Below are 57671 nucleotides of genomic sequence, written 5' to 3'. Positions count from 1 at the left end.
AAAGCCGCAGAAGCAGCAAGACCAGCCAAAGCATCTGGAAGCACATCCTCATCACCACTGATTAAAGTGATTGCAATCTGAGTATCTGCATGGTAATCATCTGGGAAGATTGGGCGAATAGCTCTATCTACGATACGGCTAATCAAAATCTCGTAATCTGAAAGTCTTCCTTCTCTCTTCAAAAATCCACCAGGAATTTTTCCTGAGGAAGCAAATTTCTCTTGATAGTCAACAGACATTGGTAAAAAATCCACCCCTTCTCCAGCTTCTTTCTTGGATACTACTGTAGCCAAAAGCATAGCTTTTCCCATCTTCACTACTACTGATCCATCAGCTTGCTTCGCCAATGCGCCAGTTTCTATTGTTATTTCTCTGCCATCTTCTAGGGTGATGGTCTTGGTGATTAAGTTCGGTAACATAAATGATTGTTAGTTTGCGTCGTTAGTGATAAAAGTGTTCTTATAACCTTAAAAATAAAAAAGTAAGGTTCTCACTCAAGAGAACCTTACTAGATTGGTTATTTTCTGATTCCTAGCTCGGCGATGATTGATCTGTATCGCTCGATCTCTTTCTTGTGAAGGTAATCCAATAGGCTTCTTCTTTTACCTACTAGCTTCAATAAACCAAGTCTTGAGGAGTGATCCTTCTTATTTGACTTCAAATGTTCAGTCAAATGCTTGATTCTGTGTGTAAAGAGGGCAATCTGAGACTCAGGAGATCCTGTGTCAGTAGCAGATTTTAACCGTCCATGATTCTTAAATAACTCTTCTTTAATCTCTGAGGATAAATACATGTTTAGCTAAATTTTGTAAAACAACCACAAAGGTAGGGTTTATTCTGAGAAAGTAAAAAGTTAATGCGCTTTTGAGCCAAGAACTTTGAAGCGATTCTTAATACTCTTCCAAATCGCCAAATAAAAGTCTGGCTCAAACAATCTCGCATCCTTTCTAGCCTGCCTTACAAAGAACAACCCAAAAGGAAGTAAGCATAGATTGGAAAACCAAGTTCCAAATAATGGATCTGCAATACCTTCTTTAGCCCACTTCTCCCCTGTTATCGTCAACATATAATACACGATGAAGAATATGATAGAAATCAATACGGGCATACCTAATCCACCCTTTTTGATAATAGCCCCAAGTGGAGCACCTATCAAAAACATCGCAAAGCAGGCGAAAGCCTGAGTATATTTTTGATACCAAGCTATTTGGTACCTTCTATATTCTCTTTGATAGTTATCTATCTGGCTCATCTTGATATTAAATGAGTTCTTAAGGTTTCTAGAGTTGGTCAAGGCCATTGAGATTGCACTCTTTTCATAGCCACGATTCTCTACAAGAGAGTCAATTCTTTCTCTTTCCATTTCAGTCAAAGCTGCGGTTCGCTCTACTTTGACCACTTGCTTTTTACTATTGAGATTGGTGTCCAACTCTGCGAGCTTAATTTCTACCTTTTGTTCATTTTTGCTAGTAGGTTTAAGAAATAATGAATCATTGGATGAAACCTCATTAGAAATAGTGACAGTTTTTTTATCAATGATTAGTGAATCGCTATTTGTAGTCAGTGTCCGAGATTCAGGCTTATCAACTAGAATCGATGAAGTGTCTTTTTGTGCTAGATTTTTTGACTGTTCAAGAGAATCCAGTAGTTCTTTCTCCCTATTCATTTTTGCCATCCTAATGGAGTCATCCAAAAATTTTCGTTCGGCTATTTTTGCTGAAGGTTTAAATTTTCTATCCCGTGTAAAAAATGGATAAATACTTTCAGCTTCCTGAAAACTCCTAAAGAGCTGCTCATTGACCAATGTTCCTATGGAATCCAGACCTACCTTAATTTGCGATATATTTTTAATAGATCTGTTAGTGGACCAAGCATCTTCAGCTGTCCGATTAAGCTTGAATGTATTATTCAAGTCAAACACAATTTCATTTGTATCAAAAGATATCCTATCAAATTCAACGGGTTTCTCAACAATCCCCCTTGTTGGTTTAGATTCTCTATAATTCTGTCCATGATATAAGGACAGCTTCATATAGTTCTCATTGAAAAACGGTTCCATCCTACCCGAATCAGCCAAAGTCACTTTTAAATTACCAGTTCTACCATCGGAATGATCATAGATCAAAATGTCTTTGAGCCCAAATTCACCAACTTTTTCATTGACTTTGATACTATAACCTGGGATACCTGCGTAGAAAACCCCAGCTTTTATATCCAACGCAGGCGATTTCATCCGAATATCATAGAGCAAACTGAAGGTCTTAAGGTTAACCTTAGGTACTAGGTAATTATTTGAAAGATATGCTCCAAAAGCTAACACAATCACAAATACTCCAATCGGACGTAATGCTCTCAAAAGGGATATTCCGCTACTTTTAATTGCAGTAAGTTCAAAGTGCTCACCCAGATTTCCAAAGGTCATTAAGCTGGAGAGCAATACTGCTAACGGCAGTGCCATAGGAGATATACTGATAACAAAATACCCAATCAGCTCCATATAGATCCAAAAACTCAGACCCTTCCCAAAAATCTCATCGAAGTATTTCAGCATGTTGACGGTCAACAGGATGAAATCCACGACAATAAAAGTCAATAAAAATGGGCCCAAAAATGACCCAAGTATAAGTTTATCTAGTTTCTTCATTATTCAAACTGCTCACAAGGCAAGTACGGCAGCCTTGGAGCTGAAGTTCAAATTTGGTAAAATCAATTGAGATTACCCACCAATAATTTCTTTGAGTCTTCCTATTAGACCATGCCAGATGGAAATTAGTTCTTCATCATCATATCCATCAGAGTAATCGATCACTTTCAAAAACAAGGTTTGGGTGAGATCATTCTCTTCCAATTTAAATTCTATAAATGCATGATCTGACTCATCGGGGTTTTTAGGATCGTAAAATTCAAATTTCACGTGAGAATTACTGCGTTGAGAAGCTAGTCGCGCATAATGATCTTCTCTGTCGAAATTGAAAATATAGTTCTTATCCTCGTTTATTTTCACTTCATCTGCAAACCACTCTTCTAATCCACTCGCAGTACTTAAATAATGGAAAACTATTTTTTTGGAGGCATTGATTTGATAATCAGCTACAAACTTGTTTTTTACCATGATAATCGCTTTTACACTATGTAAAAAATCATTTTTTTAAAGAACGTCAACTTGCATTTCACAGTACAAGACCTCATATTTGCATTCCCTTACGAAAGGGAGGTTTTCTGGGGTTGACAATATACGATTCTCGACCAAAGTGATTTGATTCTCGAACGTGCTTTAATATAGGCATTAATTTCAAAAATCAATACCCAAAAAATGTTTCTACTAGGTTAGAAACTCATTGAAGTAATTGAACCGACATTAAATTATAAATGGCGAGGTATCCCGATAGTTATCGGGAGCAGGATTCATATCCGCTAAGCCACGGTGCATAGGCGCTTCAAACGGGAGTTTAATTTTCCTAATTGAAGTGTTAAAAAGAAATTATAAATGGCGAGGTATCCCGATAGTTATCGGGAGCAGGATTCATATCCGCTACGCCACGGCGAATAGGCGCGTCAGACGGGAGTTTAATTTTCCTAATTGAAGTGTTAAAAAGAAATTATAAATGGCGAGGTATCCCGATAGTTATCGGGAGCAGGATTCATATCCGCTACGCCACGGCGAATAGGCGCGTCAGACGGGAGTTTAATTTTCCTAATTGAAGTGTTAAAAAGAAATTATAAATGGCGAGGTAGCTCAGTTGGTTAGAGCGCAGGATTCATAACCCTGAGGTCGGGAGTTCAAATCTCCCTCTCGCTACTAAAGGCTTTCGGAATCGGAAGCCTTTTTTTATTTTTACTAATGGATGAATTTTTAGTCTATGTGCTTCATTCGCAAGCTTCTAGAAAGACCTATACTGGTATGACTTCAAACCTTATCACCAGATTTTATTTCCATAATTCTAAATCAACCAAAGGGTTCACATTAAAACACAGACCATGGATTGTTATTCATGTGGAATTCTTTAAAAGCAAAAAATAAGCTCTGATTCGTGAAAAAGAACTTAAAATGGGAAAAGGTAGAGATGGGGTAAATCAGAATATTCTTCCATTTTATTCATAAGCCTAAATTTCATATCGAGTTCATCACTCCTCTACGCTACCACATTTTGATCTAGCGGAAATATATTTCCCTATTTTTAGTGGATGACATCGCCCGAAATAAAAAAACCACCTACCTCACTTTTTCAAAAACTCAAGTTTCTTGGACCTGGATTTATACTTTCAGCTTCCATTGTTGGATCAGGGGAATTAATAGCTACCACTGTTCTGGGTGCAAAAGGTGGATTTATCACCTTTTGGGTCATACTAGTTAGCTGTCTGGTGAAAGTCGCCATACAATTGGAATTTGGGAAGAATGCTATTATTACTGGGAAACCTTTGATGACTTCTTTTTCAAGTCTATCTGGGCCTAAGAATTGGGCAGTTTGGACGACATTTTTATTGACACTTTTCAAAATTTTGCAACTTGGAGGAATGATCGGTGGTGCAGCTATCGCACTAAGCATGCTTTTGCCTCAGGTCTCTCCTATTATTCTAGCCTTTATTCTAGGAGCCGTTACAAGCCTATTGATCTATAAAAATTACTACAGCATTGTAGAACGGACATCCATGTTTATGGTGGTAGGCTTTACTGTTTTTACGCTTGCGTCTGTGATAGCCCTTAGCTACAGTCCCTTTGGTTTTACTTTTTCAGATGTGGCAAGTGGTTTAACATTCAGTTTACCATCTGATTTAATATTTGTCGCTATAGGAGCTTTTGGGATCACGGGAGTGGCAAGTGACGAGATTATTGCCTACACCTATTGGTGTCTGGAGAAGGGCTACGCCAAATATGTCGGTGAAAATGATGGCAGCGAGGAATGGAAATATCGAGCGAATGGCTGGATAAAAATCATGTACTTGGATGCAATCGTCGCGATGGTTATTTACACCGTAGTCACTGCAGCTTTTTATTTACTGGGGGCTTCCATTCTGTATGGTAACCAAGACATCCCAAGTGGTAATAAACTAATAGAAACTTTAGCAAATATTTACACACAAACTCTAGGGGAAAATGCCCGTCTTGCCTATATCTCTGGAGCATTCTTTGTGCTTTTTTCAAGTGTGTTTGCTACGCTGGCTTATTGGACACGCCTATTTCCAGATATTTTCGGAGAATTGGGTTGGATAGCCTATGATGATCTGAAAACCAGAAAAACCTGGGTTGCTATATTGGCCTGGGTTTTACCCATTCTCTGGGCTATTGCTTTTGCCTTCGTAGAGCTTCCTGCATTTATGGTCTTATCAGGAGGCGTAATTGGCTCTGTATTGCTATTATTGGTTGTCTATGCTGCAATCCAGTTTAGATTTAAGAACAGCGCTTTAAATCTAGCCTCAGGATATTTGTCAAGCATTCTGTTTTGGCTCAGCGTGGTTTCTATTGGGTTGGTTTCTATCTATGGAATTGTAAAATTATTTTAGCTGAACGATCCCAATTCTAGGGTTTTGCTCTTCTGTTTCGCTGTCTGAATATTCCGATTGCTGCACAAAGTAGAAGATGTCTCTTCCTAAATCCAACGGCCTGAGAATAACTGGATTTCCCAGATCATCCATGATGCCTGATTTCAAATTATAGCCTTTTGAGCTTTCCTTTTCATATACAAACAACAAATGGTTACTATCCGAATAATACTCGCAGAATAGGAATGACTGCGAATTAATCACATTATAGATTTGAATCTTTTTTATCCCGCTCTTATCCAAAGTCTGAATCGTTTCAAAATTCATTTTTAAGAATGGAGTCAGAATCTTGTCCTTAAATTGATAAAGGGTATCATGAAGTAAAATCTGACTACCAAAATCCGGCACATACACATAATGGTCAAGCCCTACCGTAGAGAAGTAATTCTTAAAGGAAAAATCTGAAAATCCACCTGTTTGTAATTTCACATCTCTAACTGGAATGGTATCAACAACAGTCAATGCTCTATCGATTTCATATAAAGTTGATTGGTTTAAATAACCTTCTTCCTGTGGAATAACTCGTTCTTGCCTAAGAACGAATAATTGTTCTTCCAAGACCGCAAGAGAATTCACATAAAATGGAAGTGCATTTTCTAAGAGTAATTCATTTTCCGTGGAATAAACATACAGCTTCATGGCCGAGGCTACATAAAGAAGATCGGATTCTTCGTCAATGGTCATATAGGCGAAATGCTTATACTCTCCAGGTCCCTCTCCCTGTTTACCTAGTACTTTTAGAAACTTCCCTTCTTGATCAAATATCAAAATCCTCCGGGAAGCATCTGAAACATAAATTTTGTCATTGAAAAGTTTAACATCCAATACACCAGTCAAAAAAGAGCTATCATTGGTCTCCAGCTGAATCAGTTTCAAAGATTTTGTCAATTGTTCCAGTTGCAATTCCTGGTCTATCTTACTAGGAATCTCAACGATTGGTAAGCTAGTTTCTAGATTTTTAGAGCACCTAAAAAATCCGAATCCTACTAGAAAACAGGCTGATAGTAAAAAGAAATTAGACTTATGCTTCATTTTCTTACCGGTTCAAATTGAGAATCTATACTACTTAAATCCTATCAACAAAGCTATAGTCCAAAACCAAAAAAGCCTTCCCGAGGGAAGGCTTTTAATAAAATAAGGCAGTGCGTCCTTATTTTACAGTTTCAACTACAGCTTTAAATGCTTCAGGGTGATTCATGGCTAGATCTGCCAAAACCTTACGGTTAAGTTCGATCTCACCTTTCTTCAATAATCCCATCAATTGAGAGTAGGATACGCCGTGCATTCTTGCACCTGCGTTGATACGCTGAATCCATAAAGCTCTGAATTCTCTTTTCTTCGCTTTACGATCTCTGTACGCATACTGAAGACCTTTCTCATACTTGTTTTTGGCTACTGTCCAAACGTTGCTACCTCTTCCGAAGTAACCTCTTGTGGCTTTAAGCACTTTTTTTCTTCTTGCTCTGGACGCTACCGCGTTTACCGATCTAGGCATAGTGTTTTGTTTTTTGACGCATGGTGCCCCGAATTATCGGGATCTTGGAAACCAGTGTGCCTGGTGAATAAATAAACCTTAATTAATTTTTAAGCGACTGCTGAAAATCAGATTCTCAACATTGCTTTTACTCTACCTTCATCAGATTCGTGAACTAGACCAGTTTTGGTCAAGTTTCTCTTTCTTTTGGTAGCTTTTTTGGTCAGGATGTGGCTTTTGAAAGCGTGTTTCCTTTTGATTTTACCGGTTCCTGTCAAAGCGAACCGCTTCTTTGCACTGGATTTGGTTTTTACCTTTGGCATTTTGCTGTATTTATATTAGTTGAAATTTATTTCTTTCCTGCTTTCGGAGCGATGAAGATGTTCATTCTCTTTCCTTCCATTTTTGGAAGCTGCTCTACTGCGCCATATTCTGCAAGCGCCTGAGCAAATTTCAGAAGTAACATCTCGCCTCTTTCTTTAAACACAATGCTACGACCCACGAAGTGTACGTAAGCCTTTACTTTTGCGCCTTCTTTCAAGAAGTTGATGGCATGCTTCAGTTTGAAATTGTAATCATGCTCATCCGTATTCGGTCCGAATCTGATTTCCTTCAAAACAATCTTAGCTGCATTGGATTTGATCTCCTTCTGCTTCTTTTTCTGCTCGTATTTAAACTTAGCGTAGTCAAGAATCTTACAAACTGGAGGATCGACGTTAGGAGAAATCTCTACAAGATCCAGGTCATTTTCCTGTGCGATTTTGATTGCTTTGTCTGTAGGAAGTAATGCATTTCCACCTTCTACGAAATCACCAACCACTCTCACTTCACGAGCTCTGATTTTCTGGTTTACTTTATAAGGTTCTTCTTGTCTACCTCTATAGGGTTGTCTTTGGTTTCTCAAGTTTGCGTTGATTGTTTTTATGAAATTGGATGCAAATATCGGAATTATTTCTAATTAAGAAAAACTGAATTAAATAATACCCAAGTATTACTTACTCAATGATGCTGAAATAATGCCTTGAAAATAGTTTATAAACTCCTCCGGAGAGAAATTACCTAGATCTCCTTCACCATGCTTACGGACAGAAAGCTTTCGCTCTTCCTGCTCCTTTTCCCCTACTATCAGCATAAAAGGCACTTTTTTAACTTCAGAGTCACGGATTTTTCTTCCGATCTTCTCATCTCTGTTGTCAATAGAACCTGATATTCCCACCTCTTCGAGGATTGACTTTATTTCTTCTGCATATTCTACATATTTCTCAGAAATAGGCAAAATATTGATCTGTTCAGGAGAAAGCCATAGTGGGAAGTTGCCTGCACAGTGCTCGATAAGCACCGCAACGAATCTCTCCAAAGAACCAAATGGCGCTCTGTGGATCATCACAGGTCTATGCTTCTGATTGTCCGATCCGATGTATTCCAACTCGAATCGTTCTGGTAAGTTATAATCTACCTGGATAGTTCCCAACTGCCATTTTCTTCCCAAAGCATCTTTGACCATGAAGTCCAGCTTAGGGCCGTAGAATGCCGCCTCACCAAGCTCTGTGACCGTAATCAAACCTTTTTCAGCTGCCGCTTCGATAATTGCAGCTTCTGCTTTGTCCCAATTCTCATCGCCTCCGATGTATTTGGAAGGATTTTCTGGATCTCTCAAAGAGATTTGAGCAGTATAATCATCAAAACCTAAAGCTTTGAATACATATAAAACCAAATCAATCACTTTGATAAACTCCTCTTTCACCTGATCTGGGCGACAGAATATATGCGCATCATCCTGAGTAAATCCTCGAACACGGGTCAATCCGTGCAATTCTCCACTCTGCTCATAACGATATACAGTACCAAATTCCGCGTAGCGTATTGGCAATTCTTTGTAAGAATGCGGTTTGTTTTTATAAATCTCGCAGTGATGTGGGCAGTTCATTGGCTTCAGCAAAAACTCTTCTCCTTCATGTGGAGTAGCAATTGGCTGGAAAGAATCCTTGCCATATTTCTCGTAGTGACCAGAAGTCTCATACAATACTTTATGACCAATATGCGGTGTAATCACCTGCTGATATCCAGCTTTGTCCTGCGCTTTTTTTAAGAAATTCACCAAACGCTCTCTTAAAAGTGTTCCTTTAGGAAGCCATAGTGGCAGTCCTGCCCCTACTTTCTCTGAAAACATGAAAAGCTCCAATTCACGGCCAAGCTTTCTATGATCGCGTTTCTTAGCTTCTTCAAGTAATGTTAAATATTCAGATAGCTCTTTCGCTTTAGGGAAAGTAACACCGTAAATACGAGTAAGCATTTTGCGCTTCTCGTCTCCTCTCCAGTATGCACCAGCGATGTTAGTCAGCTTTACAGCCTTTACAAAACCGGTGTTTGGGATATGTGGTCCACGGCAAAGATCTACGAAGTTTCCTTGCTGATAGAAAGTAATGGTTCCATCTTCAAGTCCTTCTAAAAGGTCGAGCTTGTACTCGTCACCTTTATCCTCGAAATAAGCAACAGCATCTTTCTTGGAAACATCAGAACGGATGTACTCATTTTTCTCACGAGCCAATTCAATCATTTTCTGCTCTATAGCTTCCAGTTCTGACCCATCAAGGGTTTTATCACCGAAATCTACATCGTAATAGAAACCAGTTTCGATCGGAGGACCGATACCGAATTTGATCCCTGGATGAAGTACTTCCAATGCTTCTGCAAGCAAGTGAGCTGAAGAGTGCCAAAACGTGTTTTTGCCTTCTCCGTCATTCCAAGTCAATAATTGGATAGTTGAATCAGTGTCGATAGCTCGGGTAGCATCCCAAACCTGTCCATTTACTTTTGCGGCTAGAACGTTTCTCGCTAAACCCTCGCTGATACTTGCAGCAATCTGTAGTCCGGTAGTTCCTTTTTCGTACTCCTTCACAGTGCCATCTGGAAGGGTAATGTTAATAAGTTGTGACATGTGTAAAATTAGTTCTGCCCATACAAGAAGGCATAAATATTAAGGTGCAAATATGCACAAGACCGATGCAACCAAAAAATATATGGGAAGGGAATATGGAAATGAGCACTTATTTCTTCACCGTATAAACGATTAACACTGGATTTTCAGAGTCTTTGGCTGCAAATGCTGCTTCAGCAAAGTTCTTCCCCTTGCCTTTCACGTATTCCTCAAAGCCTTCTTGACCAAGCGATTCTTTCTTTTTCTGAAGTAAATTAAAAAGGGTTTTACCTGGAATGGAAGTGCCCACTTTACCCTCAGTAAACTGAAGATAAATGTTTGCTAATGGGTACAATTCATCCAAATCATTGACTAAAAGATTTTTAATCAAATTTGATTGCCGAGTTTCCGTATCGTAAATCATTAATAAAGATTGCCCTTCATGCCTAAAGCTTGAGATGAGCAAATTTTCTAAAATAAACCAGCTCTCTTCAAAATACATTTTAGCTTCAGAATTTTTGAATCTTATATACGCCATACCATCCACTTCTACATCAAATTTCTTCATTTCCTGGATGTCCTGCCCATACTTACCAAAGTCCCAAACATACCTAGCTTTCAATTGAGATTCATTTGCTTCATAGATCGTATCTTGTAACGGCATTCCAAAAAAGATTTTTTCTCCTTGTTTTTGAAGGCTGGAAGCTCCGCGATAGTATCCGTAAAAGGTATTCTCATTAAAAGGGATTGATCGTACCGTATCTTGAAATGCTTCATTCACAGATTCAAAAAAGAAATCTCCTTTTTCTGAAGCATTTGTATAAAAATAATAGCTTTCCTCACTATCAGAATATGCTGCTGCCCCAATTTGTTGATCTACTTGTTGTTCTCTTAAAAATTTTCCCTCCAAATCAAACCACATCAACTTTTTAGGTACACCCAATAGCATTAGTTCATTATCCTTGAAAACAGCAGAGTAAAACTGTACGTATTGCCCCGGCCCTTCACCATAGCCATTGATCTCATTGAGGTAATTTCCTGTTTCGTCAAAAATCTGAATGCATTTACAGCCTTGCGTATCGACAACATATATTTTCTCATCATGAAAAAAAACCTGCCGTGAACCTCTTCCAAGCAAGCCTTCCTCAGCGTTTTCCTTCAACCAGATATATTGGACTTCAGGCTCAAAGAATTCGGAGAGTTTTCCCTCTCTAGCTTCGGAGAGGTCAACTTTTATTATTTCTAATCCGTCGTTCAATTGATCTGAATTGGCTTGGTCTCCAGATGAGCAGGAGGTAAAAAAGCTACAAATTAGGACTAGTAAAATTAGATATGGCTGTTTCATTATTTCTTTACAGTGTAAACAATCAATACAGGATTTTCGGAGTCTTTGGCGGCAAATGCTACTTGCGCAAAGTTCTTTCCTTTGCCTCTTACATATTCCTCAAAGCCTTCTTGACCGAGTTCTTCTTTCTTTTTTTGAAGGATTTTATATAGTTCTATCCCTAAAACTCTAAATCCTACCTTATCGCCTTCAAATTGATAAAGCAAATTGTAAGGATCAAAACTATCAGTCAAATCATCGGAGACCCTTCCCTTGATAACACTAGTCTGTTGGGTTTTTCTATCAAAGAATATATTGTAATAACTCACTTCATATTTAAATCCAGCATGAAACTGAGAATTAGTGATGTACCAATTATAGGGAGTGAAATATAACTTGGCTTTCTTATTAATGAAATCAGACCTTTCCCGTGCCTCCAATTCTTCACTCCTTTTCATCTCATCAATAGCTTGTCCGTACTCACCGAATTCAAAAACAAATTTAGGAAGAAGTTCACCGGCTCCAGAAACCATAATTGTATCATTAAATGCCCTTCCAAGGTAGATTTTTTCACTTTTGATGAAGCTATTTCTGTTCGAAAAGTTGCCATAATACACATCATCTTGGTAAGGCAAAAACTTCAGCGTATCCCGAAATGATTCATTAACAGTTTCCACTAAATATTCCCCGGGCTCCCTATACTTTGAATAGAAATAATAGCGTTTATCCTCTTCGGAAAACACACCTGAACCTATTGGTTTGTCTAGTTTCTCTTCTCTTATAAACTTTCCCTCCAATGAAAACCACATCAGTTTAGGCGGGAAAACACCGAGTAACAGTAGTTCGTTATTGACAACAATAGCATCATCAAAACCCAGGTATTTCTCTGGACCTTCTCCGTAAGCTCGAATTTTAGAAAGAAATTTACCAGATCGGTCAAATATTTGAACGCAATGACAGCCAAAAATATCCAGAGTGAAGACCTTGTCCTCATGGAAAAATATTTTCTGTAAGCCATCCCCTATTAAGCCATCTTCGGAATCATCCTTCAGCCAGATATATTGGACTTCAGGCTCAAAGAACTCGGAGAGTTTCCCTTCTCTAGCTTCAGAGAGGTTAACTTTTATTATTTCTAGTCCATCGTTCAATTGATCTGAATTGGCTTGGTCTCCAGATGAGCAGGAGGCAAAAAAGCTACAAATTAGGACTAGTAAAATTAGATATGGCTGCTTCATTATTTCTTTACAGTGTAAACAATCAATACAGGATTTTCAGAGTCTTTAGCAGCAAAAGCTACTTGAGCAAAGTTCTTTCCTTTACCCTTTACATATTCCTCGAAGCCGGCCTGACCGAGTTCTGCTTTCTTTTTTTGTAACAACTTAAATAGCTCTTTTCCTGGAATAGTTGAGCCAGTTTTTCCATCGGAGAACTGATGGAAAAATGAACTGATATGGAGACTTTCATTTAAGTCGTTCACAAAATCTCCTTTTATTACGTGCGTCTTTTGATTATCTCGTGTAAAGAAAATATTATAGCTTTCTTTTTCATAGCTCATCCTTGCATAAAGCTGATTTTCTGTGATATACCATATCGTACTGAGATATAGTTTCGCTCGATTGTTAAGAAACTGCATAAAATCAAGTGGTTCAAGATCCTCATCAATCTTCTTCAATTCATCTTGGCTCTGTCCATACTTCCCAAAATCAAAAACTAGCTTAGGAATAAACTGACCCTGATCGGCGTAATAGCTGGTATCTTGAAACGGCCTTGAGAGATATACTCTGCCATTGGAATTCTGTAAATTACTCCTATCGGAATACATCCCATAGTAGAGCTCTGGATCGAAGGGAATAGCCTTTACTGTATCCTCAATCGTTTCATTCACACTTTTAATGAAGAATTCATCTTGGGCAAATACTGAACTATAGAAATAATATCGCTTTTCAAGATCCGAGAAAACTACCGAACCAAATTGATCGGCGACTTTTTTTTCTCTCAGGAATTTACCTTTCAAACTAAACCACATCAATTTACTGGGAAAAACTCCTGCAAGCATTATTTCATCATTTCTGATAATAGCATCATCAAAATCAAGGTATTCACCTGGGCCTTCTCCATAGCTCCGGATTTTATTCAGGTATTTCCCAGAACGATCAAAAATCTGAATGCATTTACAGCCATAGGTTTCCAAAACGTAAATCCTGTCTTCGTGAAAAAATATCTGCGGAATATCTCTACCTATTAACCCATCCTCAGAATCATCCTCCAGCCATATGTACTCAATCTCAGGCTCAAAGAACTCTGAGAGTTTACCTTCTCTGGCTTCGGAGAGGTCAACCTTGATGATTTCTAATCCATCGTTTGACTGCCCTGAGCTCTCCTTTTCACTTGATGAACAGGAAATAGACAAGACAGAAATCAGAATTAAAGAAACTATCTGATGGAAATAAAGCTTCCTGAATATATTATGCAAAAGCTTGTTAAAAGTTCGACCAAATCTTTTTCCAACGCTACTTCGGTCCCCGGTCTTCGGTCTTCCAGCCTCAAAACCAAAGAGATTAAGGATGGCCTTAGTCAAAATGGTCAAAAAATTCCCCCTTACATTTTTCATCTACCCAAAATAGTGAATAGAATCCAATAACTAAAGAATCAACTGGCCTGATATTTTAACCGCAAATGGCTTAGCTCCAGGGTTATCCAGATAGGTGATTCTATGAAAAAAGTCTATTCTGAAGAATTTGAAAATGTTTTCTACGCCATAGCCTAATTCCACATAGGGTTTTGATGGATCCAGCCTTCCAAAGGTTTCTAAATGATTTCCCAGAGGATCGACGTTTGGCGTATTTGTGATATTTTTATCACTAACCGACCCATAAAGAATATTGGCATTAGCCACAGCTCTCCATTTGAGTTTTTTGATCACAGGGATTCTATTCAAAAGGAAGCCCTCAAAATAGTGTCTATATCGCAAACTGGCATATTGGTCTGAAGCGAATTCGTTGAAATTCATGGTATTAAAAGCAGCCGAAGTATAAAAAAGTGTTTCGTTACCAAGGTGATTGTTCAATATGGGATAGGGCACTTCGCCAAATACTTTTCCCGCAAATAACTCATACCTGGACACACCAAGCATCCCTACATTTAATCTTTGATATAGATAGAAATCAAGTTTGGAATAGGCAATATCTCCACCTAGCCATTTTATCCCCTTGGCATAAGAAAGCTGAACTATCGGCCATTTGGAAGGGCCAAAAGATGTGCGCGCATTGTCATTGATTATAATAATTTCGTCTTTACCGTATCGTAAAGAAGCCTGAACTTCGGTGGTTTCAAAATTAGACTCGTATTCTCTCGTGTCTTTTTCCAGAAAATAAAAGTCGAAAAGTGGATCAAACTGCCTTACATGCAGATTGGAAGTGAATAAGAAGCCTTTGAAAAACTCCCGCTGAAACTGGAAATTATAATTAGTATTCAGGAATGGACGACGTAGCGTACCAAATCTACTTGCCGCCAGAAACACGGAATTCCCTTGGAGGTTTGATATCTCCAATCCTACCTGATCAATTTCCTTTTGCGTAGATAAGGAAAGTGTGGTCCAATGGAATCTGTCTAAAATACGTTTAACCTTGGCAGTATACTTGAATTCCTCGTCTTGAAAACCATAAGCTCCGTAGCCTTCCAGTTCCCATTTATTACTGAATTTCACGGAAGTACGAGCTCCCATTCCCAGGCGAACTCCCTCTATATCATTGTAATTAAAAAAGCCTGGCCATGGACCAACTTCAAACTTTCCAACATTGAGGTAGCCTGTTCCAAAGAATTTTAAACCTTCGGAAAAGAAGCGAACAATAGGGATCCTTTTTAGCGTATCCACCATCTGTAACACAGCAAGCTCCTCCTCACTCAGGGGGTCTTGTCTATTTATTTTCCAAAATTCATCATCTCCTGAAGCATAATCGAGCTCCAGCGTAACGGCCTGATTGAAGAAAGAAGTTGGCTTAGGTTCACCGGTACGAATGCTATCTGCCGAGGTATAGAATTTAGCAAGCAATCCAGCCGTCTTAGGTGTGATTTGGCCTATTTTGATTTGTACACGGGATTTGGAAGGAATAAGTGGTCCCGCCTCAGTGGGTACAAGCTCCTGCTGAATTTTGATACGCTCAATAAAATTCAAGTTCGCCTCCTTAGGAATAGCCAAATCGACCTGCTTTAGCGCATAAGTCTCCTTGTTGATCCAGATAGTCCCTGTAAAGGCTAGATCCTGCTCTCTCCTTGGATACACTTGCAGCACGTAACATGAATCCGCACCCACCAGCACAGAGTCAAGTAAATCGTAATCGTAATAGGCTTTCCAGCCATCTGCTATCGGCGACACGAAGTCTTTCTCAACTATTGTCAACCAGTTTTTGTAGAAGTTGTACTCCTGAAATGCCGAACCCGTGATCTGTGAGGTAGTCGATCCATCCGTAATCCCAACCCCAGTAATTCTGGATTTCTCCACTACTTCCTTACGAAGCACCGGGTTATTTCTATAATAGAATTTAGATAAGGTTTCAGAGAAAAATACTGGCAAAATCTTCTGCCCCTCATCATTTGTCAGTTGCTTGATCGAATCCAGTATAGCAGTAATTTTCTGCACAGATCTTCGATGCGAGAAATCATCAGAAACATGATCTACATCAATTTCAATCTTGGTATAGTTCTTTGACTCATAAGAACTTAAATTCCTTTTATCAAAGTACTCTTTTCGTTCTACGGCTTGGCGTATAATTTCAAATGCTGGGTTTTCTCCTGCTTCAAAAACAAAAGCCTCCATCTCAAAATCTGATGGCTTAAGTTGAAAGTTTACAGTTTGCTCTGGCTGATTTTGTAAAGCTTTGCTAGCCGAAATGTAACCGAGATAGCTTACCGTAATGCTATCGGATAGCTTTTTGGCTTCCAAGTTATAATTCCCTTCAAAATCAGAATTGACACCAGTGGTCGTGCCCTTTAGTATGATTGAAGCGAATGGAATAGGGTCTCCAGTCTCTGCATCAGTGATTTTCCCTTTGATCACATGCTGCGCAAAGGACTGGGAACTAGCCAGAAGAAGTAATAGGAAAAAGTATCTTCTAATCATTAAATGTCAAATCCTGGGTGATTAAGGAGTTGCAAAATTATTTCAATCCAAGTTGATATCGGCATGAATTGAATTAAAAAATAATAAATGAGTAAAAAAACTGCTCACACCCTGTCAGGGATTTTGAAAAATCCGCTTGTATATTTGAAGCTACAAACCGAGAAACATGATATACGATATAGCAATAATTGGTGGTGGAATTGTAGGGTTGGCTACTGCACTTAAAATTCAAAAAGCACGTCCAGACCTTAAAATAGCTATTTTGGAGAAGGAAGACCAACTTGCTAAGCACCAAACTGGCAATAATAGTGGTGTGATTCACTCAGGGTTGTACTACAAGCCAGGCTCATTAAAAGCTACCAATTGCATAGGCGGATATCATGAGTTGATTCAATTTTGTGAGGAAGAAAAAATTCCTTTTGAGATCACCGGAAAAGTAGTGGTCGCTACCAGAGAAGAGCAAAAGCCATTGCTAAATAACTTGTATGAAAGAGGCCTTCAAAATGGCTTGGAAGGAACGAAATACATTACATTAGAAGAGCTGAAAGAATTCGAACCTCATTGTGCCGGGGTAGCTGCACTGCATGTTCCTCAGACTGGAATTGTAGATTATTTCAAAGTTGCGTTGGCGTATGGACGAAAAATAATCCAGCATGGAGGAGAGATTTTTCTTAATCATAAAGTAGTAAAAATTAAGCAACAAGAAGGGATCAACTATATTGAAACTTCCAAGAAAACCTTCCAAAGTAAATTAGTCATCAACTGCGCTGGACTGTATTCGGATAAGGTAGCTCAGATGAGTGAAAAGGATCCAATTGATGTGAAAATCATTCCTTTTAGAGGCGAATATTTCAAACTGAAAAAGGACAGGGAGTTTCTGGTAAAAAACCTGATTTACCCTGTACCCGATCCTAATTTCCCTTTCCTAGGGGTACACTTCACCCGAATGATGAAAGGTGGTGTGGAAGCTGGCCCAAATGCAGTTTTAGCTTTCCGAAGAGAAGGTTATAAAAAATCACAAATCAATCTTAAAGAGCTGGCCGAGTCTTTAGCCTGGCCAGGTTTCCAGAAAGTAGCTGCCAAATACTGGCAAACGGGTTTTGGTGAGATGTATAGATCTTTTTCAAAAGCCGCATTTACCAAAGCATTGCAGGAATTGATCCCAGAAATTCAGGAATCTGACCTTACTGAGGGCGGAGCTGGTGTGAGAGCACAGGCGTGCGATAGAACTGGCGGGCTGTTGGATGATTTTTCTATCAGAGAGTCTGCACATGCTATCAACGTGCTGAATGCCCCTTCCCCTGCCGCTACCAGCTCACTAGCCATTGGAGGAACCGTTGCAGAATTGGCGTTGAAGAGGTTTGCTTAACCTTTGAGATGTTAGCCATCAAATGCTTAAGAAGGCAATTTAAAGGCTCTCCTCGAAGGTTTTTTTGATATTGATAATTCTCAGTTTGGTGCAAGTCTCATGACTTGAATCAGTTGAACTAAAGCCAAACCGGAACGGTGACTCCTGAATAAATAAACTGCGCCTTTGCGCTTTGGCGGGATTTCCTAGAAGTAAACCTACACCTGAGTATTTACAGAATCAGGCAAATATCTATTAGCAAGCTTGATCATTTCATCGCCTTTAACCAGATCACTGGCACTGAGTTCGGAAGTATGCGTATGGCCAGAAGCTCCAAGCAATTCTTGAACTGCGTGAACCGTATTTTTGTGGAAATTATAAACTCGCTCAGATTTATCTGTAATCACTAATCCTCCCACTAAGCTAGCTCTTTGTGTAGCTACGCCCGTTGGACACTCATTAGTATTGCAGCGCAGTGCCTGAATACAACCTACACTAAACATAAAACCTCTTGCTGAATTACATATGTCAGCTCCAAGGGCAATGTTTTTCAAAATTGCAAAGGCACTAATAGCCTTTCCAGATGCGATGATTCTAATCTGGCTACGTATCTGAAACTTTTCCAAAGTCATCCTAACGTAAATCAGTGCAGGCTCTAGCGGTAACCCAACACTGTCAGAGAATTCTAAAGGTGCAGCTCCTGTCCCACCTTCAGCCCCATCTACGGTAATAAAATCAGGAAATATATTCTTGGAAACCATCACTTTACAGATTGCCGTAAATTCCTCCGTTCTACCTACACAAAGCTTGAACCCTACAGGTTTACCACCAGACAAGTCTCGAAGTTTGGCTACGAAATCAACTAATTCTGAAGCATTGGAAAAAGCACTGTGAGAAGGTGGTGAAAGAATCGTAGTTCCTTTCAATACCCCTCTTATCTCAGCTATTTCAGCCGTATTTTTCACACCTGGAAGTACACCTCCATGACCTGGTTTAGCTCCTTGAGAAATCTTAATTTCGATCATTTTGACCTCAGGCCAATTAGCTTTTTCAGCGAATTTCTCCTCACTGAAATTTCCATGCTCATCACGACATCCAAAGTAGCCAGTACCTATTTGCCAGACCAGATCTCCACCTTCTCTATGATGTGCAGAGATTCCGCCCTCTCCCGTATTATGAGAAAAACCACCTTTCTTGGCTCCTATATTCATCGCTTTCACTGCATTGGAACTGAGAGAACCAAAGCTCATTGCTGAAATATTAAAGATAGACGATGAGTACGGCTGCTTACATGAATCGTTACCGATAGTCACTCTAGGGTCTTCGTCATGGGTATGAACAGCATATATAGAATGTCTTAAACCAATGTAATCCTCCCCATTGATATCTCGCTGTGTACCAAACGGGTGAGTATCATTTACATTCTTTGCTCTTCTATAAACTAAAGATCTGATATTTCTACTAAATGGCCTTCCATCTGTATTTGTCTCGATGAAATATTGCTGAATTTCGGGACTGATTTTCTCTAATAAATAACGAAAATGACCAACTACAGGAAAATTTCTAAGAATGGCATGGGTCTTTTGATTCACATCATAAAGGCCTATCACGAAAAGAATTACAATAATCCCCAGTATAAAATATCCAAACTTAAATTGGACAAATTGGAAATACCAGATTAGAAAAAATGTCAGCAATAATAACAGTACAAGACTGATGAAAAACGCTTTTCTCATAGTAACTTTTTTATTGAATTAGGCTACAATATACTAAAACCCTTAGGCCTAAAGCTGATCCAAGAGGAATTCTTGAACTCTATACTCCGCCCAAGTAAATTCATTCTTGCTGATCACAAACCCCGTGTGCCCGCCTCTTTTTGGCATTTCTAACGTGAGTTCTTTCTTGCTCTCAGCAAGTTTCACAGGATAACATGCTCCGTCTAAAAGTGGATCGTTCAATGCATTTATTACCAAAGTAGGCACGGCAATAGAAGGCATCCAATTATCCGCACTTACTGATTTGTAAAAGTCTTCAGCGTCCTTGAATCCATGCAGTTTGGCAGTGAAGAATGTATCAAATACATCAAAATCAGAGACTCTTTCCAGTAATTCTAAATCTATTAAATCAGGGTATTGGACGGCTTTCTCACGCATTTTATTTTTGAGTTTGCCCAGAAACTTATTCTTATAAAAAGTATTACTTCGAAATTTTAGCGTAGCGGCACTCGAAAGTAAATTACAAGGGGTGGAATAGACCGCAGCTCGCTTTATTTCAACTGGCAAATCATTCCCCTTTTCACCTAGGTATTTGAGAGTCTGGGCTCCGCCCATGCTAATCCCAGTTAAGAAAATTTCTTGGTAAGAATGAGCTTTAAGAACATGAGAAATGACTGTATCCAAGTCATACGTAGCGCCATGATGGTAAAGAATCGGTCTCAAATTCATCTCTCCACCACATGAACGATTGTTCCAAACCAAGACATCTACTTCGCTGGAATTGAAAAGTTTAACCATTCCTTTGACGTAATGCCGTTCAGAATCACCTTCTAAGCCATGTGAAATAATAAGCAATTTGGAACTGCCAAGCTTTGACCAATCCAAATTCAAAAAATCACCATCGGGGGTATCTATTTTTTCTCTCTTATAGTTTACTTCGGAGACTTTTCTGAAAATACTGGGAATGATAGTTTCCAGATGTCCATTGAACAAATATGCCGGAGGTCCTTGGTAGGTAGATTTGATAATACTCATGAGGCTTCAAAAATAGAAAGCTTTACATGAAATTCATGATCCCTTAAAGTTCAAGAAATCTGTATGGGCTACTTTTGTAACATAGAACATAATACTTCATAGGGTAACGATTTCAAAAGTGGAGCGGCGGGTGTCAGCTCCTTTTTTTATAGCGTCAATTTATGGACACGCTGGATAGCAGCCTCTAGCTTTACTTGTAGACTTAGGTAATGTGACTGAAACTGAACGCAATCAAATCCCTCACTTTCAATGATTTCCTTGCCTACCTGCAATTCATCCGTAATATGTGATAATTCAAACATACAGAGAGTCGGCTTTAACTTATGTCTGATTTGCTGGATTTTTATATCATCTTTTTCAGATGAACCGTCAGCATATTTTTCTCTAAGTTCGAGTAGCCCCTTATAAATTGCCACAGTAAGATCTTTTTCAAAATCTTTGTCACCATCAGCCATTTCGCAAATGAGCTGATCAAGTTCAGGATAAAGTTGTTCCATATGCGTTAATTCAATGAGGCAGTACCTGCAAGAAATCCTGTGGACCAGGCAGCTTGAAAATTGAAGCCACCAGTGATACCATCTATATTTAAGACTTCCCCGGCAAAGTAAAGGTTTGGGTGATAATTACTTTCCAAGGTTTCCGGATTTACCTCATTCAAGGCAATTCCTCCGGCAGTTACAAATTCTTCTTTGAAGGTAGTCTTTCCTTCGACTTTCAAAGTATAGCAAAAAAGATTCTGTACCAACTTATTGATTTGCTTTTTCGACAGTGTGCCATACAATTGTGCATTTTCTACTCCCGAACGTGCACAAAAGTGCTCCCAAAGCCTAGCTGGAATTTCAAAAAGTGAATGACTCTCTACTTTACGATTAGGATGAGCCAGTAGATAGTTTTTGATATGGGCATTAAATTCTTCCTCGCCGTATGCTCCATTCCAATTAATTAATGCTGTAGCAACGTAGTTTTTATCCTTAAGCCATTGCGCTCCAAAAGCAGATAATTTCAATACAGCAGGTCCACTCACACCCCAATGCGTCACCAACACAGGACCTCTATAAGTCATTTTTGTGCCTTCTATTTTGACTATTCCATCTACCACCGATAGCCCCATAAGTTCACGCAGTGATTCCTTGGGAGTATTGAAAGTAAAAAGTGATGGGATTGGATCTAAAATGCTGTGCTTAAGATTCTTTAAGAACGAGTAACTATCCAATTTAGGATGCCCTCCTGTGGCTATTATCAGCTTGTCTACAAGGAATGTCCCATCGTCTGTATCGAGCTTATATTGGCTATCCGCAGGAGTAATGGACTCTACACCACAGGACTTACGAATAGTGATATTGAGTTTTTTAGCCTCTTTAAGTAATACATCAATGATGGATTGAGAGGAATCCGAAACAGGAAACATCCTCCCATCAGCTTCAATCTTCAAAGCCACTCCTCTACTTTCAAACCACCTGATGGTATCCTCGGATTTGAATTTGGGGAAAACGCGCTTTAAAAACTTCTCACCTCTGGGATAGTTTTTGACCAGTTTGGAGATTTCCATAGGTCTATGTGTGACATTGCACCTGCCACCACCAGACACTTTTACCTTAGATAAAAGCTTTGGGGACTTTTCAAAAATAGTAACTTCTGTTCCTGGCGCGCTTGCGTGAATAGCTGCGAAAAAACCAGCTGCTCCACCCCCTATTATTCCTATTTTCAAAACTTATAAGCTACTGTAATACAATAATTTAAATCACCTATCTTTTTTTAGTGAATGAACCCAATATTCCTCTGGTCAATTCTCTGAAAATCGTTCTACCCAACTGCCTCACCATGGTATTCTTACTCAATTCTGCAAAAAGAGAATCATCTTTAGTGGTTCTTCTACTAGTTGTTGTTGATGCTTTTGGACCTGGTAATTCAGCTTTTTTCTGAATCTCCTCAATATCCGCCATTTTCTTCTCCAATAGCTCAAAAGCACTTTCTCTATCGATATCCTGATTGTATTTGTAAACTAAAGCAGAATTCTGGACAACAGCATCTATTTCCGCAGGATTCAATATATCCATTCTGGTAATCGGTGCTCTCACTAGTGTATGCGCAAGTGGCGTAGGAATCCCTTTTTCGTTCAAAGCTGTAATTAGCGCCTCGCCGATTCCCATCGAAGTCAACACTTCGGAAGTCTCGTAATAAATTGAATCAGGATAATTTTCTGCTGTTTTGGTAATAGCCTTACGGTCCTTCGCTGTGAAAGCTCTCAAAGCATGCTGCACTTTCAAACCCAGTTGCCCCAGAATGCTATCAGGTACATCAGTTGGAGTTTGGGTACAAAAATATACACCAACCCCTTTGGATCTGATCAATTTGACAATGGCTTCGATTTTCTCAAGAAGATCGTTGGAAGCATTGGAGAAAACCAAATGGGCTTCATCTATAAACAAACATAGTTTCGGCTGGTCTGCGTCTCCTTGCTCAGGGAATGACTCATAAATTTCTGATAATAGACTGAGCATGAATGTAGAAAATAACTTAGGCCTACTTTGAATGTCAGTCAGTCTAATCACGGAGATTACACCTTTCCCGTCTTTGGTTCTCAAAAAGTCTTCTACTTCGAAGGATTTTTCTCCAAAAAACCGTTCCGCACCTTGTTGCTCCAGTTCGATGATCTTCCGCATAATCGTATTTACCGAAGCTGAAGAGACTTGACCGTATTCCTTTTTGATAGCTTCCTTCCCCTCATTGGTGATAAACTGAAGCACACGCTTAAGGTCTTTCAGGTCCACTAATGGAAGATGATTTACATCACAATAGCGGAATATGAGTGATATCACGCCCTGCTGTGTATCATTGAGCTCCAGAATCTGTGCGATCAATACTGGACCAAACTCAGATACAGTAGCTTTCAAACGCACGCCTTTTTCGTCCGAAATAGACATCAGTTCTATCGGCAAACCCATCGGTACATAGTCCACACCAATGACTTCAGAGCGATTTTTAATAAAATCATTGGCAGTTCCTGGCTGAGCTAGCCCCGACAAATCCCCTTTGAGATCCATTAACACAGAAGGTACTCCTTTCAAAGCCAGTTGTTCTGCAATCACTTGCAAGGTCTTTGTTTTCCCCGTTCCCGTTGCCCCAGCAATAAGTCCATGCCGGTTCATCGTTTTGAGAGCTATTTTGATTTGGGCACCTGTAACAGGTACTCCATCCAAAACACCAGTACCTAGTACTATTGAGTCTTTTTTATATTTTTGACCTTCGGCCAAATGGGTAATAAATTCTTCTGTCTTGCTCATGGTCAAAATGATTATGAAACCAAACTACAAAAAAAACCTTGATGCCTATGGCAAAAAGGTTTTTCAATAAAAACGGTATGTATAAAAGGATTAATAGGTAACTATTGGCTCAAGCGTCTTTGCTTGCTCCACGAAGTCAGCAACCTTTGAAGCAGCTGGAACTACTCTAGTTAATCCTTTTTCTTCTTGAGTTTTCACCAACGCAGCATGTAGATTTTCTGCATTTCTGTTTCTCAACTCTTTTACTGTATCTACTCCTGCAGCTTTAAGAAGTTCTGCAAATTGACTAGCAACCCCATTAATTCTAAAAAGATCGGCCATATTCACCCATACTAGGATCTTACTTTCATCTAAGCCTGAGGCATCAGCGATAGCCTTTCTACCAGCCTTGGATGCTCCTTTTTCTAATAGGCTTTCTACAGTAGTTACTCCAGCGGCGCTAAGTTTATCTTTCATAGCAGGACCGATGCTCTCGATCATTGTGATTGGTTTTCCCATCTTTCTAATATTTAGGATTAAAATTATATGACTGTAAATTCAGTAGTTCAGCTCAAAGATTTAATAATTAAGCATTCAAAAGAATTTAATCCTAAAATAAAGACAATTTTTAACTTCTAAAATCCATTTAGCAGATTATGGACAGATTTGCCCTTTTGGAAACATTAACTTTACGATAAAGAAACTTCTACCTTTATTGCTATTCTAGAAAAACACTATCCCTGTGAGCATTAAATTTCACCCCTCCCTTCTACTTCTAAGTTTTGTTTTCACATTGGCTTTTGGCCAGGTAACGCTTGCGCAAATCGGTCCAAATCTCGGTCAAACAGACCATTGGATGAAAGGCGCAAAAGCTGCTATTGAGAGAAATGACTATGAAACGGCGAATTCTATCTTCAGAAATCTGATCGATTCTGGTCAGCCGCTTCCAGAAGAAATGCCTTATTTATTCGCAGAGACTCTTTTTCAACTTAAGCAATATGATAATTCAGCTAATTTTTTAAATAAGTATTTAGAGTTAACTGGATTTACGGGTTCACACTATAAAGGAGCGCAAGAACTTCAACACCGTCTAGAGACTCCATTGAAGGAAATTCAAGAATGCCAGCTTTGCGACCGCAGAGGCTATAGATACCAGACTTGCTTTACTTGTGATGGAACCAGGCAAATAGAGCAAGAATGTCACTACTGCAAAGCAAAAGGCGTGGTTGGCTGCAGTCGTTGTAACGGTTCTGGGATGATCACTAAGATGAATATTTTTAAAATCGTAGAATACTTCGAGTGCGAAAGATGCTCAGGCAAAGGAAGGCTCACCTGCCCTGTTTGTGAGGGTAGCTTGAAAGAAGTAAGCTCTTGTCGAACCTGCGGTGGTAGTGGGAAATTAAGCTCAGAAGATGTCTGTGATCACGTTGAGGAAGCTCACGAGCATTGAAAAGGGGGCTAGTTGTTGGTTGTTAGTTGTTGGTTATTAGTTGCAGTAATCAGCCATAGTTTTCAGTCACCTTATCATAGCAATGGTTATCCAGCGCCAAAGGTGCGTTCCGTAATTGCCCAGGATAAGCGAAGTGAAATACTGGGTGATGCATAGTCGGGAATATATAAGAGTGCCAACGGCACGAGCGGTAGAAAAGTGATCAGTCACAGTATTCAGTCTTAAGATGTCGATAACTTTTTACCCGTTTTTGAGACTTATCCTACAAGTATTTATTCAGCTTCTGGAGAAGCAGGACCACATAATACTTTGATTTCTGCTACCACTTAAAAGATCTACTTATTAAAAAAAGACATAAAAAAACCGGCCTAAGCCGGTTTTGATATTATTTGCAATATTTGGCGTAAGCCTCATCTGCCCCGGGATATTCCAAGGCTCTAGCAAGTTGAAAGTCTTCGCATGAAGAGCCGACCTTTTTCATTGCTACCTTCAACATACCTCTGTTGAAGTAAGCTTGCCCGAATTCCTTATCCACTGCAATTGCATTTCCATATGCTTTCAATGCTTCATCAGGCTTGCCCAATTGATGTAGAGCTCTAGCTTTCATGAAAGAGGCCATAGCAGGCGCACCTGAGATTTCAGCTGCTTGATCTGCATACAGCAAAGCATTGGTGTAATTCTTTTGATTATAATGAACGTTTGCCAAACTGAGTAAAACCTGAAAATTATTTGGCTCTACTTCTAGCGCCTTTTCAAAATCTGCCTTTGCTTCTTCGTAATTTCCTTGCTCCTCATTCGCTCTGCCTCTATTATATAGCATGCGAACATCGTTGGGATTGAATTTCAAATCTTCAGAATACTCATCCGCTGCCTCAGCGTAGTCTCCTTTATTGAAATAGGCATCCCCTGAACTTGTTTTCTTTTCTGAACAAGACCAAAGGGCTGCTGAAATAAATAGAGCTATAATCGCTCGCGTACTCGTTTTCATTATTGTTGATTTAAACTGCTACACTATTATCTCTTAGCGCATCATTTAAAGAGGTTTTGAGATCGGTAGATGCTTTTCTTTGACCTATGATCAAAGCGCAAGGAACTTGGAAAGTGCCTGCTGGGAATTTTTTGGCGATAGATCCAGGAATAACTACAGAACGAGCAGGTACATAACCCTTGTATTCTATAGGCTCAGATCCAGTGACATCAATTATTTTAGAACTTGCTGTCAAGGTAACTCCAGCGCCTATTACGGCTTCTTTACCTATTCTGACACCTTCTACTATAATCGCACGAGAGCCGATAAAAGCACCTTCTTCGATAATTACCGGAGCTGCTTGGATTGGTTCCAAAACTCCTCCAATACCTACTCCACCACTTAAATGAACATTTTTGCCGATCTGCGCACAGGAACCGACAGTAGCCCAAGTGTCAACCATCGTGCCACCGTCCACATATGCACCGATATTAACATAACTTGGCATCATCACAACTCCGCTAGCCAAGTACGCTCCGTAACGAGCTACAGCGTGAGGTACTACACGTACGCCTTTCTCTGCATAGTTGGTTTTAAGCGCCATTTTATCGTGGAATTCAAACGGTCCTACCTCGATAGTTTCCATTTTCTGAATAGGGAAATAAAGAATTACGGCCTTCTTCACCCAATCATTTACTTTCCAATTGCCATCATCAGTAGGCTCTGCAACACGGATAATGCCCGCGTCAAGATCTGCGATTACAGCTCTAATGGCTTGTTGAGTAGTTTCTTCTTTTAATAGTTCTCGGTTTTCCCAAGCCTGCTCAATGATTGTTTTCAGTTCCATTATTTTGGTTAGTTTCGTTTATGAGTGGAAAATTTGATTCTCGAATTCCAGTCTTGATAGCATCAAGTCTAAAGCCCGCCAAAGATACAAGAGCTTATGGAAAGCTTGGCCTTTCGTTGCGAGAAACAGGTCTATATCGCTTAAGTTTTATGGGATTTTCACAATTCCCTATTAAAAATTGCGAAGATGAAAACTTTTACTCTTCTTTTTCCAAGACTAACTCAGCCTGGGGAAGGATCTCCTCACAAGTCAGATTCTTGAGAATTCTACTGAAAGTTCGTCCAAAAATCCTGATCTGCTGCACTTATGAATACCTTCCAATTGCCTCATTTTTTAAAGGGATTTTGGGCTACAATTTGGTCTATGATGTACAGGAAAATTATGTCAAAAACCTAGATCTAAACCCTTCCTTAAGTCCAAACAAAAAGGCAAAACTAAGCCGGATAATAAGGCAAATGGAAAGGGTAAATCGTATAGATTTATTCTTGCTAGCTGAGAAATGTTACGCTGAAGAGATGCCTGAGAAAACTCCTTTTTTGATTTTGGAAAATAAATTTTCTGGAGAAATTAAGTCCGTTTCACCATTCAAAATTTCAGAAAAAGAAGCATATAGTTTTGTGATTTCAGGCACCCTCACTCCTGCTTTTGGGACACTCGAAGGGATAGAATGGTTCAAGGAAATTTTAAAGAATTTCCCTAGATCTACACTCCAGATTATTGGGCATTGCACGGTATCAAACTATGCAAATATCCTTCAAAAAGCCTGCGAAAATATTCATCAAATTAAGCTGAAATCATCCGACTCACCCATCCCTCATGAAGAGATTATAGCAGCATACTCGGGAGTAGATTTTGCGATTTTACCCTATCAAAATCGAGAGGCTATAAAGGATAAATTACCAACAAAACTGTTCGAATCAGCAGCACTGGGAGTTCCGGTTTTGATAGGCGGAAACCCAAACTGGTTAGACTTTTTAAATCCGTTTTCTGGAGGATTCCCCATAGACTTTTTCGACTTGGAGCAGGCGTCTCTGCAATTCAATGCCGCACTCAATCAGGAATATTTCACTCAAAGTCCTGATGCTTCTATACTGTGGAAATCTCAACACAGAGATTTCATCACGGCAATTTCCTCTCTGTAAGTTTTAAACAGGATGTGGATTACTATCCACAGTTATCCACCTATGCCCTAATTCTAACACTCATTTCCTCAAAATGGAAACTGGGTGTTTTTTACTTTTTACTTAGAAAAGACTGAGAAATCATGTTTTCAATATATTATAAATCAATTAATTAACACATTCTTTAAACTAGACTAATCATATTTTTAGCCAAGACTAAAACACTAAACACATTTGAAAAAGGGTTATCCACAGGCGATTTAGACACTATTGAATATATTTTTAGCTATATCTAAATTAATTTTTATATTTGTCTCAGTACAAATTGGAATACCATGACCTTAACTACAGCTGAGGAGAATTACCTGAAAGCGATCTATCACCTATCAGATGGAGCTACTAAAAGTGTGTCGACGAATGACGTGGCAGCGGAGATGAAAACCAAGCCGGCTTCAGTCTCTGACATGCTAAGAAAGTTGGGAGATAAGGAAGTGATTGAATACCGGAAATATTACGGGGTCAACATCACGGAAGAGGGTAAGAAACGAGCACTACAGACTATCCGAAAACACAGACTTTGGGAAGTGTTTTTGGTCGAGAAATTACAGTTCGCTTGGGACGAGGTTCATGAGGTAGCCGAGGAGTTGGAGCACATCCAATCTCCCCTACTTATTCAGCGTTTAGACTCGTATCTAAACTTCCCAAAATTCGACCCCCATGGCGATCCGATTCCGGATGAATATGGAGATGTGAGGGCTCGACCAAGACTTGCTTTGAACGAGATGGACATAGATCAATCAGGTCAGATCGTAGCCGTAAAAGACAGCTCTGCCGCCTTCCTAAAATACCTAGATAAAGTAGGTGCTTACATCGGCGCAAGAATCAAAGTTCTGGACAAAGTAGAGTTTGACGGTTCGATGGAAATCCTAGTCGATCAGAAAAAAACACTCTTTATGTCTAAGGATGTTGCGGCAAATATTTTGGCAATTCAGTCATGAGGAAATTACTAATAATACTGCCCCTACTGTTACTCTCTTTCGCCTGTAAATTTGAGAATAAGAATGAGCGATTAAAACCGAAAATAGTCGCAACAACCAGCATTCTTGCAGATGGAATTAGGAACATCGTAGGCGACAAGGCAGACGTGGTTTCTTTGATGCCAGCTGGAGTAGATCCACATTTATATAAGGCATCCGTTCGGGATTTAGACTTGCTTCAAAATGCAGACTTAGTCATTTACCACGGACTTTTCCTGGAAGGGAAAATGACAGAGATTTTTGAGAAACTGGCATTCAGTCAAAACCTCATTAATGTTTCTGAAAATATTCCTCAAGAATTATTATTAAGATCCGGACCAGAGGCTCACTCCGTAGATCCTCATATCTGGTTTGACGTTTCGCTTTGGTCCCTGGCTCTAGCGCACGCTTCCGATGAGATTATAAAATGGCAACCTGAATGGAAGTCTGTTGTAACCACAAACACCGAATCCTACCTTGCCCAATTAGCACTAGTGCATCAGGACAACATCACCAAAGTAGCTGAGCTGCGCAAAGCAAATCAAGCGCTGATCACTGCTCATGACGCCTTCTCCTATTTTGGAAAAGCTTATGATTTGGAAGTACTGGGATTGCAAGGATTATCTACGTTGAGCGAACCAGGACTTCGGGATTTGACAGGCTTGGTTAGCTTTATTGTAGAGCGAAATATTCATGCAGTTTTTGCGGAGCAAACTATTTCTCCCAAAGCCATCGAAGCAGTAGTAGCTGGTTGCGCCAACCAAAACCATGAAATCAAATTAGCAGGGCCATTGTACACAGATAGTCTTGGAGCTCCAGACTCTCCTGCTGGCACATATATAGGAATGGTAAAAACGAATGTTCAAGTAATTTTTGAAAGCCTAACACAATGATCATAAACGTAGATTCCCCCGTTTTAGAAATACACGATCTGACCGTCAGTTACGATCAAAGCCCTGTTTTATGGAATGTGGATTTGAGTCTACCTGCTGGAAAGCTAATTGGAATACTTGGTCCAAATGGTGCAGGAAAGTCAACGCTGATCAAAGCTATCATGGGCTTGATCCCAATAACTGGAGGATATGTCAAACTTTTCGACCGAGAGTTAAATGATGTGAGAAGCCGAATTAGCTATGTTCCGCAGCGTGAATCTGTGGACTGGAATTTTCCTGCCTCTGTACTCGACGTGGTCATGATGGGCACTTATGGAAAACTAGGTCTTTTCCGAAGGCCAGGAAAAAAGGAAAAGAAAATAGCTATGGATTGCCTGGAGAAAGTAGGCATGCAGGCTTTTGTAGATCGACAGATTTCTGAGCTTTCCGGTGGACAACAGCAGCGGGTTTTTATTGCGCGAGCTTTGGCGCAGGAAGCTGACTTATATTTAATGGACGAGCCGTTTGCAGGAGTTGACATGGCGACGGAAACGGCAATCTTTCAGCTATTGCAAGAAATGACTGCAGCGGGCAAAACCGTAATAGTGGTGCATCATGATATACATTCAGCGATGAATTACTTTGACTGGATCATTATGCTAAACCTTCATTTGGTAGCATCTGGACCAAAAGCGCAAGTAGTCACCGAAGAACTTCTAAGGAAAACTTACGGAGGAAAACTGAACCTACTTACCAAAGTGACTGATATTATTAGACAAAAGGACTTTAATCCATTGAAGAGCTGATATGAGTGATTTCCTCTACTTCTTCACATTTCAGGATTCTTCCATTGCCTTCGTGGTAATTGGGATTACGCTCTTGGGCATAGGTTCCGCCTATGTGGGGACCTACAGTTTTCTCGACAAAAAGGCTTTACTCGGTGATGCGATCTCACATGCAGTACTTCCCGGCATATGCTTAGGATTTATGCTCGCAGGCGAAAAGAATCCGATTTATATAGTGACAGGTGCATTTCTTTCTGGTGCGCTGGCAACCTTTCTTACCTCCTGGCTGAAAAGCAACACAAGACTGAGCGATGACGCGATCATTGCCTCTATCCTATCTATCTTCTTTGGCTTTGGTGTAGTGCTACTCACAGTTATCCAAAAATCAGGAAATCCGGAGATGGCTGGCCTCAACCAATTCATCTTTGGAAATGCCATAGCTATCTTAGAAGAAGACCTTTATATCTATGGAGGTCTGGCAATATTGATCATCATCACGCTCACGGCATTCCGAAAGGAATTCTCCATGCTGGTATTCAATGCTGACTTCGGAAAATCGATTGGCTATCCCATGGGAGCAATTCGCTTGGTATTTAACGTACTGATGATATTGGCTGTCGTGATCGGTATCCAAGCTATCGGAGTTGTCCTGATGGCCGCTTTGCTAATTGCGCCTGGAGCTGCCGCAAGGTTCTGGACAGATAAGCTCGGTAAACTCCTATTGATCGCCGGAGCATTTTCTGCTGTTTCCGGGATCCTTGGAACATACGTTTCATTCGTGATTCCACAGATGCCCACAGGCCCTTGGGTGGTAGTATTCCTTTCACTTTTCGCATTTGCTTCTTTTCTTTTCGCTCCAAAAAAAGGAGTTCTTTCACGCTTCATTGCTAGAAGGTATTATTTGAAAAAAACGCATCAAGATCACTTGCTAAAATTGATTTACCATGGTTTAGAAAGCGGAAAGAATTCCTTCGCTATAGAAGAAATCTATGAGTCCTTTCCCTACAGAAAGCGGCAAACCAAGCATACTATCGATGAATTACTTAAAACCAATTTATTGACTCTAAATCAGGGACTTATTGACTTTACCTCAAAAGGAAAATCAGAGGCAAAACGAATTGTAAGACTGCATAGACTTTGGGAACTCTACCTAAATGAGTACATGAATATTGCTCCAGATCACGTGCATGATTCAGCCGAAAAATTGGAACACATCCTTACTCCTGAGCTGGAAGCTTTACTAGAGAATAGATTAAATTATCCTAAACTCGATCCTCACCAAGAGGCTATCCCCCGCGACAACGATGAGCTTTGACCAAAACGCATTTCTGATCATTATCACCGCCTCGATCATCTCAATTTCCTGCGGATTACTCGGAGTATTTATGATGCTTCGCAAAATGTCCATGACTGGCGACGCTATCTCCCATGCAGTACTTCCAGGGATCGTGATTGGATTCTTTGTCTCAGGAAGTCAGCGCGGATTGGAAGTGATCATAGGCGCTGGAATCCTAGGGATTTTGGCTACGCTTATTATTGATTGGCTGAAAAATAAAGCTAAAGTCCAGCTCGATGCATCCATTGGGATCACCTTCACCCTCCTTTTTGCCATAGGAATTATACTTATAAATATGCTTGCCTATAAGGTAGATTTGGATCAGGAATGTGTGCTTTATGGAGAGATCGCTTACCTACCTATTGACCTTTGGATCACCAAAGCAGGCTTTAGTATGGGACCTAGAATCACCTATTTGGCAGTATTGAATTTGGTTTTAGTAAGTGGATTTATATTCTTATTATACAAGGAGTTAACCCTGACAAGTTTCGATGAAAACTTTGGTTTAGTGATAGGACTTCCAGCAGGTGCGATCAACCTTGCATTGATGAGCATGGTGTCCTATACTACCGTAAGTAGTTTCGAAGCAGTTGGAGCTATTTTGGTGGTAGCATTACTCGTCGTCCCTCCTGCCACTGCTTTCCTTTGGACTAAAAAATTAACATCTCTTATTAAACTTACCTGCGCTTTAGGTATTTTTATTGCAATAGCGGGATACTACATGGCATATTTGGTGGATAGCTCGATTGCTGGAATGATGGTAGCAGTTGCTGGCGTTATATTTCTAGGGAGCGCATTCGTGAAAAGTATTAAACCGAATTGGATATTCGGAACTTCCAGTTCTATCAAGCCGTTGGAGAATTGAAACTTAAATTCTTACCTAATTATTCGATATAATGCCAATTGCCTTATTTTCTTTGATTAACTAGACGGAAGACCAGTTACCGATGACCGAAGTCACATCAATTTGAAAGTTTACTATTTCTTCATTTGCTTTTAGCACTTTTGCGAGTAGATAAGCATAAAGTCTGAATGTAAAAGAAATACACTCATTAGGAATATTTCAGCCCATACTCGGTTCTTAGGATACTTAGAGCATGATGGCTTCAAAAACATACACTTAATACATGAAAAAATTAGTATTCATAGGCCTTCTTTTACTTGCTGCAAATTTTGCGCAAGCACAGGATAAAATAGAGTGGCTGAAATTTGAGGAGGCAGTTGCCGCTACTGAAGCAAATCCAAAAATGCTTTTGGTGGATGTATATACCGATTGGTGTGGTTGGTGCAAGAAGATGGATAAGGAAACATTTACCGATCCTGCTGTCATCAAATACATCAATGAGAAATTCTACGCAGTTAAGATGAATGCTGAGGATAACAAGCGAACGTTTGATTTCAAAGACAAGGAATACACAGAGGCAAAAATGGCTGGAGCCATGCGTGTACAATCCTACCCTAACTTCGTGATCATCGATCCTACTTTGATGAATATCACCCAACTACCGGGTTATAGACAACCTGTAGAATTCTTGGATGGATTGAGTCAGATAGTAGATAAAGGAATTGGCGCAAAATGAGTTTTTCCCTTTCCGATCAAAATGACACTATTATAGCATTAGCCACTCCTCAGGGTGTTGGAGCTATTGCAGTAATCCGACTTTCAGGAAAAGAGGCTATCAGTCTCACCAATGAGGCTTTCTTTGGTAAAAATCTTGAAAAACAAGAATCTCATACCATTCACTTCGGAACCATACGAGACGGCGATAAAATCATCGACGAAGTTTTGGTTTCCATATTCATCGCTCCTAAGTCCTTCACCAAGGAAAATGTGGTGGAAATCTCCACTCACGGGTCTTCCTATATTATCAATCAAGTACTCAAACTATTTATCCGCAAAGGCGCACGTCCGGCAAAGCCAGGAGAATTCACTCAGCGTGCATTCCTCAATGGTCAGTTCGATCTAGCGCAAGCAGAAGCCGTGGCAGATTTAATACATGCCGATTCTGAGACTTCCCATCAAGCTGCACTCAGTCAGATGCGTGGTGGATTCAGCTCTGAAATTCAAGAACTTAGATCGAGACTGATCCATTTTGCTTCCATGATAGAATTGGAATTAGATTTCGGCGAGGAAGATGTGGAATTTGCCAGTCGGGAAGAATTACGAACGCTTGTAGAGCGTTTACTTCGTGTGGTCGAAGAATTGATTCTGAGTTTTGACCTGGGAAATGTGATCAAAAATGGTGTTCCAACCGTCATCGCTGGAAAGCCGAATGCAGGAAAGTCCACCCTACTCAATGCCTTACTCAACGAGGAAAAAGCAATCGTATCAGAGATCGCCGGAACTACCCGTGACTTCATCGAAGATGAAATCAACATAGGCGGAGTAATCTTCCGCTTCATAGATACAGCAGGTTTGCGCGAAACAACCGATGTGATCGAAGCCATCGGAGTCAGCCGAACTCAGGAGAAAATGAAGACAGCTTCCTTGATTTTGTACCTCTTCGATTTGGGTGATACAGACTTGGTAGAGATCAATCGAGATGTAAATAAACTGGAAAACCAAGGTGTTCCTTTTCTTAAAGTTGCCAATAAGATAGACAAAGCTAATTCACTACTTGTTAATGAATTAAAAGAGCAACATCCTGATACTATTTTTATCTCCGCTGGACAGAAAGACAACCTCGAAGAACTCAAAGCAAGGATCCTTGTCCTAGTGAATCTCGACAAATTCAGAACAGGAAATACGGTCGTGACCAACGTGCGTCACTACGATTCCTTGGTCAAAACTCGTGAGTCCTTGCTGGATATTCTTTCCGGTTTGGACAATGAAGTCACCAACGACTTTGTGGCCATGGACATCCGCCGTTCCCTACATTTCCTCGGTGAGATCACAGGGGAAATTACCACAGATGATCTATTGGAGAATATCTTTAGGAATTTTTGTATCGGGAAGTAAGTAAGGGATTTCATCGTCATTGCAAGGAGGTAGCGCCTGTCTCGATTATTCGGGGACGAAGCAAGCTGTTTCTTAAAATTATTAGCCCAGTTAAGTCAACCTAGCCTCGAATCACACAAACCCTAGAAAATCGAGATATTCAATAAACATTTTTTTGAGCGCCCTAAAAAGGTAATACAACCAACTTTTCTCATAAAATACATATCTCTTTATATGAAAGGATTTTTCATTCTGGCTCAAACTAATATCTTTAGAAACTATTTTTAGAAAGAAAGATGATTTTTAATGAAGACTCAAGAGTAAAGATCCCAGCAATCGTGCATCTCACACGGCTAGGATATACTTATTTACCCTTGAAAAACGTCAAATTGGATAAGTCTACCAACATCTTCTTAGATATTTTTAAAAAGAAAGTAGCCGAATTAAATCCAGAATTATCTCCGAATGAAGTAGATAGATTCTATGAAGAGATTTCTATTTGCTTAGAAAATGAAGATCTGGGAAGAGCTTTCTTCGAGAAATTAATTGACCGCTCAGGCAGAAGGCTGGTGGACTTTGATAATTTCGGTAACAATGATTTTCATGTCGTTACCGAATTGACTTATCAAAAGGATGATGAAGAATTCAGACCTGATCTGACGATTCTGATCAATGGCATGCCCTTATTTTTTATCGAGGTCAAAAAGCCAAACAATCTGGAAGGAATTCAAGCTGAAATGAAGCGAATGACGACTCGCTTTACCAACAAGAAGTTTCGGAAGTTTGCCAACATCACCCAGCTCATGGTTTTTTCCAATAACATGGAATACGACGATGAAGCCATCTCCCCTATTCAAGGTGCATTTTATGCTACTCCTGCTTATGGAAAAATGCATTTCAATTATTTCCGTGAAGAGGAAAAAGCCTTTGAGCTTCATGTGCATGTGAAGGCAATTGAAAAGGAAAAAGAGTTGGAAATCCTTCGGGACAACAATGTGGTGGGCATCAAAGATTCTCCTGAATACCAAACAAACCTTCTTGCAACTTCACCAACACATAGGTTACTTTCCTCCTTATTTGAAAAAAGCCGAGTGGAATTTTTACTACGCTATGCAATTGCCTATGTCAAGGAGGAAAAAGGACTGGAGAAGCATATCATGCGCTATCCACAGCTTTTTGCTACTAAGGCACTGGAAAGGAAATTAAATGAAGGAATTCGAAAAGGAATCATCTGGCATACGCAGGGTTCAGGAAAAACAGCTTTGGCCTATTATAATGTCAAGTTTCTGACGCAGTACTTCCAGAAAAAGACAATTGTCGCAAAGTTCTACTTCATTGTGGATCGTCTGGATTTATTGATTCAGGCAGCGCGTGAATTCAAAGCAAGAGGATTGGTGGTACATGAGATTGATTCCAGAGAGGATTTTGCCAGAGATATTAAGTCTATTGCTGCCATTCACAATAATTCAGGTAAAGCAGAAATCACCGTAGTCAATATTCAGAAATTTAAAGATGATCCTGATGTCACCCGAAAGTCTGATTATCAATTAAGTATTCAGCGGGTATTCTTTCTCGATGAAGTCCACAGAAGTTATAATCCGAAAGGAAGTTTCTTGGCCAACCTTAAGGAAGCAGATCCGGATTCGATCAAGATAGGATTGACAGGAACTCCTCTATTGGGATCGGATTACAATTCGCGAGTACTCTTCGGAGATTACATCCACAAGTATTACTACAATGCTTCGATCAAAGATGGCTACACGCTACGACTGATCCGCGAAGAAATCTCCACGCAGTATAAAGCCCAGTTTCAAAAAATCCTGGACGAAATCAAGGTATTAAAAGGCTCTTCCCAAAAGAAGCACCTCTTTGCTCATCGTAAATTCGTAGAGCCGATGTTGGAATACATAGTCGATGATTTTGAGCGATCACGGGAACGAATGGATGATCCGAGTATTGGTGGAATGGTCGTGTGTAGTTCTTCGGAACAGGCAAAGTTGCTTTTCGAAGTGTTTCAGGAAAATTATGCTAAAGAAGAACCTACCCAGTTTCTTTTTGCAGCAGATAGCCAGCAACGCATCCCAATAAACAAAAGGAAGCAAGACTGCCAAGTCAAATCAGCAGCCTTAATTCTCCATGACGTAGGGACCAAGCAAGAGCGTAAAGATCAGGTCGAAGGGTTCAAAGAAGGGAAAATTGATTTCCTCTTTGTTTACAACATGCTCTTGACTGGCTTTGATGCCAAGCGCTTGAAGAAACTCTATGTCGGGCGAAAGGTCAAATCTCACAACTTATTGCAAATGCTTACCAGAGTGAATCGGACCTATAAGGAATTCCGATACGGCTACGTGGTGGATTTTGTGAATATCAAGGATGAGTTTGATGCGGCGAACAAAGCCTATTTTGCAGAACTGCAATCGGAATTGGGAGATGAGATGATTCATTACTCCAATCTTTTTAAATCTGCTGAGGAGATTAAAGAGGAGATTGAAGAAATCAAGGAAGTTTTATTCCCATTTGATACCCTGAATATGGAAACCTTCTCCAAGCAAATCTCTCAGATCAATGATCGAAAAGAAATGCAAGAGATCGTGAAAGTGCTTCAAAATGCGAAAGTCTTATATAATCTTATTCGACTGGCAGGATATTATGATTTACTTGAAAAAGTAGATTTCCAAAAGCTAGGAAGCTTAGGCAGAGAAGCTGAACACCGTCTTGCCCTGATTAACCAAAAAGAAGTTTTAGAGTCAGATCTTGACAGTACCAATCTATTGAATATAGCCTTGGAAGAAGTCTTTTTCGCTTTTACGAAAGTAAAAGAGGAAGAAATGATCTTGGCAGATGCATTAAAGAACACGCTTCAAAAAACGCGAGAAATGCTCGGAGGCAATTTTGATCCGAAAGATCCTGAGTTCATCAGCTTGAAAGAACAACTGGAACTCTTATTCAAAAAGCAGAAACTGACTGAGTTCACAGCTGAAGATATGTCTGCTAACATGAAGCAGCTAGATAGTATTTATCAGAAAGCAAAGAAACTGGAATATGAGAATCAACTTATTCGTGCGAAGTATGCCAATGATGCGAAATTTGCCAGACTTCATAAACGCCTAATGGAAAAAGATCCATTAACCGAAAAGGATTCAAAATTATTTGAGGCATTGAATGATCTCAAATTGGCTATAGATGACGAATTGGAAAAAAGTAGCCGATTACTAGAGCAAGAAAACTATTCCAAGCAAAAAATCAATCGTCTTGTCATCGAACAGTTATTGACCAAGCATCAACTACCGATCACAGCGGAGAAAGCCAGGTCTCTTGGAAATTTGGTCTTTTCTGAATACTTGAATGAATATCAGGGAAGAGTAGCTTAAAGATTTACGAGTTTTGATTTTGGATTTACGATTTGCTGGAAGCCATCAAAATGTAGAAATATAGAAGCCGTACCTCGAACGTGTGGTGCGAAATATTTACGAATACCGAATCATGCAGTATCTAAACCCCGAAGGGGTTTAACCATGAATAACCCCGGGTGATCCCGATAGCCATCGGGACCGGGGAAAAAACAAACAAAATATTCCAACCCTGAAAGGGTTGAACCTAGACATTATAGCTTACAATTAATTACCCAATGACCGATAATCACCTATTTGAAAGTAAAACCAAACTCTTGATCGATGGACTGAAAAGTACCTGCGCCAATTATGGACTGGGAAACGACGGAAACGAATTCAAGATTATTACCCAAGTATTTCTCTACAAGTTCCTCAACGATAAATTCATCTACGAGCTCAAAAAGCTCAAACCAAATCTAGCTGCGGCTGAACATCTGGATGAAGCGATTCGGATGATTCCGGAGGCTGAGTATGAGCTTTTGATGCTCCAACTCAATGAAGGCACAGCCCGATTGCAGCCGGAGCAGTTTATATCCAGACTCTATCAGCGTCAATCTGAACCCAAGTTTTCGGAGATTTTTGATAATACCCTCTTGGCTATCGCAAAAGAGAACAGCGATATCTTCTCCGTGATCACCGAAGAAGGTGAAAAAATCGTCCTATTCGAAAACATCTCCAAGTACATCACAGACAAGCGCGATGATTTCTGCAAATCAATCATCAATAAACTGGTTCACTTCAGTTTTGAAGAAATCTTCAAAGAGAAGTTTGACTTCTTCGCCACGATCTTCGAGTACCTGATCAAAGACTACAATACCAACTCAGGTGGCAAATATGCCGAATACTTTACGCCACATGCTGTCTCCAAGATTATGGCTCGCTGTCTGGTACAAGACGAAGTGAGTAATGTCTCCTGCTACGATCCCTCAGCAGGTTCGGGTACACTACTGATGAACCTAGCGCATCAGATCGGAGAAGATCGCTGCATGATCTATTCTCAGGATATCTCACAGAAATCCTCCAACCTGCTCCGCCTCAACCTGATCCTGAATAATCTGGTACACTCCATTCCCAATATCGTGAAGGGGAATACCATATTGGAACCTTACCACAAAAAAGCCGATGGGCATCTCCAGAAGTTTGACTATATCGTTTCCAACCCGCCTTTCAAGCTAGACTTCTCCGACTTTGTAGCTGATCTGGATACGAAGCAGAACAATGAACGCTTCTTTGCAGGAATACCAAACGTGCCTGCTAAGAAATTGGAGTCGATGGCGATCTACCTGATGTTTCTCCAGCATATCATGTATTCCCTCTCTCCTACTGGTAAAGCAGCTATCGTCGTGCCCACAGGATTTATCACTGCACAGAGCGGAATCGAGAAAAAAATCCGGGAGCGGATGGTCAAAGACAAGATGCTAGCTGGAGTTGTCTCCATGCCAAGTAACATTTTCGCGACCACAGGCACCAATGTCTCCGTAATCTTTCTAGATAAACAAAACAAAGGCGATGTAATCCTGATCGACGCCTCCAATCTAGGAACCACTGTGAAGGAAGGTAAAAACCAAAAGACCCTACTCTCTACAGCCGAAGAAGATCGAATCATCGCCACTTTTTCTGAAAAGAAAGCTGAGGAAGATTTCTCAGTTCTGGTAAGCTATGATGAGATCGAAGCTAAAAACTACAGTCTCAGCGCCGGACAATATTTTGAGGTCAAAATTGAATATGTAGATATCACCCAGGATGAGTTTCAAGCGAAGCTCGGAAGCTATCAGCAAAATCTAGCTTTGCTTTTTGCTGACTCTAAAGATTTGGAAATTGAGATACATGAGAATTTAAAGGGGTTGAAATATGCATAATTGGGAGGTTCAAAAAGTCGGTGATATTTCAGAGTCATATTTGGGTAAAATGCTAGATAAGGAGAAGAATAAAGGAACCTTCCATCCGTATTTATCCAATAAATGTGTGCGTTGGGGAGGATTCGATTTTAATTACATATCTGAAATGAGATTTGAACCACATGAACACAAAAGATTCGGCTTAGAGTATGGAGATTTAGTCATTTGTGAAGGCGGAGAGCCAGGTAGATGCGCCATTTGGAAAAATGAAATCTCAAATATGAAAATTCAAAAAGCCTTGCATCGTGTTCGAGTGAAATCTGGCTATTCGAATGAGTTTTTGTATTACCAATTTTTATTAGCTGGAAAAACAGGTTCCATAGAAAAACATTTTATAGGCTCTACTATAAAGCACCTTACAGGAGTAGGTTTAAAACAAATTGAATTTAATTTTCCTCATTTCAAGATACAGCAAAATATAGCCAAAGTCCTCTCCGATCTAGACTCCAAAATCGAACTCAATAATAAGATCAATGCAGAGCTAGAAGGAATGGCGAAGTTGATTTATGAGTATTGGTTTGTGCAGTTTGACTTCCCCTTCGACTTTGCTCAGGGCAAGCCTTCAGATGACAGTTCCGACCCCAAAGATGTCAAACCCTACAAATCCTCAGGCGGAAAAATGGTCTGGAATGAGGAGTTGAAAAGAGAGATTCCGGAGGGGTGGGAAGTTGGGACTTTATTAGACATTGCTAATTTTTACAACGGAATTGCATGCCAAAAATTTAGACCTGAAGGAGAAGAACTTAAATTCAGAGTGATTAAAATTAGAGAAATGAATGATGGTTTCTCGGATAATACAGAATTTGTTAAAAGAGATGTTCCAGAACCTTCAATTATAAACAATGGAGATGTTTTATTTTCATGGTCGGCAACTCTAGATGTAAAAATATGGACTGGAGGAATAGGCTGTTTAAACCAACATATTTTTAAAATTACCTCAAATGATTACCCAAGAACATTCTATTATTTTGAGCTACTGAAATATCTCGAGCATTTCAAAATGATGGCTAACCTTCGTAAAACAACTATGGGGCACATCACTCAAGAACACTTAAAACAAAGTAGAATCTCAATACCCAAGAAAAATTTAATTCAATCGCTTGATAAAAAAATCAATCCAATATTAAACAAGATTGTTAAAAATCAAGAAGAAAATCAAAAACTCTCTTCCCTTCGAGATTGGCTATTGCCGATGCTGATGAATGGTCAGGTGAGGGTTAACAATAATAAATAATCTAAAAAATAAATTTTTATGCAAAAAAAAGAAAAAACTTACAAATCAGCTTTTTACACTTTTAATCTAAACTTAAAATCCAATAAAAGGAAAGGTGGAGAAACTTTTAAAAATATTATTCTTGAAACGGAATATTCTAGGAAAGGTGTTTTTATGCGTGCAAACACTGTAATGTATTTCAGAAATGTTTTCATAAACACAGTTGAAGGAAAAGAAGTAGTATATGGAATAATTTCAAGAAATATTAATGTTGAAGGCCTTGAATGGAAAAATAGGGAAACAGCCGAATTAGTAGATGTTAATATTCCTGATGGAGCAGTTCCTGGTCTTAAAGAAGTTTTCTTCGCATATACACCAGATTTTCATAGGATAATTGTGCAAGCTAAAGCTTCTTTCAGTCCAAAAATTATAAGTGAATTTTTGAGTAAGTTTTTTAATAATTTTTTGGAAATTGAAGGTGAACATCTTGATGTTGTTGTACAACAAGATATTGACAGTCTCGAGGTTCTGGAAAAAGCAAGAAAAATCTCGAAGGTTTTTGTAAAATTAACCTTTACTAATGATGACTTTAAAAAGGAATCTGAAGAATTAATGGATAAGCTAATACGAGAATCGGGGTTTGGGGAACTTGAATTAACAGGGAAAAGTGCTGGAAACACTAAAATTGATTTAGAAGGAGATTTAATTAATGGCGCATTAGGGTTAGCAACAGAAAATGGATTTGCTCTGGTAAGTTATACAGATCGAGCTGGTAAAAAGCAAAAATTAAACACATTACAGCACCCTCAAGTTTCTATTATAGAGGTACCTGACAATACATCTTCTTTAATTTTTGCAATAGAAGCTATAAAAAACCTTTTTAAATCTAGGAATGAAAAAGCCGATTAATCAAATCCACAAAGGAGATTTTAGAACTTTACTTTTTATATATGACATAAAAAGAATAAGAGAGAGTAAACCATTTTGGTTTTCACTAATAATTTCGATTTTTATTTTGCTTTTAAGTATTCGAATTGATTTATTCGATATTCTTGGTTTCTTAATTGAAGCTGGGTATAAGATTATACCCTCAATTTTAGGACTAGCTTTTGCTTCCTTTGGTATAATAATATCAGTTTCAAATTCAAATCCTATATCGCGACTTATAGATAATGATATAACGCGATTTGATGACAATATGACAGTTGGTATATCTACCTTTCAAAAGGTATTAGCTATTATTTCTTGGGCAATAATTATACAATCAATATTTCTTATATCTCTAATCTTCGTTGATTTCACCTTATCTCTAAAATTAAAATCTATATTTTGCGATTCAATCATTACCAATATATTTAACTACATTATTTTATTCCTATTTTCAATTTTATTCTTCTATTCAATATTACTAATACCCAGAACTCTTTTAAATCTATTTAACTATGGCCAACTAATTAACTTCGTTTCAATTCTGGAAAAAATTAAACAGGAAAAGAAAATTTCTAAGGATGGAGAGAATTGATTTATTAAATCGTTTATACCTCTTATTAAAAAGGAAAATTAACTCTAATCCATTTTTATGAATAGCCCTTCCCAAGTTTTATCTGTTTTCGCCAAAGAATGTATTTCTAAGGCTGTATCTCAGATTATTCGAAAGCTTCAGTGTTTTAAAATCACACTTTCTGGTGAAGATTCTGGCTTAGAAAATACCTGGGATGAAATCTGTGTGCAGCTTCAAGATGGATATGCTTATAAGTGGGATCTTTATGAAGATACTGTGCTAGACTTAATCGAAGAAGAAGTTAATAAAATGCCTACTCATGAGCAGCTAGCAATTTGGTTGGAGACGGAATCGGCTTATTCCTATGATGAGGATGAGGACGACCTCGAATCAACGTATGATCCTACGGAGGTTTGTCACCACATAAAAGGTCATATTTATAAAAAGGCTGGGGATTGGAGTAATAAGAGGATTAGGAGGAATTTGGTATAAGGCCTCTAAGATTGTACCAATCAAAACGTAAACAACAAATATTTTATAACTAAGCACAAAATGAAAAAAATTATTGTTCTGGCTATTGTCTTTTTGGCGATGAACCAAATTTCTCATGCCCAAACTCAAAAAGGGGTAAAAGTATCTGATATTGATAAGGATTATATAGAGCTTCTTGGAGTTAGCAAACTTTTAAGCACAAAAGTCAAAGTTCTAATTGACTATGGTCAGCCAGACGATTTTTGGTCATCTAAGGATACACAACTTATAGACGATGATGGAACTCCTATAATTTTTGAATCTATTATGGGAGCTATAAATTACTTTTCAAGCCATGGTTATGAATTTGTAAATGCTTACGCTATCACCTTAGGGAATCAAAATGTTTATCATTATATGATGAGAAAGAAACTTGAGTAATAGTTGTAAGTAAAAAAACTATATTAGACAGAGAGAAATCAGGCTATCCTAGTCATGGAACAGAATCAGTTATTAAATATCTAAATATTATGAAAAAAGTAATTTTATTAACTATTCCACTACTTTGCGTCTGGGTCTTATCTTATTCGCAATCTAAAGTAATAATTGAAGGGTCGTATTCTATAAAAGAAAAAGAAAATATTGAAAGTAAAACATTATTAAATATTAATGGAAGAAATCAAATTGAATTATGGGATGTAACTAGCTCACGTTTTGGCCAAGAAGTATATTATAAAGTAAAGTTCAAGGAAGTTACTGGGTATATTAAAAAGAAATCTGTAGACGAAGGCATCGTTGAACACGTGCGACAGAATAACACTGTAGAAGAGCAACCAAAAAAAAGTAATCAAGACAACTTAAATATTCAGCCTCCAGAAAATTTTAATTCAATTTTAAGTTATTCATCAAAATACTATTTTAATGGCACTAATTATATTCCTGATTATGCCACTTATTCTCCTTCATCTAATCCATATGCAGTACTCCAAGGTAGATATGATGCCGGTTTTAGAACAATTCAAAGCGAATATCAAAAACTTATAGGGTTGGAATTATTAAATTTGAAAAATAATTCTTGGCTAAAATCAGAGAAAAATAGAATAAAAAATATTGTAGCCACATGGAAAAATATAGATTGGTCTAAACCTGAAAATGTCAATTCATCACTTTCAATATTAAATAAGTATTTGGAAAATCAACAGATCAAAAATGAAATTATTTTATTACAAAAGATTTCTATTAACTATAGTAGAATAAGAGGTAATGATCAAGAGGGATTTTATAAAACTGAAAGGTGGAAAGAGCTTGTAGGACTTATGAATGAAGTCAAAAATTGTTCGTCTTGTAATTTTATTCAGCTTGGATATAAATACAATATATATTAAGAACTCCATCTGAGGTTTGTCACCACATAAAAGGTCTCATTTATAAAAAGGCTGGAGATTGGAGTAATAAGAAGATTAGGAGGAATTTGGAGAGAAGTTAAGGGAATGTTTAAATAAGTATTTAGATCAAATTAGAAATAAGAAAATATGGCCATTTTTAGACAGTTTACAGCAAATAGCATTTCCATGAAGCCTTATCCCTTTTGGAAAGAGCTAGCTATGGAAGCATATTTATTGGAGAATGAGGATATTTTGAAGTTGGATGAACAGAATTTTTCGGAAGTAGAAGTTTTGGATGCAGAAATCGCATTAAAAAGTGGACGGAAAACAGGAGACGGTCGGATAGATATCCTTACCAAATACGGCGGAGAGTATTTGGGAATAGTCGAAATTAAGCTAAATGAAATCAATGAGTTCAGCCTCAAACAACTTGAAGATTATTTGGCTGTTCGCTCTCAAATTCTGAGTTTGGGGGATTATTGGAAAGAAGAATCTGCACCAAAATGGGTTGGACTCCTTGTAGGTTCTTCGATCAGTGCTGGTCTCCAACAGCGGTTAACCCAAGGTTATCAATCCAATGGAATACCTATCGCAGGAATGACAATCAAGCGATTTCGAAGTGATAAGGGGGAAGTTTTTGTGATTTCCGATACCTATTTCAACTTCTCCTATTCAATGAAAGATTACTCTAAATTCATTTTTAAAGGAAAAGAATATAATAAAGGCAGACTAGTAAATGAGGTGGTAAGAGCACATGTAGAAAGGAATCCTGAAATTACTTATTCAGAATTAAAACGGGATTTTCCTGATACTATTCAGGGAAGTTTTGGTGTGGTGGACCTGACAGCTAACGCTGAAGATATTTTTCAGAGATGGGGCCATAAGCGGCATTATATTAAAGAAGATGAAGTAATTCAGCTTCAGGATCAGACTATCTCTACTTGTACACAATGGAATCCCGAGAACATCAAGTCCTTTATTAAGCAAGCAGAAAAACTTGGATGGAGAATCGAATTGAAATAAGATAATTCCTTCCACGGACTTAGTCCTCAAAGACCGGAACCTTCAACTATTACGATTCGGTGCGGGTCTCAATCCACAGGCCTTGTAAAACGAGAACTGTAAAATCAGAAATGTTGGTGTTTCCGACAACACAAAACTTCTTCAAATTAAACCTTATAGGTTAAATTTTGTGATTATATTTGTTTTTTAACACTTTATCGTATTACTTTTGCAAAACACTACAAAAGATCAAGTCGAAGAATTCTTAAGCCAATTCAAAGACAAGATGAAGATTTGGGGGATAGTTTTTCTGGATGATCGGGGCAAAAATTTTGCAACGCTATCCGCACTTGACATCCGACCCATAGACCGCGAGCGAGTCCTAGATGATTTGAAGGTTGCCGACTATTCCGAAGGACCAAAGCCTGAAGAAATGTATGGCACGAAAGAAATGTGGGTTTTTGGCAGAATAGTAAAAGCAGAAGAAATCTACATTAAGATCACCACCGGAATTCCGGGTTCTAATACACTTTGCATCTCCTTTCATATCGCAGAGAAAAAAATGAGCTACCCTTTTAAAATTACATCCATATGAAAAGCCCGTTGACAGGAAAAGAAATGCCGCTACGGCATGAGCTAAGGGCGGTGACTTTTCGAAAGGATGAAGTGAAAATTCGATTTCAGTTCTTTCTATGTGAGGATTCCGGTGAGAAGTTTACTACTACCGAACTAGATGAGTTGAATCTCCTGATGGTCGAACATGCCTACCGGACCAAAAATCATATCCCGCAGCGAGCAGAAATAACGGATATCAGAGAAAAGTACGAGCTTTCTGCCCTGAGAATGGGGGAAATTCTCGGTTTTGGTCAGAATACATACGGATTATACGAAAAAGGAGACCTCCCCTCTTTAGCCAATGCCAATCTGATTAAATTGGCTAGGGATCCTTTGAAATTCAAAAGTCTGGTAGATGACTGGGATCCAAAGTCAGACAAAGTCAAATCAGACTTGCTGAAAAGAATAGATCGATTGGTACAGGCGGAAAAACTAAAGATGGTAAACCTTGATGACTACCTGATCGGTGATGGAGAGGCCAACGAATTCACAGGCTTTACAAAACCAAATATGGAAAAGTTGGTGGAAATGATAGTCTATTTTGCACACAAGGTTCCCAGCTATAAGACGAAAATGAATAAACTGCTTTTCTATGCAGATTTTTTAATGTTTCGCGTATTTGGAAACTCAATCAGTGGAGCAAAGTATGTCGCAATTGATTATGGGCCAGTTCCAAATATGTATGAGACAATTTTTGAAAACCTGGCTGTAAATGAATTGATTGATGTTTTTTATGAATCAAAAGAAAATGGCAGTAAAATGGAAAAATTGATGGGAAGGGCAGATCGGCCTATTCAATTGGATGTGTTTTCAGCTGAAGAGCTTCAAAGCTTAGAAAAAGTTGTCTTAAGCTTCCAGAACTCAGCTGTGTCAGAAATAGTCGAAATCAGTCATCAGGAAATCGGCTGGCTAGAAAATAAAAATAGCAAGAGGTTCATTTCTTACGAATATGCTTTGGAGCTAAAGGCAATTTAATCCTCCCCGGTCTGTGTCCCACAGATCGGAATATTTCAAACAAAATCCTATGAGCGCAATTTACGAATCAATTCAAGTAAGTGATGAAGTGAAGCGTTATGTAGATCATTCGTTTGACATTGTCAATAGAATCTATGATTTACTACAACATCAAGGTAAAAGCCAACGTGACTTAGCCCATCTTATGGGCAAGAAAGAGTCTGAAATCAGTAAATGATGCAGGGAACTCATAATTTTACCTTGAAAAGCTTAGCTAAAATTGAATCGGTATTAGGTGAAAAGTTGATTTAGGCGCTTAATTTGGATGCAATTTTGATGTTGAAAAGCAAGCCTTCAAAGCACTTTTAAATTCTGAATCAGAGAAATACGTAATAACAAAGGGTTTTCTTACTCACTTGAAAGTTTTAACTATTTGTACAGCCCGAGGCGTATTGCATGCAAAACTAGAGAAAACCGGGTTTGAAAAATATATGCTTCCTACCTTAAATGTAGCTGATCCAATAAAGGAGGATATGGCTTTTGAGTTACCTAAAAATTAAGTAACCGAATTTTATATTTTGATTTTTTTTTTGGAAAGTATATTTCTCTCTCCTACCCACCTTATCGTAGGTTAAGGAACTTATATTTAGAATGAAGTTTTGGATTTCTTCTTTGCCTGAAAGTTCTAGGGTTGAGCTAGTTCACAATCAAATCTTCCTAAATAATTACATATGAATTCTATACATCCCTATATTCCATTCATTCCAGCAGGAGCTACTCGTCTAATAATTGGAACTATCCCTCCAGCGCGATTCTGTAATCAAAGTTCAAAAAAACTATATGACACTGATGTGGATTTCTACTATGGAAGTAAAGACAATGCTTTTTGGGGTCTAATTGGAGAGGTATTTTGTGAGCACTTAGAAAGGTCAAATACCACCAAGGCTATAGAGAAGCGCAAGTCACTATTGGCAGCTCATGGAATTGGAATTACTGATATCATTTCAGAATGCAGCAGAGAAAATCAATCAGCTTCAGATGATAAATTAGATGTTATTTCCAGAAAGGATCTTAGTATACTACTGATTGAGCATCCATCCATTACTACTTTGATTTACACGAGTGAATTTGTAAAAATAGAAGTCAATAAACACTTCAAGTCATTTCATCATATCGACAAGGAAAACAAGAAAAAACAATCTCTCAAGATCGATGGTAAAATGTATCAGGTAAGGATTCTATATTCCCCTTCACCTAGTGGTTTAAGAAATCTAGGTGTAGATGGACTTAACAAAAGATTAAATCAGTACAAGGATTTTCTATTTGCTGATTGATGGTTCAGAAGAATACAAATGCACTATGCAAATTTTGCATAATGCTTATAATTCAATTGTTCATCATTTTGTGGCAGAATCTATATAAACTCAGATATTTCAAGTGGTGCTGGCTAGGAACAAATCAAAACCAAGAAAGAACTCATTCGAGCTATATCTAAAAGCATATAATAAAGACTTTTCACCTAATTTTATACTCAAAAGCATATAATCATAAATTTTTTCATATATTTATATGCAAATACATACAACATGAATCACATAGCTGAATTTGTAAAAGCCAGAAGGAAGCAACTAGGTTTAACTCAAGAAGAATTTGCTGACAAAGCCGGCGTAGCACTTACGGTCATCAGAAAGATCGAGCAAGGTAAAGAAAATCTAAGCTTACTGAAGGTAAACCAGGTATTGAGTATGTTTGGCCATGTTTTAACACCAATCCATGAAATAGATGCGACAAGGGATAGTGAAGTATAATAATGAATTAGCAGGAACCTTGACCGAGGAGGACAATGGTGAATACATATTTCTTTACGATGAATTGTATATTCAAAAATACCCAAAGCAATTTGTCACCTTCAATATGCCTGTGACAACTCGACCTTACCGTAGTAAGCGCTTATTTCCTTTTTTTGATGGCTTAATCCCTGAAGGTTGGCTATTAAATATCGCATCTGAAAGCTGGAAGATCAATAAAAATGATCGAATGGGATTACTCTTGGCATGTTGTCAGAATGCCATTGGGGCAGTAAGTATCCATCCTTTTATCCATAAAGAACATGAATAGATGCTTGCACTGCTATGAACCACTAAATGCAAATCTTACAGGAGATTATCACCTTAAGTGCATCAAAGAATTCTTTGTAACTACGCATGCTCCTCTCCTGCCCTATCGATTGTCTGAAATGGAAGTTTTGGCAAAACAGGCAGCAGAAGTTTCCATTACAGTTCCTGGAGTTCAGCCTAAATTATCATTGGGTTGGATAAAGACTGAATTGGAAGATGGGCATCAGGGGCGCTTGACAATACTTGATGCTTTGGAGGGAATGTATATTCTGAAACCTCAAAATGCCCAATACCCCCAAATGCCAGAAAACGAGCATCTTTCGATGAAATTGGCAGAATTATTCAAGATTGAAGTAGTGCCTTGTACTATGATTCGATTGGCTTCCGGGGAATTGTCCTATCTCACTAAGCGTATAGACCGCAAGGAGGATAAATCCAAAGTACACATGATTGACTTCATGCAGATTTTGGAACTGGAAGATAAATACAAAGGCACGATGGAAACTTTGGGGAAAACGATTGGTGAAATGTCAGCCAATACGCTACTGGATAAAATGCGTTTTTTTGAACTGAGTGTTTTCAATTACATCATTGGCAATAATGACATGCATTTAAAAAACTTTTCGATGTGGCTAACAGATCACGGCTGGACTTTATCTCCAGCTTATGACCTGCTTAATGTAAAAATCGTTCTTCCAAAGGATAATGAAGATACAGCTTTGCTACTCGGTGGAAAGAAAATGAATTTCAACAAAGGGTATTTTGATAGGCTTGGAATGGTTTTGAAACTCAATGAAAAGCAAATCAAAGGTGTCTATAAAAGGCTTCAAAAATGGTTACCCAAAGCTCTAACGTTAATTGAAAAGTCCTTTTTAAATGAGGATCTCAAGAAAGAATACAAAGAGGGGGTAATTTTGAACGCGAAGAGATTCACCACGGAAAGTGCAGATTAAAATAGGTGGAATTAGCATATTTGGATAGCTGTGTCGGGAATTCCGACTCACCACTCTAACTTCAAAATCATAATAATCTTATCACTAATCTTGAAGGAAAAATTCTGGAAAGAATTGAAAAGGCAAGTGTTGCAGTAAATGCAACTGTTCATTAAACAGAAAGATAAAAGTCAAAACCAATCTGTTCCATTTTGGAACAGGTTTCTGAGCTATGTAATGCCTTAATATGAGTTCATATCCTTAAACTGGGTTCAACCATTATCCAACTACCGAGTGATTCTCGGTAGTTCAACCGTTCGAGATTTCTATAGCTCAATAATGCCAAATAAATGAGTTATAGAACAACTTTTTATTCCTCATATATAATCCATGCAGACTGGAGTGAATCAAGTGTTTCGGATTCAACTATCCTGAATTTCAGGATAGTTGAATTTCAGGAAAAAGGAAAATTAAAAGAAATATTGATCACTTCAATTTAGATATAATCATTTCGGCTGGCTATAGAGTCAACTCCAAACAAGGAATCAAATTCCGTCAATGGGCAACTAAGCGACTTAATGATTTTTTAGTGCAGGGCTACGCAATCAATGAAAATAGACTTGCTCAGAAACAACAGGAAGTGCAAACTCTTAAGGATGGCATTCGGATTTTAAGTAGAGCAATTCAGCAAAAAGAAGAAAACCTAAACTTGGATTGCCTAAACCATTTTGCAAAAGGTTTAGAGTTGCTTGATGATAATGATCATGAAAACCTGGACAAAAAGGGATTAAGTAAGAGAAAAGCAACTTATCCTGAATTAGCTCAATATTAAACGGTAATAGGATCAATAAGATCAAATTTTGAATCCGGGGTATTTGGAAAAGAAAAAGATGGAAGCTTTGAAAGTGCAGTAGCACAAATCAGTAAAGACTTCGGTGAAGAGGACTTCTATCCTACCCTGGAAGTAAAAGCAGCTACGCTCCTATACCTGATGGTGAAGAATCATGGTTTTGTAGATGGTAACAAACGAATTGCTGCAGCTTGCTTTCTTCTCTTTTTGCAGTCGAATGATTTACTTCACAATAGCCAGGGAATTTCAATCATTAGCAATGATGCACTTGCCAGCTTAACGCTTTTCATAGCATCCAGCAAGCCAGACGAAATGGACACGGTGAAAAAATTGGTGATTAGTGTACTGAACAGGAACCGCACTTGATTGCGAAAGAAATAAAGAAAAGGATCTTAAAACCCAAAATTATGGCACATAAGAAAAAAGGGCATCTAACAGTTTCTGGTGAATGGGCCAAACATCTACGAAAGCGTAAGAGCAACCTATTTTGGAAAGGTGAAAGAAATGCAGGTAAAGAATTGGTTCGAACTGAGCTTATCAAAGGTGAGGAAAGCGGACTATCCAACAAATCCGTGGCTGAGATTTTAGCAGAAGCCAAAAGACGCGCTCCAACAAACTTGTAGACAGTTATAACCTGAATCTGGTTCATAAAAATTTTTTCAACAATAAAATCTACCTGTTTTTCATAAAAAGTATATCTTTTTACCCATTTTTCATATAAATAACCTGTTTTTCTAGTATTTTTGGATAACCTGTTTTTCATGAAGAATGAATCATAATACCTCCTTTTCAATTAATACACCCACATTTCATGGCCGAAATCTACCTGAAAGTGGATATATCGTCGGCTATCCAGCTATTATTGAACACTATGGATTGGAGACTCCGATTCCTGAAGTGATCGCACTGATAAACATAAAACATAAAACTTATCAAACTGAAGCCTGGATGGTTTTCACTCCCCGATACCAACCAGAGGAAAGCTGCTACCACCATCTCGTATTTGCTTTAAAATATGAAGGAATCAATTTGTTAATACTCAAAAAACTATTTGAAAAACTAAGTGAAAGAGAAATTCTCGAGCTACTTTCCATAGAGGTAACCGGGCAATATTCCCGCAGAATTTGGTTTCTATATGAATGGTTAATGGAAAAAAAGCTCCCTATACCTGACTTAATCATTAAAAACTATGTGACCCTTCTTGATGATAAGCTACAATTCAGTTTGTCAAAAGGAGAAAAGTCACCCAGACATCGTATTGTCAATAACCTGCCTGGTACAGTCAACTTTTGTCCTTTGGTGCGTAAAAGCAAAAAAATTAAAGAGTACGCATCTCAGGATTTTGTCAGATTAAACGATCAGTATTTAAAAGGTATCCGGAAGAGTATCTTACAAAGAGCTGCTGCCTTTCTTTTGTTAAAGGATTCCAAGGCATCTTTCACGATTGAAGGTGAAAGCCCTAAAAGTAAAAGGGCAGCACGATGGAGTCAGGCGATTGGTCAGGCGGGAGTAAAAGACCTTAGTCATGAAGAGCTTTGCCGATTACAGCAACTAGTTATTGAGAATACACGGTTTATTGAGATGGGCTACCGTAAAAAAGGTGGATTTGTGGGAGAACGAGATAAGGATACATTCTCTCCACTACCCGATCACATTTCTGCAAAGCCTCAAGACATTGAATCTTTGATGACTGGACTCATGGAATCAAACCGCCTTTTACTATTGGATGATACCGACCCTATTATGGCAGCTGCAGTTATCGCCTTTGGATTTGTATTTATTCACCCATTTGTCGATGGAAATGGTCGTATCCACCGATACTTGATCCATCATGTATTGGCAAAGAAACAATTTTCTAAGCAAGGTCTGATTTTTCCAATTTCTGCAGCTATTCTTGATAGCATATCAGATTATCGATCAGTGTTGGAATCCTACTCTATTCCACTATTGGATTTGATCGAGTGGAAAGAAACCAAAGATCATAATCTAGAAGTACTTAATGAAACCATAGACTATTACCGTTACTTTGACGCAACAAGACAGGTGGAGTTTCTATATAAATGTGTAAAAGATACCATCGAAAACATCTTGCCTGAGGAGGTTGACTATCTGACAAAATTTGAGGAGTTTAAAAATTTTGCCGACGAGACTTTCGAAATGCCCGACGATATGGTTGCGCTCTTATTAAGGTTTTTGGAGCAGAACAACGGAAAACTTTCAAGTCGGGCAAAAACTAAGGAGTTTAAAGACCTCTCCTCTAATGAGGTCTTAGAGATTGAGAAAGAATATAGTTTGATATTTGGGAATTGAAACTTCAAGTAAATCAATAATTAAGATAAGCCAGATGTGGGTGTCAACTTTGAAAATTATCCACCATTGAAAAGTTAAATTTTTTATTGAAATAAGCCTACAAAATTCGATAATTACAGATTTTTGTACCGAATTTGTACCGAAATAACGTTAACATACTGACTAACAAATAACTACACTTTCTGTATCGGCAAATAATCCTCCAAACAGAACAAATCAATAGAAATTCAATTAAAGCCCTATAATCATCATGTTTATAGGGCTTTATGTTTTTTCTTATTTGTAGTTATTAGAATATGTTAGGCGTGAACATGAAAAAGTTAGATACAAACTGAAACAGGTGGAGTCTGTATGAAACTTTAGCCCAAAAATCAACGCCTTCCCCTAAATGAGCAAGGGAAAAGCCAGTCATTCCAATGCAAGGAAACATTCCCTATTGACACAAAAAGCTTTGTCTGAGATTAAATACGCGCCTACTATACTTCCATTACGTTTAACATTCCAACTGCATAAGCCAGCAAAATACTTACAATCAATCCTATATTGACTTTATATAAGTCCCTAAATATTTGTTTTCTGGAATTACCGATTTCGTTTTTGTTGAGACGGTAACTGATCGCAATTTCACGACCGGCCAAAATCCCGATAAATACCCAAGTGGTGCTCATGGGTACGCTGCTCAACTCTGTAAACAGAAACAATACGATGGCATAGGTAAGATCTATAAAGGTTGCCGAACGAATATGCTGAGTGTTGGATTTAGAATGAACAATTTCCTGAATCTTACCGCCTCTGGATCTAAAGAGATGAGCCATTAGAACCAAAATAATGATTAAGGAAGTGACCAATTCTATCAAAGTCAATTGCCTAGGTAAATACACATAGAGATTGGCAAAATCCTGTACCAACCATTGCGACCATAGCAAACCAGTAGACAGCCATTGTGCTACCAGCCAGCCTTTTTTTGCTTTGTCTTTCTCTGATCTGGAAATGCTTTCTTTTGACTCAAATCGTTTTGCTATCAAAAGATAAATCGCAAAGGCAAAAACAAATGCTAATGCGTATCCCAAAACGGACTTAAGGATCATCTTTTCAATAACGGCCTGGGATGAAAACACACTTAAGATCATAAAAGTGGTACTAACCGGAAGACCAAACCTGGTAAGAATGATCAAAACTATAGGCGGGATTATATACCAATAAGGCATGTTCTCCGGAAGTGGAATCATGTTCAGCCTACCATAGGAAACGTCTCCCTGATGAGTAATCCAACCGTAAACCAGTACTATGGTTAAAATGGAGCCTGCATAGAACCACAAAACCCACCATTTCTTTTTATGATTAGACGTAAGAAATGTTCCTAATGTCTGAATGACATCATTACCTATAACAGAATAAGTTGCCAAAATGAAGGCGATCAAAGGGATGACCTGTTGTAAATGCATTGTATGCTAAGAGAAGTAGATTTTGCCCATTTTTTCGACGGGATTGATTAAAACTTTGAAAGTAAAATAGTCGCTAAACACAAAGAGTTTAACTCTACAAACACTTGTTTGTACCTGATTAATAAAATACCATGTGTCATTTTTAATAGGTATATCCGCATGAATTTAAGTACTAGAATTCTACATGGTTTTAATGGTAAAAAATCCCCCTTACCCGCCGCAGCGGAGTGAATTGCCAAATTTGAACTTCATGCATTACTATAAAATACATGCATTAAAGCGTATACACATATACTTCAATTTGACTTGGGCTTCTTCAACACTTGGTAAAAGCAATAAGCTGTAAACAAGACCACCAACAGCTGAACTGTAATACTGAGAATTAAGGCTGAACTATTCATGGGAAAGTGATTTACGTTTGACACCTGAATACCACACCAACCCAGCGATGAATAAAAACAGGGCAACCAGTTGGATTCTTGCCAGAGATGAGAAGAAAATTTTATTAGTGTACACCAAAGCATTCTCCGGATCATTTATCAGGAGAAGTTTTAATTCTTCATGAGAAACCTTTGAAATCAGAGACCCCGAGTCAAGCTCCCAACCCCCTCCGTTTACTAAGCCTGAAATAGCTCCAGCCCAATCATTTCCCTGAGGTGTGATCAATGCAGCCGTGAGAACCAGCAACAATAGTATTGGAGTAATGTATTTCATGATCCATTTGTATGCAACTGGAATGCGTATATCTGCTCCTCGATTCAGTTCCGACCAACCTTTATCCATCCCAAAAACCCAGGTAAATAAAATCATTTCCAACAGGGCAAAAACCACTAGACTCACTGTTCCTGCCCAGTAATCGTATTCATCAAAATATCCATATTGATAAAAAAGAATGGTAGGCAATCCCATCACCAATGCGAGTACACCAAAGCTGAGGGCTCCTTTAGCTTTGCCCCAGCCAAACTCATCCTGCATGAATCCCATCCAGGGAGTTCCCATAGCGAGTGATGAAGTGATCCCGGCAAAGAAAAGTAGACCAAACCAACAAATACCTGCTATAGCACCGAACACTTCCCCCCACTGCACAAACAGGTAAGGCATTGTTTGAAAAGCCATACCGAAACCGGCATTTTCGATCACCCAGTCTAGGCCAAGAAAGCCTGCAGCTATGGGGATAACTATGGCGCTTCCCAGTACAATTTCCACCAACTCATTGGTAAAACCTGAAGTGAGGGAATTCAGTGCTAGATCTTCGTTTTCCTTTAAATAGGAAGCATAGCATTGAATAGAGCCCATTCCCACAGATAAGGTAAAAAATATCTGTCCTGCTGCTGCAAGCCAAACTTTTGGATCTAACAGGGAACTATATTGTGGGGTCCATAGGAAATTGATTCCATCCCAGGCATTTGCATTCGGAAAAGAAGGAGATGCATTTTCGGCGCCCATAGTCCATCCTTTGAAAGCTAGTACTGCTCCGAATATAATGAGAAGTGGCATTCCTATTTTGGCTACTTTCTCAATACCGCCAAGTCCAGTAGACAGGATATATATATTGATACCCAAAACCAAAACATAGACAAGAACAGGAAGGAAGGGAATGCCAAAATTTGAGCCACTCAAGTTGACATAGTGTACAAAGAACCCGCTGACGTCTGCTTGAGACATTTGGGTAAATGTCCCAAGTACTGTGTGTATTACATATATAAAAGTCCAGGATTCTATGTAAGTATAATAGGCTACTACAGCTACGTTGGTAAAAATCCCAAAGACGCCTATGTATTTCCACCAAGAGCTTTTACTCATGGAATCCAGAATATAGGGAGTGCTATGGTTACCATGCTTACCACCAAACCTTCCTATAGACCATTCTGTAAAGAGCAAGGGAATGCCCATCAGTACAAAACAGACCAGGTACGGAATGATGAATGCTCCTCCTCCATTTTGGACGGCCTGAACTGGAAACCTTAAAAAATTACCAAGTCCAACTGCATTACCTGCCATGGCAAGAATCAGTCCTGTCCTAGAGCCCCAGGAATCGCTTTGCTTTCCCATATAATTTACCAAGAAAATAAGGGTGCCCATGCGGACACCCTTGATTAGATTTAATTCAATTGTTTATTCAAAATACCAACCCACTTTTCGGCTATAACAGTCTCTCCCATCAGATCTGAATACAGCTCACCATCATAGATTTCCAAACTGATCACTTGCGCACCTGAAGCAACCGGAATAAGCTCCAAGGCAACGTATTCCGGCAGTTTTTGAGTCTGGGGTTTACCATTTACCTCCTGATATTTCTTAATAAGTTTGACTGCTTTAAACTCTGATAAATTCAAATTATAGCTCAGACTTTCAGTATCTTGACGCAAATAGGTTAGCACATTATGCTTAACATCCAAGCCCAAGGCATAGCGGAATCTCCAGCTTTCTATCTCGGTAGGGTTAGCTCCCTGAAACTTGGCAAGATCAACTAGTTTTGCCATCAGGGCTTTGGTTATCTTCTTATTTTTTTGTCCAT

56 protein-coding genes and 1 tRNA gene (1 of these 57 only partly in view) are annotated in these 57671 nt (G+C 38.7%); 33 read left to right on the top strand and 24 right to left on the bottom strand.

All coding sequences use genetic code 11. From position 1 onward, the window contains the following. The 4 genes from pnp to BM291_RS06445 form a co-directional block, all read right to left on the bottom strand. A protein-coding gene (pnp, locus tag BM291_RS06460) for a polyribonucleotide nucleotidyltransferase (protein WP_092895509.1) crosses the window boundary here: on the bottom strand, positions 1–419 show its 5' end (the start). 1702 nt of this gene lie to the left of the window's left edge; the window shows 419 of its 2121 coding nt (coding positions 1–419); its start codon is at positions 417–419; its stop codon lies beyond the left edge, outside the window. Positions 420–517: 98 nt separating this feature from the next. After that, positions 518–793 carry a 30S ribosomal protein S15 gene (gene rpsO, locus BM291_RS06455; RefSeq protein WP_057936311.1) on the bottom strand — a complete coding sequence of 92 codons (276 nt, stop codon included), beginning with the start codon at positions 791–793 and terminating at the stop codon, positions 518–520. Between the two features lie 60 nt (positions 794–853). Then, a complete protein-coding gene (locus BM291_RS06450) occupies positions 854–2644 on the bottom strand; it encodes an LptF/LptG family permease (RefSeq protein WP_092895507.1) in 1791 nt (596 codons plus the stop codon). Between the two features lie 72 nt (positions 2645–2716). Further along, positions 2717–3112: an START-like domain-containing protein gene (locus BM291_RS06445; RefSeq protein WP_092895505.1), complete on the bottom strand. Its 396-nt coding sequence runs from the start codon at positions 3110–3112 to the stop codon at positions 2717–2719. A 613-nt stretch (positions 3113–3725) separates the two neighbouring features. Between BM291_RS06445 and BM291_RS06440 the strand changes: the two genes are divergently transcribed. The 3 genes from BM291_RS06440 (at position 3726) to BM291_RS06430 (ending at position 5502) form a co-directional block, all read left to right on the top strand. Continuing rightward, a tRNA-Met gene (locus tag BM291_RS06440) sits at positions 3726–3799 on the top strand. 42 nt (positions 3800–3841) lie between these two features. Beyond that, positions 3842–4021, top strand: a complete 180-nt coding sequence (locus tag BM291_RS22225) for a GIY-YIG nuclease family protein (protein ID WP_262481211.1) — start codon at positions 3842–3844, stop codon at positions 4019–4021. A gap of 164 nt (positions 4022–4185) precedes the next feature. Next, positions 4186–5502, top strand: a complete 1317-nt coding sequence (locus BM291_RS06430; protein ID WP_092895503.1) for an Nramp family divalent metal transporter — start codon at positions 4186–4188, stop codon at positions 5500–5502. Here BM291_RS06430 and BM291_RS06425 read toward each other — a convergent pair. The 9 genes from BM291_RS06425 to BM291_RS06385 form a co-directional block, all read right to left on the bottom strand. Further along, positions 5494–6573, bottom strand: a complete 1080-nt coding sequence (locus tag BM291_RS06425) for a 6-bladed beta-propeller (protein ID WP_092895501.1) — start codon at positions 6571–6573, stop codon at positions 5494–5496. The two genes, BM291_RS06430 and BM291_RS06425, sit on opposite strands and share 9 nt — an antisense overlap. Positions 6574–6691: 118 nt before the next feature. Then, positions 6692–7036 carry a 50S ribosomal protein L20 gene (gene rplT, locus BM291_RS06420; RefSeq protein ID WP_086501406.1) on the bottom strand — a complete coding sequence of 115 codons (345 nt, stop codon included), beginning with the start codon at positions 7034–7036 and terminating at the stop codon, positions 6692–6694. Positions 7037–7143: 107 nt separating this feature from the next. Beyond that, complete coding sequence (gene rpmI / locus BM291_RS06415; protein ID WP_092895499.1) at positions 7144–7338, bottom strand: 50S ribosomal protein L35; 195 nt, start codon at positions 7336–7338, stop codon at positions 7144–7146. A 26-nt stretch (positions 7339–7364) separates the two neighbouring features. After that, positions 7365–7919, bottom strand: coding sequence for a translation initiation factor IF-3 (gene infC, locus BM291_RS06410; protein WP_092895497.1), 555 nt, complete (start codon positions 7917–7919; stop codon positions 7365–7367). 87 nt (positions 7920–8006) lie between these two features. Next, entirely contained in the window at positions 8007–9953 is a 1947-nt protein-coding gene (gene thrS / locus BM291_RS06405; protein ID WP_092895496.1) for a threonine--tRNA ligase, read from the bottom strand. A 109-nt stretch (positions 9954–10062) separates the two neighbouring features. After that, positions 10063–11190, bottom strand: coding sequence for a 6-bladed beta-propeller (locus BM291_RS06400; RefSeq protein WP_245786787.1), 1128 nt, complete (start codon positions 11188–11190; stop codon positions 10063–10065). An 86-nt stretch (positions 11191–11276) separates the two neighbouring features. Next, complete coding sequence (locus tag BM291_RS06395; RefSeq protein ID WP_092895492.1) at positions 11277–12491, bottom strand: 6-bladed beta-propeller; 1215 nt, start codon at positions 12489–12491, stop codon at positions 11277–11279. Beyond that, complete coding sequence (locus tag BM291_RS06390) at positions 12491–13729, bottom strand: 6-bladed beta-propeller (RefSeq protein WP_175499656.1); 1239 nt, start codon at positions 13727–13729, stop codon at positions 12491–12493. Before BM291_RS06390 ends, BM291_RS06395 begins: the two co-directional genes overlap by 1 nt. 168 nt (positions 13730–13897) lie before the next feature. Next, positions 13898–16375, bottom strand: coding sequence for a DUF5686 and carboxypeptidase-like regulatory domain-containing protein (locus BM291_RS06385; protein ID WP_092895488.1), 2478 nt, complete (start codon positions 16373–16375; stop codon positions 13898–13900). Positions 16376–16541: 166 nt separating this feature from the next. On the opposite strand from BM291_RS06385, the gene lhgO reads away from it, so the two are divergent. Beyond that, complete coding sequence (gene lhgO, locus BM291_RS06380) at positions 16542–17744, top strand: L-2-hydroxyglutarate oxidase (RefSeq protein WP_092895486.1); 1203 nt, start codon at positions 16542–16544, stop codon at positions 17742–17744. Between the two features lie 197 nt (positions 17745–17941). Here lhgO and BM291_RS06375 read toward each other — a convergent pair whose 3' ends face one another. The 6 genes from BM291_RS06375 to BM291_RS06350 all read right to left on the bottom strand — a co-directional run bounded on the left by BM291_RS06375 (position 17942) and on the right by BM291_RS06350 (position 24255). Further along, positions 17942–19459: an FMN-binding glutamate synthase family protein gene (locus BM291_RS06375; RefSeq protein ID WP_092895484.1), complete on the bottom strand. Its 1518-nt coding sequence runs from the start codon at positions 19457–19459 to the stop codon at positions 17942–17944. 48 nt (positions 19460–19507) lie between these two features. Next, positions 19508–20473, bottom strand: a complete 966-nt coding sequence (locus BM291_RS06370; RefSeq protein ID WP_092895482.1) for a YheT family hydrolase — start codon at positions 20471–20473, stop codon at positions 19508–19510. A 146-nt stretch (positions 20474–20619) separates the two neighbouring features. Next, positions 20620–20970: a hypothetical protein gene (locus BM291_RS06365; protein WP_175499655.1), complete on the bottom strand. Its 351-nt coding sequence runs from the start codon at positions 20968–20970 to the stop codon at positions 20620–20622. 5 nt (positions 20971–20975) lie between these two features. Continuing rightward, on the bottom strand, positions 20976–22181 hold the full coding sequence (locus BM291_RS06360) for a BaiN/RdsA family NAD(P)/FAD-dependent oxidoreductase (RefSeq protein ID WP_092895480.1): 1206 nt from the start codon (positions 22179–22181) through the stop codon (positions 20976–20978). Positions 22182–22218: 37 nt separating this feature from the next. Next, positions 22219–23757: a helicase HerA-like domain-containing protein gene (locus tag BM291_RS06355; RefSeq protein ID WP_092895478.1), complete on the bottom strand. Its 1539-nt coding sequence runs from the start codon at positions 23755–23757 to the stop codon at positions 22219–22221. 90 nt (positions 23758–23847) lie between these two features. Then, complete coding sequence (locus BM291_RS06350; protein WP_092895476.1) at positions 23848–24255, bottom strand: DUF4332 domain-containing protein; 408 nt, start codon at positions 24253–24255, stop codon at positions 23848–23850. Between the two features lie 223 nt (positions 24256–24478). On the opposite strand from BM291_RS06350, the gene BM291_RS06345 reads away from it, so the two are divergent. Next, entirely contained in the window at positions 24479–25186 is a 708-nt protein-coding gene (locus tag BM291_RS06345; protein WP_245786786.1) for a tetratricopeptide repeat protein, read from the top strand. A gap of 385 nt (positions 25187–25571) precedes the next feature. On the opposite strand, the gene BM291_RS06340 is transcribed toward BM291_RS06345, so the two are convergent. Both BM291_RS06340 and BM291_RS06335 read right to left on the bottom strand, forming a co-directional pair. Then, entirely contained in the window at positions 25572–26174 is a 603-nt protein-coding gene (locus BM291_RS06340) for a tetratricopeptide repeat protein (protein WP_092895472.1), read from the bottom strand. Positions 26175–26184: 10 nt separating this feature from the next. Beyond that, the gene (locus tag BM291_RS06335) at positions 26185–27000 is read right to left on the bottom strand and encodes a 2,3,4,5-tetrahydropyridine-2,6-dicarboxylate N-succinyltransferase (RefSeq protein WP_092895470.1); all 816 of its coding nucleotides are present in this window, start codon (positions 26998–27000) and stop codon (positions 26185–26187) included. Positions 27001–27020: 20 nt separating this feature from the next. Between BM291_RS06335 and BM291_RS06330 the strand changes: the two genes are divergently transcribed. The 28 genes from BM291_RS06330 (at position 27021) to BM291_RS06205 (ending at position 53708) form a co-directional block, all read left to right on the top strand. Next, positions 27021–28142 (top strand): glycosyltransferase family protein, encoded by a 1122-nt coding sequence (locus BM291_RS06330; protein ID WP_092895468.1) that lies wholly within the window; start codon positions 27021–27023, stop codon positions 28140–28142. Positions 28143–28456: 314 nt separating this feature from the next. Beyond that, the gene (locus BM291_RS06325) at positions 28457–29119 is read left to right on the top strand and encodes a metal-dependent transcriptional regulator (RefSeq protein ID WP_092895466.1); all 663 of its coding nucleotides are present in this window, start codon (positions 28457–28459) and stop codon (positions 29117–29119) included. Continuing rightward, complete coding sequence (locus BM291_RS06320) at positions 29116–30030, top strand: metal ABC transporter solute-binding protein, Zn/Mn family (RefSeq protein ID WP_092895464.1); 915 nt, start codon at positions 29116–29118, stop codon at positions 30028–30030. The genes BM291_RS06325 and BM291_RS06320 overlap by 4 nt, the downstream gene beginning before the upstream one ends. Continuing rightward, positions 30027–30815, top strand: coding sequence for a metal ABC transporter ATP-binding protein (locus BM291_RS06315; RefSeq protein WP_092895462.1), 789 nt, complete (start codon positions 30027–30029; stop codon positions 30813–30815). Before BM291_RS06320 ends, BM291_RS06315 begins: the two co-directional genes overlap by 4 nt. Position 30816: 1 nt before the next feature. After that, positions 30817–32109, top strand: a complete 1293-nt coding sequence (locus tag BM291_RS06310) for a metal ABC transporter permease (protein ID WP_092895460.1) — start codon at positions 30817–30819, stop codon at positions 32107–32109. Then, positions 32099–32995: a metal ABC transporter permease gene (locus BM291_RS06305; RefSeq protein ID WP_092895458.1), complete on the top strand. Its 897-nt coding sequence runs from the start codon at positions 32099–32101 to the stop codon at positions 32993–32995. The genes BM291_RS06310 and BM291_RS06305 overlap by 11 nt, the downstream gene beginning before the upstream one ends. A 262-nt stretch (positions 32996–33257) precedes the next feature. Then, the gene (locus BM291_RS06300) at positions 33258–33710 is read left to right on the top strand and encodes a thioredoxin family protein (RefSeq protein WP_092895456.1); all 453 of its coding nucleotides are present in this window, start codon (positions 33258–33260) and stop codon (positions 33708–33710) included. Beyond that, entirely contained in the window at positions 33707–35089 is a 1383-nt protein-coding gene (mnmE, locus tag BM291_RS06295; RefSeq protein WP_092895454.1) for a tRNA uridine-5-carboxymethylaminomethyl(34) synthesis GTPase MnmE, read from the top strand. The genes BM291_RS06300 and mnmE overlap by 4 nt, the downstream gene beginning before the upstream one ends. A gap of 275 nt (positions 35090–35364) precedes the next feature. Further along, a complete protein-coding gene (locus tag BM291_RS06290) occupies positions 35365–38439 on the top strand; it encodes a type I restriction endonuclease subunit R (protein ID WP_092895452.1) in 3075 nt (1024 codons plus the stop codon). A gap of 257 nt (positions 38440–38696) precedes the next feature. Then, a complete protein-coding gene (locus BM291_RS06285) occupies positions 38697–40319 on the top strand; it encodes an HsdM family class I SAM-dependent methyltransferase (RefSeq protein ID WP_092895450.1) in 1623 nt (540 codons plus the stop codon). Next, positions 40312–41592: a restriction endonuclease subunit S gene (locus BM291_RS06280; RefSeq protein ID WP_092895448.1), complete on the top strand. Its 1281-nt coding sequence runs from the start codon at positions 40312–40314 to the stop codon at positions 41590–41592. The genes BM291_RS06285 and BM291_RS06280 overlap by 8 nt, the downstream gene beginning before the upstream one ends. Positions 41593–41610: 18 nt before the next feature. Continuing rightward, positions 41611–42480: a DUF4747 family protein gene (locus BM291_RS06275; protein ID WP_092895446.1), complete on the top strand. Its 870-nt coding sequence runs from the start codon at positions 41611–41613 to the stop codon at positions 42478–42480. After that, positions 42464–43093 (top strand): hypothetical protein, encoded by a 630-nt coding sequence (locus BM291_RS06270; RefSeq protein WP_092895444.1) that lies wholly within the window; start codon positions 42464–42466, stop codon positions 43091–43093. The genes BM291_RS06275 and BM291_RS06270 overlap by 17 nt, the downstream gene beginning before the upstream one ends. 57 nt (positions 43094–43150) lie before the next feature. Next, on the top strand, positions 43151–43564 hold the full coding sequence (locus BM291_RS06265) for a hypothetical protein (RefSeq protein WP_092895442.1): 414 nt from the start codon (positions 43151–43153) through the stop codon (positions 43562–43564). A gap of 60 nt (positions 43565–43624) precedes the next feature. After that, positions 43625–43984 carry a hypothetical protein gene (locus BM291_RS06260; RefSeq protein ID WP_092895440.1) on the top strand — a complete coding sequence of 120 codons (360 nt, stop codon included), beginning with the start codon at positions 43625–43627 and terminating at the stop codon, positions 43982–43984. Positions 43985–44073: 89 nt separating this feature from the next. Beyond that, on the top strand, positions 44074–44928 hold the full coding sequence (locus tag BM291_RS06255; RefSeq protein WP_092895438.1) for a hypothetical protein: 855 nt from the start codon (positions 44074–44076) through the stop codon (positions 44926–44928). A gap of 147 nt (positions 44929–45075) precedes the next feature. Then, positions 45076–45951: a hypothetical protein gene (locus BM291_RS06250; protein ID WP_175499654.1), complete on the top strand. Its 876-nt coding sequence runs from the start codon at positions 45076–45078 to the stop codon at positions 45949–45951. A gap of 208 nt (positions 45952–46159) precedes the next feature. Then, the gene (locus BM291_RS06245; protein WP_217647297.1) at positions 46160–46525 is read left to right on the top strand and encodes a hypothetical protein; all 366 of its coding nucleotides are present in this window, start codon (positions 46160–46162) and stop codon (positions 46523–46525) included. Next, positions 46522–47520 (top strand): type II toxin-antitoxin system antitoxin SocA domain-containing protein, encoded by a 999-nt coding sequence (locus tag BM291_RS06240; protein ID WP_092895434.1) that lies wholly within the window; start codon positions 46522–46524, stop codon positions 47518–47520. Before BM291_RS06245 ends, BM291_RS06240 begins: the two co-directional genes overlap by 4 nt. A gap of 49 nt (positions 47521–47569) precedes the next feature. Then, a complete protein-coding gene (locus tag BM291_RS21875; RefSeq protein ID WP_139229053.1) occupies positions 47570–47737 on the top strand; it encodes a helix-turn-helix domain-containing protein in 168 nt (55 codons plus the stop codon). A 493-nt stretch (positions 47738–48230) separates the two neighbouring features. Then, positions 48231–48833: a uracil-DNA glycosylase family protein gene (locus BM291_RS06235; protein ID WP_092895432.1), complete on the top strand. Its 603-nt coding sequence runs from the start codon at positions 48231–48233 to the stop codon at positions 48831–48833. A gap of 252 nt (positions 48834–49085) precedes the next feature. After that, positions 49086–49307, top strand: a complete 222-nt coding sequence (locus tag BM291_RS06230; RefSeq protein ID WP_092895430.1) for a helix-turn-helix transcriptional regulator — start codon at positions 49086–49088, stop codon at positions 49305–49307. Next, the gene (locus tag BM291_RS06225) at positions 49282–49617 is read left to right on the top strand and encodes a HipA N-terminal domain-containing protein (RefSeq protein ID WP_092895428.1); all 336 of its coding nucleotides are present in this window, start codon (positions 49282–49284) and stop codon (positions 49615–49617) included. The genes BM291_RS06230 and BM291_RS06225 overlap by 26 nt, the downstream gene beginning before the upstream one ends. Then, positions 49610–50569, top strand: a complete 960-nt coding sequence (locus BM291_RS06220; RefSeq protein WP_175499653.1) for a HipA domain-containing protein — start codon at positions 49610–49612, stop codon at positions 50567–50569. The genes BM291_RS06225 and BM291_RS06220 overlap by 8 nt, the downstream gene beginning before the upstream one ends. 430 nt (positions 50570–50999) lie before the next feature. Further along, positions 51000–51380 carry a RhuM family protein gene (gene rhuM / locus BM291_RS22220; protein WP_317045647.1) on the top strand — a complete coding sequence of 127 codons (381 nt, stop codon included), beginning with the start codon at positions 51000–51002 and terminating at the stop codon, positions 51378–51380. Between the two features lie 6 nt (positions 51381–51386). Continuing rightward, positions 51387–51764, top strand: a complete 378-nt coding sequence (locus BM291_RS22495; protein WP_394333445.1) for a type II toxin-antitoxin system death-on-curing family toxin — start codon at positions 51387–51389, stop codon at positions 51762–51764. Positions 51765–51805: 41 nt separating this feature from the next. Continuing rightward, positions 51806–52021 carry a hypothetical protein gene (locus BM291_RS06210; RefSeq protein WP_139229052.1) on the top strand — a complete coding sequence of 72 codons (216 nt, stop codon included), beginning with the start codon at positions 51806–51808 and terminating at the stop codon, positions 52019–52021. 145 nt (positions 52022–52166) lie between these two features. Further along, positions 52167–53708, top strand: a complete 1542-nt coding sequence (locus tag BM291_RS06205) for a Fic family protein (protein WP_092895424.1) — start codon at positions 52167–52169, stop codon at positions 53706–53708. A 476-nt stretch (positions 53709–54184) separates the two neighbouring features. On the opposite strand, the gene BM291_RS06200 is transcribed toward BM291_RS06205, so the two are convergent. The 3 genes from BM291_RS06200 to BM291_RS06190 all read right to left on the bottom strand — a co-directional run bounded on the left by BM291_RS06200 (position 54185) and on the right by BM291_RS06190 (position 57636). Continuing rightward, positions 54185–55153, bottom strand: coding sequence for a hypothetical protein (locus tag BM291_RS06200; RefSeq protein WP_092895422.1), 969 nt, complete (start codon positions 55151–55153; stop codon positions 54185–54187). A 393-nt stretch (positions 55154–55546) separates the two neighbouring features. Next, a complete protein-coding gene (locus tag BM291_RS06195; RefSeq protein WP_092895940.1) occupies positions 55547–57205 on the bottom strand; it encodes an SLC5/6 family protein in 1659 nt (552 codons plus the stop codon). A 50-nt stretch (positions 57206–57255) separates the two neighbouring features. After that, positions 57256–57636 carry a hypothetical protein gene (locus BM291_RS06190; protein ID WP_139229051.1) on the bottom strand — a complete coding sequence of 127 codons (381 nt, stop codon included), beginning with the start codon at positions 57634–57636 and terminating at the stop codon, positions 57256–57258. Positions 57637–57671: the final 35 nt, after the last annotated feature.

It is taken from the genome of Algoriphagus aquimarinus, assembly GCF_900112005.1.
Classification (GTDB): domain Bacteria; phylum Bacteroidota; class Bacteroidia; order Cytophagales; family Cyclobacteriaceae; genus Algoriphagus; species Algoriphagus aquimarinus.
This window is presented reverse-complemented; position numbering and strand designations above follow the sequence as displayed.

Bases quoted from the DNA above. Each gene is read 5' to 3' on its own strand.
- BM291_RS06335 (WP_092895470.1), bottom strand. From the start codon at position 27,000: ATGGAACTGAAAACAATCATTGAGCAGGCTTGGGAAAACCGAGAACTA.
- BM291_RS06365 (WP_175499655.1), bottom strand. From the start codon at position 20,970: ATGGAACAACTTTATCCTGAACTTGATCAGCTCATTTGCGAAATGGCT.
- BM291_RS06260 (WP_092895440.1), top strand. From the start codon at position 43,625: ATGAAAAAAATTATTGTTCTGGCTATTGTCTTTTTGGCGATGAACCAA.
- BM291_RS06265 (WP_092895442.1), top strand. From the start codon at position 43,151: ATGAATAGCCCTTCCCAAGTTTTATCTGTTTTCGCCAAAGAATGTATT.
- BM291_RS06430 (WP_092895503.1), top strand. From the start codon at position 4,186: ATGACATCGCCCGAAATAAAAAAACCACCTACCTCACTTTTTCAAAAA.
- BM291_RS06270 (WP_092895444.1), top strand. From the start codon at position 42,464: ATGAAAAAGCCGATTAATCAAATCCACAAAGGAGATTTTAGAACTTTA.
- rpmI (WP_092895499.1), bottom strand. From the start codon at position 7,338: ATGCCAAAGGTAAAAACCAAATCCAGTGCAAAGAAGCGGTTCGCTTTG.
- BM291_RS06385 (WP_092895488.1), bottom strand. From the start codon at position 16,375: ATGATTAGAAGATACTTTTTCCTATTACTTCTTCTGGCTAGTTCCCAG.
- BM291_RS06375 (WP_092895484.1), bottom strand. From the start codon at position 19,459: ATGAGAAAAGCGTTTTTCATCAGTCTTGTACTGTTATTATTGCTGACA.
- BM291_RS06190 (WP_139229051.1), bottom strand. From the start codon at position 57,636: ATGGCAAAACTAGTTGATCTTGCCAAGTTTCAGGGAGCTAACCCTACC.
- BM291_RS06450 (WP_092895507.1), bottom strand. From the start codon at position 2,644: ATGAAGAAACTAGATAAACTTATACTTGGGTCATTTTTGGGCCCATTT.
- BM291_RS06290 (WP_092895452.1), top strand. From the start codon at position 35,365: ATGATTTTTAATGAAGACTCAAGAGTAAAGATCCCAGCAATCGTGCAT.
- thrS (WP_092895496.1), bottom strand. From the start codon at position 9,953: ATGTCACAACTTATTAACATTACCCTTCCAGATGGCACTGTGAAGGAG.
- BM291_RS06230 (WP_092895430.1), top strand. From the start codon at position 49,086: ATGAATCACATAGCTGAATTTGTAAAAGCCAGAAGGAAGCAACTAGGT.
- BM291_RS06240 (WP_092895434.1), top strand. From the start codon at position 46,522: ATGAAAAGCCCGTTGACAGGAAAAGAAATGCCGCTACGGCATGAGCTA.
- BM291_RS06330 (WP_092895468.1), top strand. From the start codon at position 27,021: ATGAGTGGAAAATTTGATTCTCGAATTCCAGTCTTGATAGCATCAAGT.
- BM291_RS06310 (WP_092895460.1), top strand. From the start codon at position 30,817: ATGAGTGATTTCCTCTACTTCTTCACATTTCAGGATTCTTCCATTGCC.
- rplT (WP_086501406.1), bottom strand. From the start codon at position 7,036: ATGCCTAGATCGGTAAACGCGGTAGCGTCCAGAGCAAGAAGAAAAAAA.
- BM291_RS06205 (WP_092895424.1), top strand. From the start codon at position 52,167: ATGAATCATAATACCTCCTTTTCAATTAATACACCCACATTTCATGGC.
- mnmE (WP_092895454.1), top strand. From the start codon at position 33,707: ATGAGTTTTTCCCTTTCCGATCAAAATGACACTATTATAGCATTAGCC.
- BM291_RS06305 (WP_092895458.1), top strand. From the start codon at position 32,099: ATGAGCTTTGACCAAAACGCATTTCTGATCATTATCACCGCCTCGATC.
- BM291_RS21875 (WP_139229053.1), top strand. From the start codon at position 47,570: ATGAGCGCAATTTACGAATCAATTCAAGTAAGTGATGAAGTGAAGCGT.
- BM291_RS06395 (WP_092895492.1), bottom strand. From the start codon at position 12,491: ATGAAGCAGCCATATCTAATTTTACTAGTCCTAATTTGTAGCTTTTTT.
- rpsO (WP_057936311.1), bottom strand. From the start codon at position 793: ATGTATTTATCCTCAGAGATTAAAGAAGAGTTATTTAAGAATCATGGA.
- BM291_RS06220 (WP_175499653.1), top strand. From the start codon at position 49,610: ATGAATAGATGCTTGCACTGCTATGAACCACTAAATGCAAATCTTACA.
- BM291_RS06225 (WP_092895428.1), top strand. From the start codon at position 49,282: ATGCGACAAGGGATAGTGAAGTATAATAATGAATTAGCAGGAACCTTG.
- BM291_RS06315 (WP_092895462.1), top strand. From the start codon at position 30,027: ATGATCATAAACGTAGATTCCCCCGTTTTAGAAATACACGATCTGACC.
- BM291_RS06320 (WP_092895464.1), top strand. From the start codon at position 29,116: ATGAGGAAATTACTAATAATACTGCCCCTACTGTTACTCTCTTTCGCC.
- BM291_RS06350 (WP_092895476.1), bottom strand. From the start codon at position 24,255: ATGGGAAAACCAATCACAATGATCGAGAGCATCGGTCCTGCTATGAAA.
- BM291_RS06285 (WP_092895450.1), top strand. From the start codon at position 38,697: ATGACCGATAATCACCTATTTGAAAGTAAAACCAAACTCTTGATCGAT.
- BM291_RS06250 (WP_175499654.1), top strand. From the start codon at position 45,076: ATGGCCATTTTTAGACAGTTTACAGCAAATAGCATTTCCATGAAGCCT.
- BM291_RS06445 (WP_092895505.1), bottom strand. From the start codon at position 3,112: ATGGTAAAAAACAAGTTTGTAGCTGATTATCAAATCAATGCCTCCAAA.
- BM291_RS06280 (WP_092895448.1), top strand. From the start codon at position 40,312: ATGCATAATTGGGAGGTTCAAAAAGTCGGTGATATTTCAGAGTCATAT.
- BM291_RS06195 (WP_092895940.1), bottom strand. From the start codon at position 57,205: ATGGGAAAGCAAAGCGATTCCTGGGGCTCTAGGACAGGACTGATTCTT.
- BM291_RS06425 (WP_092895501.1), bottom strand. From the start codon at position 6,573: ATGAAGCATAAGTCTAATTTCTTTTTACTATCAGCCTGTTTTCTAGTA.
- BM291_RS06255 (WP_092895438.1), top strand. From the start codon at position 44,074: ATGAAAAAAGTAATTTTATTAACTATTCCACTACTTTGCGTCTGGGTC.
- BM291_RS06300 (WP_092895456.1), top strand. From the start codon at position 33,258: ATGAAAAAATTAGTATTCATAGGCCTTCTTTTACTTGCTGCAAATTTT.
- BM291_RS06325 (WP_092895466.1), top strand. From the start codon at position 28,457: ATGACCTTAACTACAGCTGAGGAGAATTACCTGAAAGCGATCTATCAC.
- BM291_RS06235 (WP_092895432.1), top strand. From the start codon at position 48,231: ATGAATTCTATACATCCCTATATTCCATTCATTCCAGCAGGAGCTACT.
- BM291_RS06355 (WP_092895478.1), bottom strand. From the start codon at position 23,757: ATGAGCAAGACAGAAGAATTTATTACCCATTTGGCCGAAGGTCAAAAA.
- BM291_RS22225 (WP_262481211.1), top strand. From the start codon at position 3,842: ATGGATGAATTTTTAGTCTATGTGCTTCATTCGCAAGCTTCTAGAAAG.
- BM291_RS06370 (WP_092895482.1), bottom strand. From the start codon at position 20,473: ATGAGTATTATCAAATCTACCTACCAAGGACCTCCGGCATATTTGTTC.
- BM291_RS06275 (WP_092895446.1), top strand. From the start codon at position 41,611: ATGCAAAAAAAAGAAAAAACTTACAAATCAGCTTTTTACACTTTTAAT.
- lhgO (WP_092895486.1), top strand. From the start codon at position 16,542: ATGATATACGATATAGCAATAATTGGTGGTGGAATTGTAGGGTTGGCT.
- BM291_RS06340 (WP_092895472.1), bottom strand. From the start codon at position 26,174: ATGAAAACGAGTACGCGAGCGATTATAGCTCTATTTATTTCAGCAGCC.
- BM291_RS06200 (WP_092895422.1), bottom strand. From the start codon at position 55,153: ATGCATTTACAACAGGTCATCCCTTTGATCGCCTTCATTTTGGCAACT.
- BM291_RS06210 (WP_139229052.1), top strand. From the start codon at position 51,806: ATGGCACATAAGAAAAAAGGGCATCTAACAGTTTCTGGTGAATGGGCC.